This window comes from Pseudomonas sp. 2822-17, from assembly GCF_002742485.1.
Taxonomy (GTDB): Bacteria; Pseudomonadota; Gammaproteobacteria; order Pseudomonadales; family Pseudomonadaceae; genus Aquipseudomonas; species Aquipseudomonas cyclaminis.
In genome coordinates, this window is record NZ_LJRZ01000392.1 from 55,564 (window position 1) to 109,599 (window position 54,036).

Annotated in this window: 61 protein-coding genes (1 of these 61 only partly in view); 32 read left to right on the forward strand and 29 right to left on the reverse strand. The window is 61.0% G+C overall.

Going from position 1 to position 54,036, the window contains the following annotated elements:
• Positions 1 to 69 precede the first annotated feature (69 nt).
• From AOA60_RS12150 to AOA60_RS12170, 5 genes are all read right to left on the reverse strand, one after another.
• Positions 70 to 768, reverse strand: coding sequence for an OmpW family protein (locus AOA60_RS12150; protein WP_099584622.1), 699 nt, complete (start codon positions 766 to 768; stop codon positions 70 to 72).
• 94 nt (positions 769 to 862) lie between these two features.
• Entirely contained in the window at positions 863 to 1,384 is a 522-nt protein-coding gene (locus tag AOA60_RS12155; protein ID WP_099584623.1) for a DUF3299 domain-containing protein, read from the reverse strand.
• Between the two features lie 11 nt (positions 1,385 to 1,395).
• Positions 1,396 to 2,661 (reverse strand): ABC transporter permease, encoded by a 1,266-nt coding sequence (locus tag AOA60_RS12160; protein ID WP_092358194.1) that lies wholly within the window; start codon positions 2,659 to 2,661, stop codon positions 1,396 to 1,398.
• Position 2,662: 1 nt separating this feature from the next.
• Entirely contained in the window at positions 2,663 to 3,373 is a 711-nt protein-coding gene (locus tag AOA60_RS12165; protein WP_099584624.1) for an ABC transporter ATP-binding protein, read from the reverse strand.
• 6 nt (positions 3,374 to 3,379) lie between these two features.
• Entirely contained in the window at positions 3,380 to 3,985 is a 606-nt protein-coding gene (locus AOA60_RS12170; protein ID WP_099584625.1) for a DUF2796 domain-containing protein, read from the reverse strand.
• A 132-nt stretch (positions 3,986 to 4,117) separates the two neighbouring features.
• On the opposite strand from AOA60_RS12170, the gene AOA60_RS12175 reads away from it, so the two are divergent.
• On the forward strand, positions 4,118 to 4,459 hold the full coding sequence (locus AOA60_RS12175; RefSeq protein WP_099584626.1) for a hypothetical protein: 342 nt from the start codon (positions 4,118 to 4,120) through the stop codon (positions 4,457 to 4,459).
• Here the strand turns inward: AOA60_RS12175 and trxA are convergent.
• The 4 genes from trxA to AOA60_RS12195 form a co-directional block, all read right to left on the reverse strand.
• Positions 4,456 to 5,328 carry a thioredoxin gene (trxA, locus tag AOA60_RS12180; protein WP_099584627.1) on the reverse strand — a complete coding sequence of 291 codons (873 nt, stop codon included), beginning with the start codon at positions 5,326 to 5,328 and terminating at the stop codon, positions 4,456 to 4,458. The genes AOA60_RS12175 and trxA overlap by 4 nt on opposite strands.
• A gap of 72 nt (positions 5,329 to 5,400) precedes the next feature.
• A complete protein-coding gene (locus AOA60_RS12185) occupies positions 5,401 to 6,402 on the reverse strand; it encodes an Abi family protein (protein WP_099584826.1) in 1,002 nt (333 codons plus the stop codon).
• Positions 6,403 to 6,665: 263 nt separating this feature from the next.
• A complete protein-coding gene (locus tag AOA60_RS12190) occupies positions 6,666 to 7,319 on the reverse strand; it encodes a methyltransferase (RefSeq protein WP_099584628.1) in 654 nt (217 codons plus the stop codon).
• Positions 7,316 to 7,771, reverse strand: a complete 456-nt coding sequence (locus AOA60_RS12195; protein ID WP_099584629.1) for a YbaY family lipoprotein — start codon at positions 7,769 to 7,771, stop codon at positions 7,316 to 7,318. Before AOA60_RS12195 ends, AOA60_RS12190 begins: the two co-directional genes overlap by 4 nt.
• Before the next feature lie 139 nt (positions 7,772 to 7,910).
• Between AOA60_RS12195 and nrdR the strand changes: the two genes are divergently transcribed.
• The 11 genes from nrdR to AOA60_RS12250 all read left to right on the forward strand — a co-directional run bounded on the left by nrdR (position 7,911) and on the right by AOA60_RS12250 (position 16,116).
• Positions 7,911 to 8,381, forward strand: coding sequence for a transcriptional regulator NrdR (gene nrdR, locus AOA60_RS12200; protein WP_160385008.1), 471 nt, complete (start codon positions 7,911 to 7,913; stop codon positions 8,379 to 8,381).
• Positions 8,378 to 9,514: a bifunctional diaminohydroxyphosphoribosylaminopyrimidine deaminase/5-amino-6-(5-phosphoribosylamino)uracil reductase RibD gene (gene ribD, locus AOA60_RS12205; protein ID WP_099584630.1), complete on the forward strand. Its 1,137-nt coding sequence runs from the start codon at positions 8,378 to 8,380 to the stop codon at positions 9,512 to 9,514. Before nrdR ends, ribD begins: the two co-directional genes overlap by 4 nt.
• 48 nt (positions 9,515 to 9,562) lie before the next feature.
• Complete coding sequence (locus AOA60_RS12210; protein WP_029299435.1) at positions 9,563 to 10,225, forward strand: riboflavin synthase; 663 nt, start codon at positions 9,563 to 9,565, stop codon at positions 10,223 to 10,225.
• A 15-nt stretch (positions 10,226 to 10,240) separates the two neighbouring features.
• On the forward strand, positions 10,241 to 11,332 hold the full coding sequence (ribBA, locus tag AOA60_RS12215) for a bifunctional 3,4-dihydroxy-2-butanone-4-phosphate synthase/GTP cyclohydrolase II (protein WP_099584631.1): 1,092 nt from the start codon (positions 10,241 to 10,243) through the stop codon (positions 11,330 to 11,332).
• Between the two features lie 88 nt (positions 11,333 to 11,420).
• A complete protein-coding gene (gene ribE, locus AOA60_RS12220; RefSeq protein WP_003176356.1) occupies positions 11,421 to 11,897 on the forward strand; it encodes a 6,7-dimethyl-8-ribityllumazine synthase in 477 nt (158 codons plus the stop codon).
• Positions 11,894 to 12,394: a transcription antitermination factor NusB gene (nusB, locus tag AOA60_RS12225; RefSeq protein WP_099584632.1), complete on the forward strand. Its 501-nt coding sequence runs from the start codon at positions 11,894 to 11,896 to the stop codon at positions 12,392 to 12,394. Before ribE ends, nusB begins: the two co-directional genes overlap by 4 nt.
• Before the next feature lie 18 nt (positions 12,395 to 12,412).
• Positions 12,413 to 13,378: a thiamine-phosphate kinase gene (thiL, locus tag AOA60_RS12230; RefSeq protein ID WP_099584633.1), complete on the forward strand. Its 966-nt coding sequence runs from the start codon at positions 12,413 to 12,415 to the stop codon at positions 13,376 to 13,378.
• A 66-nt stretch (positions 13,379 to 13,444) separates the two neighbouring features.
• Complete coding sequence (locus tag AOA60_RS12235) at positions 13,445 to 14,173, forward strand: ABC transporter substrate-binding protein (protein ID WP_099584634.1); 729 nt, start codon at positions 13,445 to 13,447, stop codon at positions 14,171 to 14,173.
• Between the two features lie 127 nt (positions 14,174 to 14,300).
• Positions 14,301 to 14,918 carry a GTP cyclohydrolase II gene (gene ribA, locus AOA60_RS12240; protein ID WP_099584635.1) on the forward strand — a complete coding sequence of 206 codons (618 nt, stop codon included), beginning with the start codon at positions 14,301 to 14,303 and terminating at the stop codon, positions 14,916 to 14,918.
• On the forward strand, positions 14,915 to 15,331 hold the full coding sequence (locus AOA60_RS12245) for a nuclear FMR1 interacting 1 family protein (RefSeq protein ID WP_099584636.1): 417 nt from the start codon (positions 14,915 to 14,917) through the stop codon (positions 15,329 to 15,331). Before ribA ends, AOA60_RS12245 begins: the two co-directional genes overlap by 4 nt.
• Positions 15,328 to 16,116 (forward strand): cobalamin-binding protein, encoded by a 789-nt coding sequence (locus AOA60_RS12250; protein WP_099584637.1) that lies wholly within the window; start codon positions 15,328 to 15,330, stop codon positions 16,114 to 16,116. The genes AOA60_RS12245 and AOA60_RS12250 overlap by 4 nt, the downstream gene beginning before the upstream one ends.
• 71 nt (positions 16,117 to 16,187) lie before the next feature.
• Here AOA60_RS12250 and AOA60_RS12255 read toward each other — a convergent pair whose 3' ends face one another.
• The 6 genes from AOA60_RS12255 to ycaC form a co-directional block, all read right to left on the reverse strand.
• Positions 16,188 to 18,077, reverse strand: coding sequence for a TonB-dependent receptor (locus tag AOA60_RS12255; RefSeq protein WP_099584638.1), 1,890 nt, complete (start codon positions 18,075 to 18,077; stop codon positions 16,188 to 16,190).
• A gap of 78 nt (positions 18,078 to 18,155) precedes the next feature.
• On the reverse strand, positions 18,156 to 20,054 hold the full coding sequence (dxs, locus tag AOA60_RS12260) for a 1-deoxy-D-xylulose-5-phosphate synthase (protein WP_099584639.1): 1,899 nt from the start codon (positions 20,052 to 20,054) through the stop codon (positions 18,156 to 18,158).
• A gap of 111 nt (positions 20,055 to 20,165) precedes the next feature.
• Positions 20,166 to 21,053, reverse strand: a complete 888-nt coding sequence (gene ispA, locus AOA60_RS12265) for a (2E,6E)-farnesyl diphosphate synthase (RefSeq protein ID WP_099584640.1) — start codon at positions 21,051 to 21,053, stop codon at positions 20,166 to 20,168.
• Positions 21,050 to 21,292: an exodeoxyribonuclease VII small subunit gene (locus AOA60_RS12270; protein WP_003176346.1), complete on the reverse strand. Its 243-nt coding sequence runs from the start codon at positions 21,290 to 21,292 to the stop codon at positions 21,050 to 21,052. The genes ispA and AOA60_RS12270 overlap by 4 nt, the downstream gene beginning before the upstream one ends.
• A 74-nt stretch (positions 21,293 to 21,366) precedes the next feature.
• On the reverse strand, positions 21,367 to 22,506 hold the full coding sequence (locus tag AOA60_RS12275; protein WP_099584641.1) for a Fic family protein: 1,140 nt from the start codon (positions 22,504 to 22,506) through the stop codon (positions 21,367 to 21,369).
• 209 nt (positions 22,507 to 22,715) lie between these two features.
• Entirely contained in the window at positions 22,716 to 23,348 is a 633-nt protein-coding gene (ycaC, locus tag AOA60_RS12280) for an isochorismate family cysteine hydrolase YcaC (RefSeq protein ID WP_099584642.1), read from the reverse strand.
• 369 nt (positions 23,349 to 23,717) lie between these two features.
• On the opposite strand from ycaC, the gene AOA60_RS12285 reads away from it, so the two are divergent.
• From AOA60_RS12285 to AOA60_RS12325, 9 genes are all read left to right on the forward strand, one after another.
• Positions 23,718 to 24,299, forward strand: a complete 582-nt coding sequence (locus tag AOA60_RS12285; protein ID WP_027605205.1) for a YjfI family protein — start codon at positions 23,718 to 23,720, stop codon at positions 24,297 to 24,299.
• A gap of 17 nt (positions 24,300 to 24,316) precedes the next feature.
• Positions 24,317 to 25,015 (forward strand): PspA/IM30 family protein, encoded by a 699-nt coding sequence (locus AOA60_RS12290; protein WP_099584643.1) that lies wholly within the window; start codon positions 24,317 to 24,319, stop codon positions 25,013 to 25,015.
• Positions 25,016 to 25,113: 98 nt separating this feature from the next.
• Positions 25,114 to 25,674: a rhomboid family intramembrane serine protease gene (locus AOA60_RS12295; RefSeq protein ID WP_099584644.1), complete on the forward strand. Its 561-nt coding sequence runs from the start codon at positions 25,114 to 25,116 to the stop codon at positions 25,672 to 25,674.
• A gap of 72 nt (positions 25,675 to 25,746) precedes the next feature.
• Positions 25,747 to 26,781 (forward strand): ion channel, encoded by a 1,035-nt coding sequence (locus tag AOA60_RS12300; RefSeq protein WP_099584645.1) that lies wholly within the window; start codon positions 25,747 to 25,749, stop codon positions 26,779 to 26,781.
• Positions 26,768 to 27,442, forward strand: a complete 675-nt coding sequence (locus tag AOA60_RS12305) for a DUF2491 family protein (protein WP_099584646.1) — start codon at positions 26,768 to 26,770, stop codon at positions 27,440 to 27,442. Before AOA60_RS12300 ends, AOA60_RS12305 begins: the two co-directional genes overlap by 14 nt.
• Before the next feature lie 15 nt (positions 27,443 to 27,457).
• Positions 27,458 to 27,886 (forward strand): DUF350 domain-containing protein, encoded by a 429-nt coding sequence (locus tag AOA60_RS12310; RefSeq protein WP_099584647.1) that lies wholly within the window; start codon positions 27,458 to 27,460, stop codon positions 27,884 to 27,886.
• A gap of 18 nt (positions 27,887 to 27,904) precedes the next feature.
• Positions 27,905 to 28,618 carry a DUF1190 domain-containing protein gene (locus AOA60_RS12315; RefSeq protein ID WP_099584648.1) on the forward strand — a complete coding sequence of 238 codons (714 nt, stop codon included), beginning with the start codon at positions 27,905 to 27,907 and terminating at the stop codon, positions 28,616 to 28,618.
• A 12-nt stretch (positions 28,619 to 28,630) separates the two neighbouring features.
• Positions 28,631 to 29,788, forward strand: a complete 1,158-nt coding sequence (locus AOA60_RS12320; RefSeq protein WP_099584649.1) for a glutathionylspermidine synthase family protein — start codon at positions 28,631 to 28,633, stop codon at positions 29,786 to 29,788.
• A gap of 331 nt (positions 29,789 to 30,119) precedes the next feature.
• Entirely contained in the window at positions 30,120 to 30,356 is a 237-nt protein-coding gene (locus AOA60_RS12325) for a hypothetical protein (protein ID WP_099584650.1), read from the forward strand.
• Between the two features lie 225 nt (positions 30,357 to 30,581).
• Here the strand turns inward: AOA60_RS12325 and AOA60_RS12335 are convergent, their stop codons facing one another.
• The 9 genes from AOA60_RS12335 to AOA60_RS12375 all read right to left on the reverse strand — a co-directional run bounded on the left by AOA60_RS12335 (position 30,582) and on the right by AOA60_RS12375 (position 39,898).
• Complete coding sequence (locus AOA60_RS12335) at positions 30,582 to 31,358, reverse strand: S24 family peptidase (RefSeq protein ID WP_099584651.1); 777 nt, start codon at positions 31,356 to 31,358, stop codon at positions 30,582 to 30,584.
• A gap of 214 nt (positions 31,359 to 31,572) precedes the next feature.
• A complete protein-coding gene (gene ppa / locus AOA60_RS12340; protein ID WP_003176323.1) occupies positions 31,573 to 32,100 on the reverse strand; it encodes an inorganic diphosphatase in 528 nt (175 codons plus the stop codon).
• Between the two features lie 108 nt (positions 32,101 to 32,208).
• Entirely contained in the window at positions 32,209 to 33,024 is an 816-nt protein-coding gene (locus AOA60_RS12345) for a zinc-dependent peptidase (RefSeq protein WP_099584652.1), read from the reverse strand.
• A 6-nt stretch (positions 33,025 to 33,030) separates the two neighbouring features.
• Positions 33,031 to 33,687 (reverse strand): DedA family protein, encoded by a 657-nt coding sequence (locus AOA60_RS12350; protein WP_099584653.1) that lies wholly within the window; start codon positions 33,685 to 33,687, stop codon positions 33,031 to 33,033.
• Between the two features lie 280 nt (positions 33,688 to 33,967).
• A complete protein-coding gene (locus tag AOA60_RS12355) occupies positions 33,968 to 34,426 on the reverse strand; it encodes an N-acetyltransferase (protein WP_017528964.1) in 459 nt (152 codons plus the stop codon).
• 92 nt (positions 34,427 to 34,518) lie between these two features.
• The gene (eutC, locus tag AOA60_RS12360) at positions 34,519 to 35,352 is read right to left on the reverse strand and encodes an ethanolamine ammonia-lyase subunit EutC (RefSeq protein ID WP_099584654.1); all 834 of its coding nucleotides are present in this window, start codon (positions 35,350 to 35,352) and stop codon (positions 34,519 to 34,521) included.
• Positions 35,349 to 36,743: an ethanolamine ammonia-lyase subunit EutB gene (locus tag AOA60_RS12365; protein WP_099584655.1), complete on the reverse strand. Its 1,395-nt coding sequence runs from the start codon at positions 36,741 to 36,743 to the stop codon at positions 35,349 to 35,351. Before AOA60_RS12365 ends, eutC begins: the two co-directional genes overlap by 4 nt.
• 52 nt (positions 36,744 to 36,795) lie before the next feature.
• Positions 36,796 to 38,229, reverse strand: coding sequence for an ethanolamine permease (gene eat / locus AOA60_RS12370; RefSeq protein WP_099584656.1), 1,434 nt, complete (start codon positions 38,227 to 38,229; stop codon positions 36,796 to 36,798).
• 148 nt (positions 38,230 to 38,377) lie between these two features.
• On the reverse strand, positions 38,378 to 39,898 hold the full coding sequence (locus tag AOA60_RS12375) for an aldehyde dehydrogenase family protein (RefSeq protein WP_099584657.1): 1,521 nt from the start codon (positions 39,896 to 39,898) through the stop codon (positions 38,378 to 38,380).
• Positions 39,899 to 40,170: 272 nt separating this feature from the next.
• Here AOA60_RS12375 and AOA60_RS12380 point away from each other — a divergent pair, with 272 nt between their 5' ends.
• From AOA60_RS12380 to AOA60_RS12395, 4 genes are all read left to right on the forward strand, one after another.
• A complete protein-coding gene (locus tag AOA60_RS12380) occupies positions 40,171 to 42,072 on the forward strand; it encodes a sigma-54-dependent Fis family transcriptional regulator (protein ID WP_099584658.1) in 1,902 nt (633 codons plus the stop codon).
• Positions 42,073 to 42,151: 79 nt separating this feature from the next.
• Complete coding sequence (gene mpl, locus AOA60_RS12385; RefSeq protein WP_099584659.1) at positions 42,152 to 43,501, forward strand: UDP-N-acetylmuramate:L-alanyl-gamma-D-glutamyl-meso-diaminopimelate ligase; 1,350 nt, start codon at positions 42,152 to 42,154, stop codon at positions 43,499 to 43,501.
• Positions 43,498 to 44,127: a flavin prenyltransferase UbiX gene (ubiX, locus tag AOA60_RS12390; protein WP_099584660.1), complete on the forward strand. Its 630-nt coding sequence runs from the start codon at positions 43,498 to 43,500 to the stop codon at positions 44,125 to 44,127. The genes mpl and ubiX overlap by 4 nt, the downstream gene beginning before the upstream one ends.
• Positions 44,120 to 44,404 carry a YceK/YidQ family lipoprotein gene (locus AOA60_RS12395; RefSeq protein ID WP_099584661.1) on the forward strand — a complete coding sequence of 95 codons (285 nt, stop codon included), beginning with the start codon at positions 44,120 to 44,122 and terminating at the stop codon, positions 44,402 to 44,404. The genes ubiX and AOA60_RS12395 overlap by 8 nt, the downstream gene beginning before the upstream one ends.
• Before the next feature lie 39 nt (positions 44,405 to 44,443).
• Here AOA60_RS12395 and AOA60_RS12400 read toward each other — a convergent pair whose 3' ends face one another.
• From AOA60_RS12400 to AOA60_RS12410, 3 genes are all read right to left on the reverse strand, one after another.
• On the reverse strand, positions 44,444 to 45,085 hold the full coding sequence (locus AOA60_RS12400) for an oxidoreductase (protein WP_099584662.1): 642 nt from the start codon (positions 45,083 to 45,085) through the stop codon (positions 44,444 to 44,446).
• A 29-nt stretch (positions 45,086 to 45,114) separates the two neighbouring features.
• A complete protein-coding gene (locus AOA60_RS12405) occupies positions 45,115 to 46,833 on the reverse strand; it encodes a C13 family peptidase (protein ID WP_099584663.1) in 1,719 nt (572 codons plus the stop codon).
• Positions 46,834 to 46,938: 105 nt separating this feature from the next.
• On the reverse strand, positions 46,939 to 47,394 hold the full coding sequence (locus AOA60_RS12410) for a MaoC family dehydratase (RefSeq protein WP_003194496.1): 456 nt from the start codon (positions 47,392 to 47,394) through the stop codon (positions 46,939 to 46,941).
• 164 nt (positions 47,395 to 47,558) lie between these two features.
• Between AOA60_RS12410 and AOA60_RS12415 the strand changes: the two genes are divergently transcribed.
• The 4 genes from AOA60_RS12415 (at position 47,559) to AOA60_RS12430 (ending at position 49,553) form a co-directional block, all read left to right on the forward strand.
• A complete protein-coding gene (locus AOA60_RS12415) occupies positions 47,559 to 47,912 on the forward strand; it encodes a CidA/LrgA family protein (RefSeq protein WP_032884588.1) in 354 nt (117 codons plus the stop codon).
• Positions 47,909 to 48,625, forward strand: coding sequence for an LrgB family protein (locus AOA60_RS12420; protein WP_099584664.1), 717 nt, complete (start codon positions 47,909 to 47,911; stop codon positions 48,623 to 48,625). The genes AOA60_RS12415 and AOA60_RS12420 overlap by 4 nt, the downstream gene beginning before the upstream one ends.
• Positions 48,626 to 48,646: 21 nt before the next feature.
• A complete protein-coding gene (locus AOA60_RS12425) occupies positions 48,647 to 49,237 on the forward strand; it encodes an LON peptidase substrate-binding domain-containing protein (RefSeq protein ID WP_099584665.1) in 591 nt (196 codons plus the stop codon).
• 100 nt (positions 49,238 to 49,337) lie between these two features.
• Entirely contained in the window at positions 49,338 to 49,553 is a 216-nt protein-coding gene (locus AOA60_RS12430) for a hypothetical protein (RefSeq protein WP_099584827.1), read from the forward strand.
• On the opposite strand, the gene AOA60_RS12435 is transcribed toward AOA60_RS12430, so the two are convergent.
• On the reverse strand, positions 49,547 to 50,863 hold the full coding sequence (locus AOA60_RS12435) for a bifunctional DedA family/phosphatase PAP2 family protein (protein ID WP_099584666.1): 1,317 nt from the start codon (positions 50,861 to 50,863) through the stop codon (positions 49,547 to 49,549). The genes AOA60_RS12430 and AOA60_RS12435 overlap by 7 nt on opposite strands.
• Before the next feature lie 115 nt (positions 50,864 to 50,978).
• Positions 50,979 to 51,650, reverse strand: a complete 672-nt coding sequence (locus AOA60_RS12440; RefSeq protein WP_099584667.1) for a DNA-3-methyladenine glycosylase — start codon at positions 51,648 to 51,650, stop codon at positions 50,979 to 50,981.
• A 175-nt stretch (positions 51,651 to 51,825) separates the two neighbouring features.
• On the opposite strand from AOA60_RS12440, the gene AOA60_RS12445 reads away from it, so the two are divergent.
• The 3 genes from AOA60_RS12445 to rsfS all read left to right on the forward strand — a co-directional run.
• Complete coding sequence (locus tag AOA60_RS12445; protein ID WP_099584668.1) at positions 51,826 to 53,091, forward strand: glutamate-5-semialdehyde dehydrogenase; 1,266 nt, start codon at positions 51,826 to 51,828, stop codon at positions 53,089 to 53,091.
• On the forward strand, positions 53,091 to 53,735 hold the full coding sequence (nadD, locus tag AOA60_RS12450) for a nicotinate-nucleotide adenylyltransferase (protein ID WP_099584669.1): 645 nt from the start codon (positions 53,091 to 53,093) through the stop codon (positions 53,733 to 53,735). The genes AOA60_RS12445 and nadD overlap by 1 nt, the downstream gene beginning before the upstream one ends.
• A 69-nt stretch (positions 53,736 to 53,804) precedes the next feature.
• On the forward strand, positions 53,805 to 54,036 hold the start of the coding sequence (rsfS, locus tag AOA60_RS12455; protein ID WP_003176298.1) for a ribosome silencing factor. Its footprint extends 263 nt past the window's final position; only the first 232 of its 495 coding nucleotides appear in the window; its start codon is at positions 53,805 to 53,807; its stop codon lies off the right edge, out of view.

The window sequence follows — 54,036 nt, forward strand, 5'->3', positions numbered from 1 at the left end:
AACAGATTCGTTGGCTGATCCACCGCTATCGGGGGCCAGCCCCCTCCCAAATGTGTTATGTGATGTTGCTTAGAACTTGTAACCGATACCCACCATGTAAACCATCGGGTCGACGTCCACATTGACCTTGGCACGTGTGCCCGGCGCCACGGCGTTGTTTTCCACGGTCGCCTTGGTGCTGATGTCGATGTAGCGCGCCTGGGCGTTGATCATCCATTTGTCGTTGATCATGTAGTCCGCGCCGATCTGCGCAGCCCAACCCCACGAGTTCTCAGCCTTGAAGTTGCTGAAGCCAGCCCCTTGGGCACGGCTGCCTACGTGTTCATCGTAGATCCAGGTGTAGTTGATACCGGCGCCGACGTACGGCTGGAAGGCGGACTTGTTGTCCAGCGGGTAGTACACGACGCTGAGGGTCGGCGGCAGGTGTTTCAGGGTGCCGAGCTTGCCATTGGCGGCGCCGAGGGCGGTGCCCTTGATCTTCACGTCGTGCTCGAACGGCGTGGCGGCCAGCAGTTCGATACCTACGTGATTGGTCAGCATGTAGGCGAAGTTGAGGCCCAGCTGGGTGTCGCTGCTCATGGTCGCCTTGCCGCCCAGGTTGGCGCCGGCCAGCGGGCCCTGGTCAACCTTGACGGTGCTGCTGTCGGCCTTCGGGTTCACGGTGATAGCACCGGCGCGAACCAGAATGTCGCCCGCTTCGTGAGCGTGGGCAAGGGGGGCGACGAGGGCGAGCGCGAAGAGGGACGCGCCGAGCAGAGACTTGTTCATGGGAGCTCCAAAGGACGTTTAAAAGTTGTACGTCCAATGGTAAAGATCGTTCCGTCTGGTCTGTTGACTCAGCTCAATGAAAGGGCGATCAGGGTTATTCCTGCAGCTCGTACATGTAAATCTTCTCGGCCTCCATCTGGTAACCGGCGTCGGCCAGTTCGCTGGTAGACGGCTTGACCTGCATCGCGCCTTCAATCCAGTACGGCTGGTACAACTCATCGAGTTTTACGCCGACTTCGCTTTTCACATGCACGATCTGGTTCGACGGCGGCGGCGGTACGTGGATGCACGCGCCGAAATACGGCACCAGCAAAAACTCGGTGGTGCGGCCTTCCTCACTGACTTCCAACGGCACGATATAGCCCGGCAGGCGGATGTGCTGGCCATTGAGGCTCTGCACCACCGGCGCATTGGGCAAGTCCTGCTTGGCCGCGGGCGCGGCTTCGACGGCCAGGGCGTCGGCCATGTTCGACAGGTCATGCAGCGGTTTCATATTGGGGACTTCCGGCGGCGCGTCCGGCGGAATCATTTCTTGCCAGGACAAATCCTTGGGCTGCTCATCCGCCCAGGCCGGAACGACCACCAGCAACAACAGTGCGAACAGGGCACGACGCATCGAAGCCTTCCTCATAAACGTATGGACAGGCCATCGGCCAAGGATTGTCGGTAGGCGCGCCAGGCCGGCACGCTACCCATCAACAGCGCAGCGGCAAGGATACCGGCGAGCAGGGTCCATTCATATTCGCTTGGCCATGACATCGGCAGGTCCAGCCCGTAATTGGCCTGCAAATACCCGCGCGACGCGGCGATGCACACATATAGCAGGCCCACGCCTGCGATCACGCCGGACAGGGCCAGGGCGAAGGCTTCGAAGATCAGCAACGTCGCGATATGCCACGGCCGTGCACCCACCGAGCGCAGGATCGCCATTTCGCGGCGGCGTTCGTTAAGGCTGGTGAGGATCGCCGTGAGCATGCCGATCAAGCCGGTCAGCACCACGAACAGCGAGATCACGAACAGCGCTTTTTCGGCGGTGCCCATCATGCTCCACAGTTCTTGCAACGCCACGCCCGGCAAGATCGCGAGCATCGGCTCGCCACGGAATTCATTGATCTCCCGTTGCAGAGCGAAGGTGGAAATCTTGTTGTTCAGCCCAAGCATAAAGGCGGTGATGGCCTGCGGAGTCAGGTCCATGTTGCGCGCCTGGTCGGCGCTGATACGGCCTTTACCCTGGGCCGGCACGCCGTTGTGCCAGTCGATATGGATCGCTTCCATGCCGCCCAGGCTGATGTGCAACGTGCGGTCCACCGGCGTGCCGGTTCGTTTGAGAATACCGACCACGGTGAACGGTTTGTCATCGTGTTTCACCAGGCTGACCACCGCCACGCCATGGGCCAGTACCAGCTTGTCGCCGAGCTTGTAATGCAGGGCATCGGCCACCTCGGCGCCGAGCACCACTTCGAACGGGTCGGTGGCAAAGGCACGGCCACTGGCGAGTTCGAGGTTTTGCTTGCGGCCGTACTGATAGTGCTCGAAGTAGGATTCGTTGGTGCCCATCACCCGGTAGCCGCGATGGGAGTCGCCGAGGGAAATCGGGATCGCCCATTTCACCTGGGGGTTGGCGGCGAAGTGCTCGTAGCTGTCCCAGCGGATATTGTTGGTCGCGTTGCCGATGCGAAACACCGAATACAGCAGCAGGTTGACCGAGCCGGAACGCGCGCCGACGATCAGGTCGGTGCCGCTGATGGTGCTGGCGAAACTGTTGCGTGCCTCAACGCGCACCCGTTCCACCGCGAGCAACAAGCAGACTGAAAGCGCGATGGCGAACGCGGTGAGGATCGCGGTAAAGCGGCGGTTAGCCAGGCTGGCCATGGCCAGACGAAACAAATACATCTCAAACCTCTGCGGGCGTGGCGGCGCGATTGAGTTCGGCCAGCGACAGGTTGCGGTCGAACAACGGCGCCAGGCTCTGGTCGTGGCTGACAAACAACAGGCTGGCGCCAGCGTCGCGGCATTCAGCGAACAACAGCTGAAGGAAAGCTTCGCGGGCGTCGTAGTCCAGGGCCGAGGTGGGTTCGTCGGCGATCACCAGTTCCGGTTGGCCGATCAGCGCACGGGCGGCGGCCACCCGTTGCTGCTGGCCGATGGACAGCGAGTCGGCGCGGCGCTCCAGCAGGTCTTTATCCTTCAAGCCCAAATGCGCGAGCAACGTGGCAGCGGCCTGGTCGACACTGCCGTGGCGCTGCTTTGCACGCTGCGCACGCAGTTTGGAAAAGTGGCAAGGCAACTCGACGTTTTCGCGCACCGACAGGAACGGCAGCAGGTTGAATTGCTGGAAGACGTAGCCGGTATGGTCGACGCGGAAACGATCACGGGCGCCGGCCGAGAGTTCGGTCAGCTCCTGGCCCAGCAGGCGAATGCTGCCTCGGCTGGGCGTCTGCACGCCGCCCAACAGGCCCAGCAGCGTAGTCTTGCCACTGCCGCTCGGGCCCTTGAGAAACAGGGTTTCCCCCGCGTCCAGGCGGAACGCGGGAATATCCAGCAACTGTGGGTGACCGGGCCAGTTGAAGCCCAGGTCAGACAGTTCGATCAGTGCTTGGGTCATGTGAACTCAGAACTTCAGGGTGGCTGCTGTGGCCGTGGCGTCAACACCTTGCTGGCCGCTCGGGCCGATCAGTTGTACCTGAATTTTCTGGGTGGCGGGGAAGGTCTTGAAGACCTGCGTCAGGTCCAGATTGCTCAAGGCAGTCGGCGTGGCGCAGGTGAATTGGTAATGGGCGTGGATTTCGCTGTGGTCGTGATGATGCTCGTGGGCGCCGTCCTTGGCGTCGTGGTCGTGGTCATCATCGTCGTCGTGGTCGGCTTCCGGCTTGTCGCCGAACAACGGGCTGTTGAGTTCCTGGCTGCTGACCACGCAACCGGCGGCCTTGGGCAGGCTGAACAGGGCCACCGGGTTTTCCAGCTGTTTGCGCGCGGCGGCAACCTTGGCCTTGTCGGCCGCAGTAGTGGCGACGTGCTCGAAACCGACCAGGTTCATGGCCGGGCTGTCCAGCTCAAGCTCCAGGGCCTGGCCGTCGAGTACGGCATTGAGGCGGCCGACGCCGTGCTCGTGGGCGCCAAGGCTGCCGTGTTCGTGGTCGTGATCATGCTCGTCGGCTGCGTGAGCAATGGCGAGTGGCAGCAGGGCGAACGGCAAAGCGAGCAGCAGGCGGCGCATGAGAAGGCTCCAGAACATGAAAGTTATGTTATGTGATCTTATAACAATAGAGCCGAGAGTTTGACCGTCTGCTTGGCGTTGCGCAAGCCGCATGGGAGCATGCCCGTCAGAAAAACTGCAGGAGTAAGGACGATGTTGCGAATTCGTGGAACCGTCGGCGACCTGCCGGTGGACTTGACCCTGGAACTGGACGACGGCGACTGGGCACGGCTGGGCGCGCAGTTGCAGGCCGCACCCACCCCGACTGCGCCGACGGCGGCGCCAGCTAAACAAAATGAGGATCTGTGGCAGAACGCCCTGGACCTGTTGCGCAGCGCCGGGCAACTCACTGGCCTGGAACTGCTCGACCAACTGGAAGCCCTGGCTGGTGATGCCTCGGCGGGCAAGCGCCTGTTGGTGCGCCTGCGCCACAGCGCCAAGGTCAAGGTGAGCAGCGGCGGGGATACGCCGCTGTACAGTTGGATCGGCGATTAGTACAGCGCGGCAAACAACTTGCGGCGGTACGCGGTGACCAGTGGATGGTCATTGCCCAGCAGTTCGAACACTTGCAGCAAGGTCTTGTGCGGCAGGCATTCGCTGTAGCTGCGGTTGCGGATAAACAATTTGAGCAGGCCTTCCAGCGCGGCGTCGTACTGCTGGCGCGCCAGTTGTTGGATGCTCAACTGATAGGCGGCTTCATCGTCCTGCGGGTTTTGCGCCAGACGGCTTTTCAAGTCGGCGGCGTCCGGCAGGTCGGCGGCTTGGCGCAAGAAGGTGATTTGCGCCTTGGCCCCGGCGAGCGCGGCTTTGTGGTCGTCGCTTTTAACGGCGTCGAGCACGGTTTGCGCTTCACCCAGCTCACCACGTTCGGCCAGGCAGCGCGCGTACAGGATCAATGCGGCAGCGTTGGTGTTGTCCTCGCCCAGCAGTGCGACGAGTACGGCTTCGGCTTCGCTGATGCGACCTTCGGCAAACAACGTTTGGGCCTGCACCAACGGATCAGCCGCTTTTGGCGCAGGCATCTGCACATGCGGCTCCAACAGTGCACGCACCGCCGACTCCGGCTGCGCGCCAGCAAAACCATCCACCGGCTGGCCATCCTTGAACAGCACCACCGTCGGCAGGCTTTGAATGCCAAAGCGCGCAACGATGTCCTGCTCGGCTTCGCAATCGACCTTGGCCAACAACAACTCGCCCTGATAACTCTCGGCAATCTGCGCCAGCATCGGCATCAACGCCTTGCACGGCGCGCACCACTCGGCCCAGAAATCCACCAGGACGGGTTTTTCGAAGGAGTTCTGGATCACGGCCTGGTCGAAGTTGGCGGTGGTGACGTCGAAGATGTACGGCGTGGGCTCACTCATGGGGCGTCTCGAATAAAGCGGGAATGGAGCAACTATAAGGGCTGGCGCAGGCTACCGGAAGCTGCATGGCTCTCAGCCGGGAGAGGCGTGCCAAAAAGGGTCTTGATACCAGTCCTGAGGAAAGCCCATGGCTTTCAAGCTGACATCAGGAAACTCGTCGATAAGTTGGTACAGGCGCTGATCCCAATGGGTGTGTGGGCTTACTTGATGCATCAGGTGGTTAAGAATACAAAGTACGGCGAAAATTCGGCTATGAGGCCCTTGTTGGAGAAGATGTTCCGGCCACAAGAAATTAGCTTTCTTCGGGAGCTCGGGACGAATACCCAATTCTCGGTTCCACATCCGTGAATGATGGGCGCATACATTTCGAATGGTGGTCAACGTGTGCAGCCAGGATTGCATCAGGGGGGATGGGAGTTGCAGGCGCCTGGCAATGGCTTTTTTGTCCACGTCCTTTGCCAAACCTTTGTACAGGTGGGACAAATCACCCAGCGTCAGTTCCTCAAGCATGGCCCAGCCGGGCATCAATGAAGGCTGGTCATAGGTCAACGGGTAGTGACGGCTGTAGCTTTCTCTTGCCCTTTGGTGTTTGAGCAGGTCTTTTCTCGCACTGTCTGCCTGGGATCTATCGATGCGCTCGCATTCTCGCTGGTAATCGCGTGTCGCGGTCGACTGCTTCAGGGACAACGTCGTGAGCAGGCGTTGATGATCGTATGCGTGATGAAAGATCTGCGGGTTGATGTACCAGTGGCTGCCATAAACGGGGCCCATGTGGTTACTGATGACTGCACGCGATGCCACCTCGACTCTTTCTATGGCGTCCATAGTTAATAAACGAAGTCGTTGATCGAAGTTGTAAAGGCGAGTTAATTGGCTGAATTGGCTGCCGTCACGGAATCTGTGCTCGACATCTTCCGGCTTTTGGAAGGGCCGCATGTAAGGGCTTAGTCGGAAAAAACTGACAAACCGCAGGAAAGCCTCGGCGCGAGCCCCATTATGAATATTCAATCCGCGAAGCTTGAGGAGCTCCAATTGCGCAGGCACGTCGATGGCAGGCTTGCTGAACGTCCTCATGCCAAAAAAGTACCGGGCATAAAAAACCCGCACAATTTGTGCTTGGCTACTGACGCAACCAGAGGCATGGCGGGTGTATTGCCGCAAAGGTTAGGTAGCTGCCTGACTTTACGCAAGACCTTTGTGTTGCCGTAGATAAGCGAGGTTGTTTGAAAAAACATGCAGGTCGATTGCCCAGGCCGCGTGCGAAAGGAGGGCATTTTCCATGCCCTGTCGTTCACTGTCTCAGCCAACCTATTGCCGAAAATTTGTAACGCGCAACCTTAGCGCCGCGAATGGTACAGGCTCACCTTGCGAAACTCCCAAGGCTCGGCCAGGTCTGGCAGGGTCAGCGCGTCGAGGATTTCCAGGCGCTGGTAAGCCGGGTGCTGGAAGTCGCGCACCCGTGAATCCGCGACCAGTGCTTCGCGGCCACGGCTGAGGAAGTGATCCAACAGCGGCAGGTTGGCGCGGTCGTAGAGCACGTCGGCTACCAGGATCAGGTCGAAGCGGTCGGCTTCGGTGAAGAAGTCGGCCGAGTAGGTCAGTTCCACGTGATTGAGCTCGGCATTGGCGCGGCAAGCCGCCAAGGCCAGCGGGTCCAGATCGCAGGCCACCACTTCCAACGCGCCGGCTTTGACCGCTGCAATCGCGGCCACGCCGGAACCGGCACCGAAGTCCAGCACGCGCTTGCCGGCGACCCACTCGGGGTTCGCCGCCAAATACCGCGCCAATGCCAGGCCGCTGGCCCAGCAAAAACTCCAGTAGGGCGGCTCATGCAGGATGCGCCGGGTTTCTTCGGGGCTGAAGGCGCGGTCCATGTTGTCCGCATCCAGCAACCACAACGACAGCTCGGTACCCGGCAGCGGGCAGGGCACCAGTTGCGCGTCGCCGATCAGTTCGCTCAGGGCGCGCTGCAAGTCCAACGGCGGCGTCATGGTGCCTTGACGAGTTCCAGGGGGCCGGTGGTCTGGGTGATTGCCTGGGTGATGCGCACGGCGGGCAGGTGCAGGATCAACTGGCCGGATTGACTGGCGCGGCCGCGCAGTTCAACCCGCGCCCCGGTCGGGAAGGCCTCGGGGTTGAAGCGCAGGCGGAAGGCCAATGGCTTGCCATTGCCGGTCAGCACGCTGCTGGCGAGCAGTTGTTGCGGGCGTGAGCGGTCGTCGATCACCAGCAGGGCCATCTCGACTTCGGCCCCGGCGGGCACGTTGGTCAGGCTGCCGTTGATTTCACGCTGGTAGGCGGGCAGGGGGCCTAGGTCTTCAATGCCCGGGACTTTTTTCTCTTGCGCAGGCACCGGTTGAGGCGTGGAAGGTTTGGGGGCTTCGCTGCTGCAGGCGACCAGGACACTGAACAGGGTGAGCAAAACAAGTGGTCGTAACTGCATGTACGGCTCCAGAAAGGACAAAATCCGTGACTTGAAATGTAAGAAACATAATAGCCCGCCTATATACCGTAAAGGCTATGGCTTGTCTTGCCACAGGGATGCGCTACCATGGCCCTCCCTTTTTTTGTTGCCTGCCACCATGCACTGTCCCTTCTGCGGTGCCAACGACACCAAGGTCATTGACTCGCGTCTGGTCGCCGAGGGCGATCAAGTACGTCGCCGGCGCGAATGCCTGGCCTCTGGCTGCGGTGAACGTTTCACCACCTTCGAAACCGCCGAACTGGTATTGCCACGTCTGATCAAATCCGACGGCAGCCGCCAGCCCTTCGACGAAGAAAAACTGCGCGCCGGTATGCAGCGCGCCCTGGAAAAACGCCCGGTGAGTGTCGAGCGGCTGGAAGCGGCGCTGGTGCACATCAAGCACAAGCTGCGGGCGACCGGCGAGCGCGAGGTCAAGAGCCTGGTGGTGGGCGAGTTGGTGATGGGCGAGCTGCAAAAGCTCGACGAAGTCGCCTATATCCGTTTCGCTTCGGTGTATCGACGCTTCCAGGACCTCAATGAGTTCCGTGAAGAGATCGACCGCCTGGCCCGTGAGCCGGTCAAACCATGATCCCACCTATCGCTGAACAAGCTGTCCTCGACGCCCATTACATGGCCCGCGCCCTCGAACTGGCGCGCAAGGGCCGCTACACCACTCACCCCAACCCTCGGGTGGGCTGCGTGATCGTGCGAGATGGCCAGATTGTCGGCGAAGGCTGGCATGAGCGCACCGGCGAACCCCATGCCGAACCCAATGCCCTGCGCGCCGCCGGGGACAAGGCCCGTGGCGCCACCGTGTACGTGACCCTCGAACCGTGCAGTCATCACGGTCGTACACCGCCGTGCGCCGATGCGCTGGTGAGTGCTGGCGTTGCACGCGTCGTGGCCGGCATGCAGGACCCCAACCCGGAAGTGGCGGGGCGTGGTATGCAGCGCCTGGCCCAGGCCGGGATCGAGATTCGCAGCGGCGTATTGGAAAGTGAGGCGCGGGCGCTGAACCCGGGTTTTCTCAAGCGCATGGAACACGGCCTGCCGTTTGTGCGGGTCAAGCTGGCGATGAGCCTGGACGGCCGCACGGCGATGGCCAGCGGCGAAAGCCAATGGATCACCGGCCCAGCCGCCCGCGCCGCCGTGCAGCGCCTGCGCGCCGAGGCCAGCGTGGTGCTGACCGGCGCCGACACGGTGTTGGCCGACGGCGCGCGGCTGACCGTGCGCGCCGCCGAGCTGGGCCTGGATGAAGCAACCACCGCCCTGGCCATGTCGCGCCCGCCGCTGCGTGTGTTGATCGACGGTCGCCTGCGGGTGCCGCTCAACGCGCCGTTCTTCAAGGCGGGTCCGGCATTGGTCATCACCTGTGTCACCCCGGAGAACCAGTTCCCCCGTGGCCCTGAGTGCCTGGTGGTGCCGGGTGTGGAAGGCCAGGTCGACCTGCGTTCGGCGCTGGTGGCCCTGGCGGCGCGTGGCGTCAACGAGGTGCTGGTGGAAGCCGGCCCAAGCCTGGCAGGGGCGTTTGCCCAGCAGGGGCTGGTGGACGAATACGTGATTTTCGTCGCCGGCAAGTTCCTCGGCTCCGCCGCTCGGCCGTTGCTGGACTGGCCGCTTGAGAAGCTGGCCGACGCCCCCCAACTCAAGATCACTGAAATGCGCGCTGTAGGCGACGACTGGCGGGTCACTGCCATCCCTGTGCCAGCAGCGAGCGTATAATTCCCGGCCTGCGCTTGCGCGTCAGCCCCTCGTTTTCAGGAGAACGAAATGTTCACCGGCATTATCGAATCCATCGGCAGCATCCGTGCAATGACCCCCAAAGGCGGCGACGTACGCCTGCTGGTTGAAACCGGCAAGCTCGACCTCGGCGACGTCAAGCTGGGCGACAGCATCGCCGTCAGCGGCGTGTGCCTGACCGTCATCGAGCTGCCTGGCAATGGCTTTGCCGCCGACGTCAGCCGGGAGACCCTGGACTGCACCGCGATGAATGACCTCAAGGCCGGCAGCCCGGTCAACCTGGAAAAAGCCCTGACGCCCACCACCCGCCTCGGTGGTCACCTGGTCAGCGGCCACGTCGACGGTGTCGGCGAAGTGGTTGCCCGCAGCGAAAACGCCCGCGCCGTGGAATTCCGCATTCGCGCGCCGAAAGAGCTGGCCAAGTACATTGCCCACAAAGGCTCGATCACCGTCGACGGCACCAGCCTGACCGTGAACGCCGTGAATGGCGCCGAATTCGAGCTGACCATCATTCCCCACACCCTGAGCGAAACCATCATGGCGTCCTACCAGCCTGGTCGCCGGGTGAACCTGGAAGTCGACTTGCTTGCCCGTTACCTGGAGCGCCTGTTGTTGGGCGACAAGGCCGCAGAGCCTGCTGCAGGTAACATCACTGAAAGTTTTTTGGCCGCTAACGGCTACCTGAAATCCTGACCAAGGGGGTGCCGCGTGGCGCTCAATAACATCGAAGAACTGGTTGAAGACATCCGCCAAGGCAAGATGGTCATCCTGATGGATGACGAAGATCGCGAGAACGAAGGCGACATCATCATGGCCGCCGAGGCCTGCAAGCCCGAGCACATCAACTTCATGGCCAAGCACGCCCGTGGGCTGATCTGCATGCCCATGAGCCGCGAGCGCTGCGAGCTGCTCAAGCTGCCGTTGATGGCGCCGCGCAATGGCTCGGGGTTTGGTACAAAGTTCACGGTGTCGATTGAAGCGACCACCGGCGTCACCACCGGCATCTCCGCCGCCGACCGCGCCCGCACCGTGCAAGCGGCTGCCGCGAAAGACGCCAAGGCCGAAGACATTGTCAGCCCTGGCCATATCTTCCCGCTGATGGCCCAACCGGGCGGCACCCTGGCCCGTGCCGGCCATACCGAAGCGGCCTGCGACCTGGCGCGCATGGCCGGTTTCGAGCCCAGCGGCGTGATCTGCGAAGTGATGAACGACGACGGCACCATGGCCCGTCGCGCCGAACTCGAAGCCTTTGCCGCCGAGCACAACATCAAGATCGGCACCATTGCCGACCTGATCCACTACCGGATGATCCACGAACGTACCGTTCAGCGGATTGCCGAGCAGCCGCTGGACAGCGAACTGGGCCAATTCAACCTGGTGACCTACCGTGACTCGGTGGAAGGCGACGTGCACATGGCCCTGACCCTGGGCGCCATCAGCGGTGACGAACCGACCCTGGTGCGCGTGCACAACATGGACCCACTGCGCGACCTGTTGATGGTCAAGCAGCCGGGCCGTTGGAGCCTGCGCGCCGCCATGGCTGCGGTGTCCGAGGCGGGCAGCGGTGTGGTGTTGCTGCTGGGTAACCCGGTAGACGGCGATGTATTGCTCGCCCATATCCGCGAAACCGCCGAGCAGACCCAGGCCAAAACACCGACCACCTACAGCATCGTCGGGGCCGGTTCGCAGATTCTGCGGGACCTCGGTGTGCGCAAAATGCGCCTGATGAGTGCACCGATGAAATTTAATGCGATATCCGGATTCGATCTGGAAGTTGTAGAATACGTGCCCTCCGAATAAAGGCCGGCGTTTTCTGCCCCTTGTTCGCGGTTAAATCATCACTGAGGGACGCACTTTTCGCGTCCCGGCTCTTTAAGAGATTTGTCGAATGACCCTGAAGACCATCGAAGGTACCTTCATCGCCCCCAAAGGCCGCTATGCCCTGGTGGTTGGCCGCTTCAACAGCTTTGTGGTTGAAAGCCTGGTAAGCGGTGCCGTGGATGCCCTGGTTCGCCACGGTGTGAGCGAAAGCGACATCACGATTATCCGTGCCCCTGGCGCCTTCGAAATTCCACTGGTTGCGCAAAAAGTTGCTCAACAGGGTGAATACGCAGCCATCATCGCCCTGGGCGCTGTGATTCGTGGCGGTACTCCGCACTTCGAATACGTGGCCGGCGAATGCACCAAGGGCCTGGCCCAGGTGTCCATGGAGTTCGGCGTGCCAGTCGCTTTCGGCGTACTGACCGTTGATTCCATCGAGCAAGCCATCGAGCGTTCCGGCACCAAGGCCGGCAACAAAGGCGCTGAAGCTGCTCTGTCCGCCCTCGAAATGGTCAGCCTGCTGTCGCAGTTGGAGGCCAAGTGATTTCTGACGAGAGCGATCAGTTCAACCCTCAGGACCCGCGCCCTGCGGATGCCGGCAAGCCATCCAAAAGCGAAAAACGTCGCAAAGCCCGTCAGCTCGCGACCCAGGCGCTGTACCAGCGTCATATGGCCGGCACTTCGCTGAACGAGATCGAAGCGCAATTTCGCGTCGATAACGACTTCACGTTTGCCGACCAGAGCTACTTCCACGACATCCTGCACGGCGTGCATGCCAACCTGACCGAGATCGACACAGCCCTGGCGCCTTGCCTGGACCTGACCATCGAAGAACTCGACCCGGTTGAGCTGTGCGTAATGCGCCTGTCCACCTGGGAACTGCTCAAGCGTGTCGACGTGCCGTACCGTGTGGTGATCAACGAAGGTATCGAGCTGGCGAAAGTCTACGGTTCGACCGACGGCCACAAGTTCGTCAACGGCGTGCTCGACAAGCTGGCCCCGCGCCTGCGTGAAGCCGAAGTGAAGGAACACAAGCGCTAACCTGCGCTTGAGTCCTGAATGGGTGAGTTTGAGCTGATCCGCAAGTACTTCGCCGCCGCGCCCTGTGCGCAGGGCGGCGACGGCATTGCCTTGGGGATTGGCGACGACTGCGCCCTGCTGGCGCTCCCTGCCGGGGAGCAATTGGCAATCTCCACCGATACCTTGGTGGCCGGCGTGCACTTTGCCGACCCCTGCGATCCGTTTCTGCTCGGCCAGCGCTCGTTGGCGGTAGCGGTGAGCGATCTGGCCGCCATGGGCGCCAACCCCCTCGCATTTACCCTTGCACTCACGACACCCACCGTCGATGCCGACTGGTTGCAACGCTATGCCCAGGGCTTGAACACCATGGCACTGAGCTGCGGCGTGGGGCTGGTGGGCGGCGACACCACGCGCGGTCCGCTCAGCCTGACCCTGACCGTGTTCGGGCGTGTACCGGCAGGCCAGGCGTTGACGCGCAGCGGTGCGCAACCGGGCGACCTGCTGTGCGTCGGCGGCGAGTTGGGCAATGCCGCTGGCGCCTTGCCGCTGGTACTGGGTCTGCGCAACGCCGATGAGGCCGTTGCGCAGCCACTGCTGGCCCATTACTGGTCACCGCAACCGCAGTTGGCCTTGGGGCTGGCGCTGCGCGGCAAAGCGACGGCTGCGATGGACATCTCCGACGGGCTGTTGGCCGATTGCGGGCATATCGCCAAGGCATCGGCTGTCAGGCTGTTGATCGAGCGTCAGCAGTTGCCGCTGTCCAGCGCCTTGCTGGCATTTGTTGGTGATGATGAGGCGCGGGTGGCTGCCTTGAGCGGTGGCGACGATTACGTGCTGGCGTTTACCTTGCCGCCCGTCGAGCTGGCGCCGTTGCTGGCCGACGGTTGGCCGGTGCACGTCATCGGCCGTGTCCAGGCGGGGCAGGGTGTGACGCTGCTTGACGCAAAGGGGCAGGACATCACACCGGCCATCCGGGGTTATCAACACTTTCGCGACACGCCCTGAATCGGCGCACTGCGCTACCCTCTATAACGTCATTACTCAAGCAAGGTTTTGCAGGAGGTCGTACCCATGGTTGTACGCCGCTGGCTGCTGATACTGCTGTGTGTGATTCCAGCCTGGGCGCAGGCGCAGGATGTGCCCGTGATACCAGGCAAGGTCGTGCTCGCCAGTGAGGCCTGGGACGACTACACCAACGCGGACGGCAGCGGCCTGGCCTGGGATGTGATGCGGCAGGTGTTTGAGCCGAGTGGGATCACGCTGCAAACCCGTATCGAGCCGTACACCCGGTCGGTGGGCCTGGCCCAGCGCGGTGAGGTGGATGGTTGGGTGGGTTCCTACCGCGATGAGGTCAAGGGCGTGCTGTACCCGCACTGGAACTTTGACTCCGACCCTATCTACGCCCTTGGGCTGACAACCTCGCCGATTCCGAGCGTGGCGACGCTGGGCGAATACCGCCTGGCCTGGGTTCGCGGCTACCGGTACGAGGCGTACTTGCCCAATGTGCGCCGTTTCAACCAGATCCAGCGCCGTGACGGGATTCTGCCGATGCTCCAGCACGGTCGGGTCGACTTCTACATCGACGCCCTCACCGAGGCGCAATATGTCCTCAACCAGGCGCCCGATCGTGCCCGGTTCCGGCTCACCCACCTTATCGACCTCCCGCTCTACATAGGCTTTGCCGACACCGAGCGTGGTCGGGCATTACGTACCGTGTTCGACCAGCGCATGGCCGTCCTTGTCAAAAGCGGCGAGCTGAAGCCGATCTTCCAGCGCTGGAAACTGCCGTATCCGTTCTGACTGCATAGAACCGCGAGGAAGACCAATCAAACCGATTGATCTTTATCAGCGATCATTCAGCTTAAGCGTCTGTAGGAACCTGCTGTTACAATGCCGCCTCTGTGAAATCTGAAATCAGGAGCACACGGTGCCCGTCGTTTTCGTCGCCGCTTCCAAGCTGCCTACCCCTTTTGCCACGTTCACCATGAACGGCTTCCTCGAAGAAGCCACCGGGCGCGAACACGTTTTGCTCAGCCTCGGCGATATCGCGGATGGCGCGCCGGTGCTGGGTCGTGTGCATTCCGAATGCCTGACCGGCGATGCGCTGTTCAGCCAGCGCTGCGACTGCGGCTCGCAATTGGAAGCTGCCATGCGCGCCATCGCCCGTGAAGGGCGTGGCGTGCTGCTGTATCTGCGCCAGGAAGGCCGTGGCATTGGCCTGATGAACAAGATCCGCGCCTACGAGCTGCAAGACGGTGGCGCCGATACCGTTGAGGCCAATGAGCGCCTGGGCTTTGCTGCCGATCAGCGTGACTACGCGATCTGTCTGCCGATGCTGGAGCATCTGGGCGTGAAATCCCTGCGCTTGATGACCAACAACCCGCGCAAGGTCAAAGCCTTGACCGAGATGGGCATCACCGTCGCCGAGCGCGTGCCGCTGCACACCGGGCACAACCCCCATAACAAGCTCTACCTGGCGACCAAAGCCAGCAAGCTCGACCATATGATGGGCAACGAGCACCAGGGCGAGGTCGACCGCGCGTGACCCGTGGCCAGGTAAAACGGCGACTGTCCTTCAACTGGTGGCAGTACCTGGCCCTGGCGCTGCTTCCGTTGTTCGTACTCAACCTGGTGTTTGGTCAGGTAGCCTTGCTGCCGGTGCTGGCAATGCCATTGTTCATCGCTGGCGTGGCCTCGATGTTCCTCAGCCTGCGCTACTTTCACGGCTATAAACACGCGCTGATCGCCACGTCAAAAGCCCTCGATACTCCCGAAGAACCGGCTGCCTGGATCACCCTCGCGGCCCGTCGGCGCACGGCGTTGCTGGTGGCCGCGATCCCGTCGTGGGTGGGCGCGCTGGCGGTGTTTGTCGGGCTGGAAGCAGTTCCGCTGTTTTTGCTGGCGCTGTCGACGATGGTGCTGTTTTACCTCTATCGCATTCCCCGTCAACTCGGATGATGCGCCGCTGGCTGGCGCTTGTGCTGCTGGCGTTGAGCGTCCAGGCCCTGGCCGTCGAGCGAGTGGTGAGCCTGGCGCCATCCCTGACTGAAATCGTGGTTGAACTGGGTGCTGCCGATCTGCTGGCTGGCGTGCTCGATGGCGGCGAACGGCCGGCCGACTTGGCGAAGGTGCCGTCGGTGGGGCATTACGGCCAGTTGGACATGGAGCGCCTGCTCAGCCTCAATCCCGACCTGATCCTGCTGTGGCCCGGCAGTGTCGGCCCAGCCCAGCGCGAACAGTTGCAACGCCTGAATATCCCGGTGTATGTCGCCGAACCCCATAGCCTTGAACAGCTCACCACCCAGGTCCAGGCCATCGCCGAGCAAGTGGGCCGCGCCGAGGCCGGTCGGCAGTTGGCTGCACAACTGCGCCAGCGCCTGGCCGGGCTGCGCCAGCGTTATCAGCAGGCCGAGCCAGTGCGGGTGTTTTATCAGGTGTGGGACCAGCCGCTGTATACCGTGGGTGGCGGGCAGATCATCAGCGACGCGTTGAGCGTCTGCGGAGCGCGCAATGTATTCGATGACCTGAAACTGCCTGCGCCGCAGGTCAGTATCGAGTCGGTGTTGCAGCGTGACCCTGAGCTGATCCTGGTGGGGGATCAGGCTCAACTGAAGGCCTGGAAAGTCTGGCCATTGATGGCTGCGCGGGTGCGCGTGGTGCCGGACAAAGGCCTGGAGCGGCCTAGCGGGCAAATGCTGGAAGCGGTGGCGCGGTTATGTCAGGTGATTGCTCCGAGCCGCTGAGACCGCTGTCTGTGAATGCAGTCAAAATGTGGGAGGGGGCTTGCCCCCGATGAGGCCAATCCAGGCGCCAATTAGATTTCAGGCGTCCAGGTCACACCAACCCTCCACACCCGACCCTCTTCACGGTAATCCTGATTGTTCAGAAACGCCGGATCGTTGTAGCTGTAACGTGCCCGCGCATAGGATTTATCCAGCACGTTATCGAGCTTCAGTGACAGCGCCACTTCCCGGTTCAGCGCCCAACTGCTGCGCAAGCCGAGCAATCCATAGCCGCCCAGGCGCTGCGCATTGTCTTCATCGTCATAGCTGCTGCTGATCGCCTGCCAACTCGCACCCAGGCCGAGTGTGTCGAATTGCCGATCCAGATCCAAATTCAACGTGCGCCGTGCACGGCGGGCCAGCGTGTGGCCGGTATCACGGTCGCGCGGGTCGATGATGGACACGCCCAGGTTGCCTTGCCAACCAAACAGATCCTGTTTGAGGGCGGCTTCAAACCCGTCAATACGCGCCGACGCCACGTTTTGCGGCTTGCTGGTGCTGTCCAGGATAATCGCATCGCTCAAGTCGGTGCGGTACAGCGAAGCCTCCAGGCGCATGCTGTCGGTCAGTTGGCTGCGCCATTGCAGTTCGTAGCTCTTTGAGGTCTCGGGCTGCAGGTTCGGGTTGCTGTATTTCGTGTCGGGGTAATACAGATCGTTGAAGGTAGGCGCGCGAAAGCCTTCGCTGTAGCTCAGCAACAAGTCATTGTCGGGGTTGATCGGCAGCGTCAGGGTGCCGCTCCAACTGTTCTGCCCACCGAACTGCTGGTTCTGGTCGCGGCGCAGGCCCAGCTCTGTGGAAAACCATTCACTGTGGAAACGGTGCTGCACAAAGGCTGCGCGGTTCCAGCGGCTGTCTTCGCTAAACGTGGTGGAGCCGTGGAAGCGGTCTTCGTACCAGTCGCCGCCCAGGATCAGGCTGTTGCTGTCGTTGAGCGTCAGGTCGTTCTGCCAGTTCAGCGAGTCGCGGTAGGTGTTGAACACGCTGAAATCGTCACTGAGGGTATCGCGCTTGGTGTCGCGGTTCTCGCTGTGGCCCAGCTCCAGGCGCGATTGCCAGTGCTCATTGAGCGCTGCGTCGACATACCCGCTGGCGCTGCTGACGGCGTAATCGGTGTAGGGTTTTTGCCCCAAGGTCTGCCCACTGGCAACGTCGTAGCGGCCGAAGCTGTTGTCGTACTCCGACTTGCCCCAGTTATCCAGCAGATTGAAACCCACCTCCAGCTCATCGCTGAATGAATGGCTGAGGTTCAGGCTGAGCGACTGATTGCGATAGGCATCATGGTCGCCGTCGCTGGGGAAGGATTGGTGGGTCGAATTGATGCCAGCGGTCTCATCCAGGCTCGCCCCCAGGTTGAAGCGCGTGTGTTCATCACCGCCCGACAGACCGAGGCTGCGCTCCCAGGTCTGGTTGCTGCCAATGCCCAGCTTCAGGCGCGGTTGCAGACCTTGCTCGGCATTGCGCCGGGTAAACACCTGGATCACCCCGCCGATGGCATCGCTGCCGTAGATCACCGAGCGCGAGCCGCGCAGCACCTCCACACGCTCGATCTGGTCGACGTTCAGGTATTGCAGGCCGCTGTCGCCGGAGGTGGTATTGGCAATGCGCTGGCCGTCCACCAGCACCAGGCTCTGGGCGGACTTGGTGCCGCGCAGGTAGATCCCCGGCAAACTGCCACGCCCACCGGTTCGCGCCACTTGTACGCCGGGCACGCGGCTGAGCAGGTCGGTGAGGCTGGTGGGTTGCAGGTGGTCGATGTCGTCGCGGGTGAATACGGTATTGGCGGCGCTGCTGTCGTTGCGTGCCTGGACCTGGCGGTTGGTGCTGATGACCACATCGGGGAGTTTGAGGGCCTGGTCGCGGGTGTCGGCGAGCAACTCAGGTGCGGGCAGGAGCAACAGGACAAGGTGCAGACGTTTCATGGGCTGTCCGTAGCGTTTGAAGATGGCAAAAATCAAATGTGGGAGGGGCAAGCCACCTCCCACATGTTGATGCGATTTCTACCGGGAGAGCAGCGCCAAGCGCACGCGCACCGCGGCCTCGATGCCTGCCTCGTCCAAACCACACTCCGCCAGCATCTGCGCCGGCTTGGCGTGTTCGACGTACACATCCGGCAAGCCCAGGTGCAGCACCGACTTGAGGATGTTCTCCCGCGCCAGGAATTCACTGACCGCCGCACCGGCGCCGCCCATGATGGCGTTCTCCTCAACGGTCACCAGCAACTCATGGCTACCGGCGATCTCGCGCACCAGGGCTTCATCCAGCGGTTTGACGAAACGCATGTCGATCACGGTCGCGTCGATCTTTTCGGCGACTTTCAGCGCTTCGGCCAATTGCACGCCAAACACGAGGAACGCGACCTTGTTGCCCTGGCGCCGCACGATGCCTTTACCGATTTCGATCGACTCAAGATCTTTTTCAATCACCGCATTCGGACCGTTCCCACGCGGGTAACGCACGGCGGCCGGGCCGTTGTACAGGTGGCCGGTGCTGAGCATCTTGCGCAGTTCGTTTTCGTCGCTCGGCGTCATCACCAGCATGCCGGGGATGCAGCGCAGGTACGACAGGTCAAAGCTGCCGGCGTGGGTCGGACCGTCTTCGCCCACCAGGCCTGCGCGGTCGATGGCGAACAGTACGTCGAGGTTTTGTACCGCCACATCGTGAATAAGCTGGTCATAACCACGTTGCAGAAAGGTGGAATAGATCGCCACCACCGGCTTGGCGCCTTCGCAGGCCATGCCGGCCGCGAACGTCACCGCATGTTGCTCGGCAATCGCCACGTCGAAGTAGCGCAGCGGGAAACGCTCGCTGAATGCCACCAGGTCGGAGCCTTCCTTCATCGCCGGGGTAATGCCCACCAGACGCGAGTCGGCGGCGGCCATGTCGCACAGCCATTCGCCGAACACACCGGAATACTTCGGCCCGCTGGCCTTTTTCGGCGCGGCGGCGGGGGCGTCCACCGGTTCCAGCTTGGTGATCGCGTGGTAGCCAATCGGATCGACTTCCGCCGGGGCGAAGCCTTTGCCTTTCTTGGTGACGATATGCAGGAACTGCGGGCCCTTGAGGTCACGCATGTTACGCAGTGTGGCGATCAAGGTCGGCAGGTCATGGCCGTCGATGGGGCCGATGTAGTTCCAGCCCAACTCTTCGAACAGGGTGCCGGGAACCAGCATGCCCTTGGCATATTCTTCGGTCCGTCGGGCAATTTCCCACGCGCCGGGCAGACGCGAGAGCACCTTCTTGCTGCCTTCGCGCATGCTGGCGTAGGTACGACTGGAAAGAATCTTTGCCAAATAATTCGACAGGCCACCGACGTTGCGCGAGATCGACATGTCGTTGTCGTTGAGGATCACCAACATGTTGGCGTCCACTTCCGGCGCATGGTTCAGCGCTTCGAAGGCCATGCCAGCTGTCAATGCGCCATCGCCGATCACCGCGATCGCCTTGCGATCGCTGTTTTGCAGACGTGCGGCAATCGCCATGCCCAGCGCTGCACTGATCGAGGTGCTGGAGTGGCCGACGCCAAAGGTGTCGTACTCGCTCTCTGACCGGCGTGGGAAGGCGGCAACGCCGTCCTTCTGGCGCAGGGTGGCCATGCGCTCGCGGCGGCCCGTGAGGATCTTGTGCGGATACGCCTGATGGCCCACGTCCCACACCAGCCGGTCGTCGGGGGTGTCGAACACGTAATGCAAGGCGATGGTCAGCTCGATGACGCCCAGGCCAGCACCGAAATGCCCACCGGTCTGGCCGACCGTGTAGAGCAATTCCAGGCGCAGTTCATCGGCCAGGGTTTCCAGCTCGGCTTCACCCAGACGACGCAGGCCGTCCGGCGTGGCAGCACGGTCGAGCAGGGGCGTGGACGGGCGCTTGCGGGGAATCTCTTGAAACGTCGTGGGCATCAGGCGAATCGTTATAGGTATAAGAAGAGGCGGCAGTTTACCTCAAGCATCGCAAACTGCCCACGCAGAGCGCCGAACTTGGCCGATATGCGGCGGCAATGGCCGCCGTTTTCAGTGCCGGCGTTCGACGATATACCGAGCCAGGTCACGCAGCGGCTCGGCTGCCGCGTCGAAAGGTCGCAGGGCGTCCAGGGCCTGGTCGCGCAGTTCCAGGGCGTATGCCTTGGCAGCATCGAGCCCAAGAAGCGCAGGATAAGTCGGTTTGTCCCGTGCGATATCGGCACCTTGGCGCTTGCCCAGGGTGGCGGTGTCACTTTCCACGTCGAGTATGTCGTCCTGCACCTGGAACGCCAGGCCGATGGCTCGGGAATAGATCTGCAATGCCGCCAATTGGGCCGCGTCGGCACGGCCGCTGGCCAGGGCGCCGAGGTGCACGGCGGCTTCGATCAGCGCGCCGGTCTTGTGGCGATGCATATGTTCAAGGGCTTGCTGATCCAGCTTGAGACTGACCGAACCCATGTCGATTGCCTGCCCGCCGACCATGCCGGCCGGTCCTGCCGCGTGGGCCAGGGCGGTGACCATGCGCAGGCGGATCTCGGCGTTGACGCTGCTCAAGCGCGGGTCCAGCAGTGCGCTGAACGCCAGGCTCTGCAGGCCATCACCGGCCAGGATCGCATAGGCTTCATCAAAGGCTTTATGAGTGGTGGGCTGGCCGCGACGCAGATCGTCGTCGTCCATCGCCGGCAAATCGTCGTGTACCAGGGAATAAGCGTGGATCAATTCCACTGCACACGCCGCGCCGTTGGCCTGCTCGGCAGGGGTGCCGAGGGCTTCACAGGCCGCGTACGCCAGCAACGGGCGCACACGTTTGCCGCCGTTCATCACGCTGTAGCGCATGGCGGCATAAAGGCGGTTCATTTCCGGGCTGGGCGCAACAAACAAGGGCTCCAGCGCCGCATTCACCCGGGCTTGGCTACTGGCCTGATACGCGTCGATCATTCGGGCTGTTCCGCATCGAAAGGTTCTTCGGCCAACTCCCCATCACGCTCCAGCAACACCTGCACCTTCTGCTCTGCCTGCGCCAGCGCGCTCTGGCAGTCGCGAGTCAGGCCGATGCCTTGCTCAAACGCTGTCAGTGAGTCCTCCAGCGACAACTCGCCGTTCTCCAGACGCTCGACCAAGGTTTGCAGGTCGGCGAGGGATTGTTCGAAATCGAGTGCAACTTTTTTGCGGGCCATGGCGGCTATTCCGGTAGACGGTAAACCGGCGGGACACTAGCAGACATGGGGATGGTGGGCAAATGAGCGGGGCATCAGTCGCCTACTGTATTGACTTGATAACGCGTGCTGCGGCCGCCTGCGGGGAGACGGATCAGGCAGTTTTTTTCCAGCAGGTCAGCCAGGTGTCGCGTCGCCGTCGCCTTGGATACCTTTGCCACCGCTTGGTACTGCGCAGCGCTGATGCCGTGTTCGAAACCCTTTTCACCACCGTCGAGCAGGCGATTGAGGACCTTGATCTGTTCAGCAGACAAAGGAAGGTCGCGGTGTTGCTGCCAGAACCGGCTCCTGCCCAGCACTCGGTCAATCCTCGCCATGGCTTGCTGCACACTGCGCAACAGGGTTTTAAGGAACCACTCCAGCCACTCAGTGATATCCAGCGTGGCCCTCTGGCTGGACTCAAGCGCGTTGTAATAACCGATGCGGTCTTCAAGAATGCTGGCTGACATGGCGTAAAAACGAATGGCCTGATGCTCGCCTTGGGCTAATGCCAAATCGGTGATAGCGCGTGTCAGGCGACCATTGCCGTCATCGAAGGGGTGCAGCGTGACAAACCAGAAGTGCGCAACGCCTGCGCGTACCAGCGGATCCAGTTCCGGCTGATCGCGGCTGGTTTCGAACCACTCCAGGAAATCATCCAGCGACTGTTCCAGCCCTGGACGCGGCGGGGCCTCGAAATGCACGGTTGGCCGATCAAGTCGGCCCGACACCACTTGCATTGGCTCACCGCCCCTTAATGACCCGATATTGAGTGGTCGGGAGGCATAGTTTGCTTGCGGGACCGGGAACAATAGCTGGTGCCAGTTCAATAAGCGGGCGAGGGTAAAGGGCTGGTTGAATTGTTGGGTGGCATCCATCATCAGCTCGGCGAGACCTTCGCTGCGGCGGCTTACCTGACCGTCTTTCAGCGCCTCCAGGCCCATCCGTCGGGCCAGGGAGGAACGAACAGAGCCAACGTTCAGTTGCTCACCTTCGATGGCCGAAGAGGTCAGAATGTTTTGCAGCAGCGCATCCAATTCATTCTCTGCACTGATGGCCTGGCTGACAGAGCCGAGCATGCCCAACAACCTGCCTTGGGCATGCCCGCACTCACGCAGCAAAGCCGCCAAGCGCCCAGGTTGCCAGTGGAAGTGGGGCCAGTCGGTGTGTTGCCAGATCCAGTGTGGTTGGTCCATGGAGGAATACCTGGTGCGTGAGCCGAATAAAAAATTATTCGGCTCATTTTGTGAGCCGATTGTGCATTCTAATCGGCTCATCGTCCATTGAGTTAAAGTTGTTGGTCACCCCTCGCCTCTAAACCCGTTTGCTGAAGCGCACTGGTAAAACGCTCAGCAACAACGAAAGCCTGCTTTTAAGGGCAGGCTTATCGCGAATCTCGGCTGACTTATTTCTGATGAGCCGTCAGCGCCGCATATCCATTCATCAGGTTGCGATAGTTGGGAATGCGCTGGGACAACAAATTCCCCAGGCCTTCGATATCGTTGCGCCAGTCGCGGTGCAGCTCACACGCCACCGAGAACCAGTTCATCAACTGCGCACCGGCTTGCGTCATCCGGCTCCACGCTGCTTGCTGCACCGTGGTGTTGAACGTGCCGGAGGCATCGGTCACTACAAACACCTCAAACCCTTCCGCCAGCGCCGACAAGGTCGGGAACGCTACGCACACATCCGTGACCACACCGGCAATGATGATCTGCTTACGGCCAGTGGCCTTGATCGCCTTGACGAAGTCTTCGTTGTCCCACGCGTTGATCTGGCCAGGGCGTGCGATGTACGGCGCGTCCGGGAACATCTCTTTCAACTCTGGCACCAGCGGGCCGTTGGGGCCTTGCTCGAAGCTGGTGGTGAGGATGGTCGGGAGGTTGAAGAACTTGGCCAGGTCGGCCAGGGCCAACACGTTGTTCTTGAACTCGTTGGGCGAGAAGTCCTGCACCAGGGAGATCAGGCCGGTCTGGTGGTCGACCAGCAGAACGATGGCGTCGTCTTTGTTCAAGCGGCTGTAGGTTGGAGTGCTCATGGTTGAATCCTTTTTTGTTTAGGTTGGTTGGGCGTTGCGTTCAACATGGGCACAGATTAATGGGTGGGTGTTGGCGGATAAATCGGCTGAATTGGGTAATACCGTCAACTCAGATGAGACAATTGAGGATTTGTCAGTAGGACTGATCCTTTTCGTGGGCGGCAAAGTAAGTCAAAAAATCTCACGCGTGAGCTATTGAGTGTGGCAAAAAATGCCTGTAGATTTTCTCACGCGTGAGTTTTTCACAGCGAGGTCAGTACCATGGAAAGCAGCTCTCCATCGAGTCCGCCTAAAGGGCCCGATACCGATTCAGCAAGCCTTCAGGGAGAGCGCTTGAAGCCGTCCGCCAAGAAGCCATCGAGCTTTTACATGAAGCAGATGCGTGCAGGCCTGGCGGCCGCCGGCTATGTGAAACACGAGACTTGGGTGCTTCCCGAAAACCGAAGCCTGCTCAAGCAGATGGAGAAACAGCTTCGCCAGCCGATTCTGGCTGGCTCATTCATGTCGGAGAATTTCATGAGCGCAGGTACCAACTGGAATATCGATCGCCTCTTCACCGCTCTTCAGGCTCTGGACGACGTGGTGTCCAAGGACATTACGCTTTCTCTCGTTCAAGGCTCCGAGTCCAGCATCAAGCTGGAAATGAACGACTTCGGTGGCTTGCCGATTTACATCGCGGTGGTTGGCGAGCAGATCATCGTGGACACGGTCCTGGTTGATGTCGAGTCCATCAACGATGTCGCGAAATTCAATGACGCAGTGTTGCGCAGCCGGGAAATGTTCCCGCTGTCCTCCATCGGTATCGAGTCCATGCCTAACGGGCAAGTGGTCTACAACATGTTCGGCGCTCTGAGCTCCGACTCCAGCCTGACCAATATCGTGACCGAGGTGAAAACCCTGGTCGACAACGTGCAGCGCGCCAGCGAAGCCTTCGAACGTTTCTTCAATTAAGTATTCGGGAGTATCCAATGACTCAGTCCATCTGGAGCAAATTGTTCACCGCGCTGCGTGGCGGTGCCAACGAAGTCGGCGAATCGATCGTCGACCAACAAGCCCTGCGCATCCTCGATCAGGAAATCCGCGATGCCGACACCGCGCTGGCCAATGCCAAGCGTGAGCTGGTCAGCATCATGGCCAAGCACAAATTGGCGACTGATCGCGTCAGCGAGTACGACGCCAAGATCAAGGACCTGGAGTCCAAGGCAGTGGCTGCCCTGCAGGCCAATCGTGAAGACCTCGCCCTGGAAGTGGCCGAAGCCATTTCGAGCCTGACCAACGAGCGGGATGTCGAGCATAAGCAAGCTGCGGAGTTCGGTGGGTATGCAGAAAGCATGCGCAAGGACATCACCAAGGCCGAAAGCCGGATCAAAAGCCTGCGTCAGCAAGTGGATATGGCCAAGGCTCGCGACAGCGTACAGAAGGCCCAGGTCAGCGCCTCCATCGCCAGCGGCGGCGCCAACGGCAAGCTGGAAACCGCCGTCGGTACGTTGAATCGTTTGCAGGCCAAGCAACAGCAGCGTGCCGCTGAACTGCAAGCCCAGGATGAGTTGGTTGAGGCGTCCACGGGGACCGACCTGGAGCGCAAGCTGCGCGACGCAGGCATCACGCCGAACGAAGGCAGCGCCAATGCGATTCTGGAGCGCCTGAAGCAAAAGTCGACCGAGTAGGCGAAGGGCTAGCACGGTACCTGAGGCGAGGGAGCAGTGATCTTCCTTAACGACCGGGCATTTATTCTCAACCCTTCTCTATTTACGGCGAGGTCAGGATGGATGCCCTGAAGGGGTTCAAGACAATCGCAGGCGTGGCCCTTTTGATGGTCGCGCTGCAGTTGTTCAATGTGGTGACCGGATACAGCCTCATGGCGTTCGGCTTGGTCCCAAGAACGCTACATGGGCTGTTCGGCATCCTCGCCTCACCGTTTTTGCACGGCTCGTTTGCCCACCTGAGCGCCAACCTGATTGCCTTTTTGGTATTGGGCACCCTGGTGATTCTCGAAGGGCTCAGTCGGTTCGTAACCGTCAGTATGATCATCATTGTGCTGGGCGGCTCGCTGGTCTGGCTGTTCGGTTTTGCGGGTATCCACGTAGGGGCCAGCGGTTGGGTATTTGGGTTGTGGGCGTACCTGTTGTCTCGCGCCTGGTTCCACAGGAGCTGGAGCAACCTGATAACGGCCAGTGTCGTGGCGCTACTGTACGGCGGCCTGATCCTTGGATTTCTTCCTCGTCAGGGTGTTTCCTTTGAAGGGCATCTCTTTGGTGCATTTGCCGGATTTATTGCAGCCAGGGTACTTCTCTCCAAACCGCGCAGCAGGTTTAATGCCGCCTGAACGCACTTGAGCATCCAGACGTCGAGGCGATGGCGTCATCAGGAATCAAGTACCCAGGGAGCCAGGGACTAAATGTCGATTTTTCTTTTGTTGCGCATGTACGCCTCCTCTCTCTTTCACCGCTTCGGCTGGGCGGGTCTGGTGGTTGCCTTGGGTGTACACCTGAGCACGGCCTATCTGGGCCTGGTGTACCTGGGCGAACAGCACCTCACGGCGCCCGCCACCTTTGTTTACTTCTATCTCACCACCACGCTGACCGTCGGCTACGGCGATCTCGCACCGCAGACCTCGGCGGGGCGCGTGTTCGTGGCCACCTGGGTGATGCTCGGCGGCATTGCGCTGCTGACGGCAGCCATTGGCAAAACCACCAGCAGTGTTATCGATGCATGGAGAAAAGGCATGAAGGGCAAAGGCGATTTCACCGGAAAGGTCGGCCATACCGTGCTGATTGGCTGGGAGGGCGCGTCCAGTGAGCGCGTCATTGAGCTGTTGCTGCAAGACGAAACCTCGAACGACAACCTGATCGTCATTTGCGACTGCACCCTCGAAGAAAACCCGATGCCGGGCAAAGCCGCGTTCATCCGCGGTGAAAGCCTGTCCTCCACCGCGTTATTGCAGCGTGCCGGCGTGCCCGGTGCCGAGCGTGTGCTGGTACGAACCCCGTCTGACGATCTGACCCTGGCCACGGTGCTGGCGGTGAATCAACTCAGTCCTGTCGGGCATGTCGTCGCCCATTTCAATGAAAGTGAAATTGCCGCGCTGGCCAGCTCCTATGCGCCGAGCCTGGAATGCACATCCAGCATGGCCATCGAAATGTTGGTGCGTGCGTCTCAGGACCCAGGCTCCTCGGTGGTCATCAATGAGTTGCTGTGTGTAGGGCAGGGAGCCACCCAATACCTGATGAAGTTGCCCGACGCGTTTGAAGCCACCTTCGGCGATCTGTATAGCCAACTGAAAGAGCAGCACAACGCCACCCTCATCGGCTATCGCGCCAAAGGCGCCCAGCAACCGTCGATCAACCCGCCCAACGCCACACGCGTTGAAGGCGGTGAACTCTTCTACATCGCCTCCACCCGCCTCAAGGAAATCTCCAATGGGATGGTTTAAACAGTTGATGGGGCTTGAGGCCCCGCAAGCGACGACGCAATCGAAAGGCGCCGCCGCCGAACCCCTGCCGACCACCGGGCCGCTAGGCCTGGCACCGGGCAAAGGCGTGATATTCGACACAACCCTGAAGTTGTTGCTCGACGGGAAAACCACGGTGGTTATCCCTGGCTCCCAGGAAATCTGGAGTAACGGCACCGTTGACCTCGGGCAGTCGACCTGGCTGTCGCGCTACTACATGAACGACGAAGATTACTGGCTGCAGGTGCACACCACGGGCGAGATCGCCGGGCAGGTCGAGTCCGTGATCCTGTTCAACTACCGGAGTTACGTCACGCTCAGCAGCGAAGCTGAATTGCGTCGGCTGGCGGGGTCCCAGAGCCTGATCGGGTTGCCGACCTACACCCACAACGGCGTCGAATACGCACGCGTGTGGGGCAGCGAGGATGGCCAGACGGAATTGGTGGCCATGAGCGAGCACGTAATAAACCCCGAGGACTCCTACAGCGTCGAGCACCGCTCGATGCTATACGCCCGTGACACCGGCCTGACCGATCGACGTGAGTTCCTGCTGTTTTCCGTCGAAGAAGACGCCGAAGGCACCGTCAGCCTGAGCACCTCGCTGGGCATTTCGCTGTACACAACCGACTTGAATGCGCTCTAAAAAAGGAAGAAGTCCATGTTAGAAGCTCTCTCCATCTCCCTGAACAAAGCCGCCGTGCTTGGTTTTGTCACCTACCTTCTGGGCGCGGCGGTGCTGTTCGCGCTGTTCCAGTTCATCTACACCCGCATCACGCCGCACAAGGAGTTTGAACTGATCCGGGCGGGCAACGTGTCTGCGGCGGTCGCCCTGGGCGGTGCCATCGTCGGTTTTGCCATTCCGGCCAGCAACGTGATTGCCTACTCGATCAGCATCCTCGACTTCGTCGTCTGGGCAGTGATCGCTGCTGTCGTCCAACTGTTGGCGTTCCTGCTGACCAGCCTGGTGCTCAAGGGCACCTCCGAGCGCATCAAGAGAGGTGAACTCGCAGCGGGTATCTACGTCGCCGCCGTGGCCATCAGCGTCGGCATGTTGAACGCCGCGTGCATGACGCCTACCCAGAACTGATTGCCCACGGAGCTCCCGATGAAACGAAGCAAGTACGTCCAGCTTTCGCTGGCAGCGTCGGTCGCGATGGCGATATCCGGCTGCGGGCCGACCGAAAAAACCTACGATTTGCAGAAGAAGTACAACTTCCAGTCGGTTCAGCAGTGCGCCGATGAAAAACTCCCGGTGGACGTCTGCTCGGACGCCTACATGACGGCCATGGCTGAGCATCGCCGCATTGCGCCGGTGTACGCCAGCCAGGCCGATTGCGATGCCGATTTTGTCGCCGGCTGGTGCCAACTGGACTCCAATGGCCAGTTCATTCCCAAGCTGGGCGGTTTCGAACTGACCGCCGAAGGCCAGGTGACCCAGTCCCAGGTCGATGCCGCCAATGCTCAAGCGGGCGGCTCCCAGGCGAACAGCGGCGGCTCCGGCTTCTCCACCAGCAGCCTGCTGACCGGACTGCTGATCGGCAACATGCTGAGCAACAACCGCAACAGCTACCGCTCCGAGCCGGTGTACCGCTATCGCGATGATCGCGGCGAATACGGCAACTCGACGCTTAATCAGCGTGTGTCCAATGGCGCGACGTTTGGCCGCTCCAACCAGGTCCGCTACGGCAGCAGCAACTACACCAACACGCTGCGCAGTTCCAGCAAGTCCAGCTCCGTTGCGTCGGCCACCTCCCGTGGTGGCTTCGGCAGCAAGGCCAGTGCACGCAGCGGCTGGGGCGGCGGCGGGTCGAGCAGTTAAGGAAGGCGGGCCATGAAGAAGATCCAATGTGCAGAACGTCATGACTGGAAACAGACCGCCGACAGCCTCGGCTTCCTGTTCCACACCATTGACGACGAACCCTACTGGGACGAAAGCGCGTACTACCAGTTCACGCTCAAGCAAATCGAGCACGACCTCGAAGACCCGACCACCGAGATCCACGACATGTGCATGGACCTCGTCGCCCGCGTGGTCCAGAGCGAAGAACTGCTCGAACGCCTGAGCATTCCCGCGCCCTTCTTCGACATGATCAAAACCTCATGGCTCGAAGGCCACCCGCACCTGTACGGGCGCATGGACTTCTCCTACAACGGCACCGGGCCTGCCAAGCTGCTGGAACTCAACTACGACACACCGACCAGCCTCTACGAGGCCGCCGCGTTCCAGTGGGGCTGGCTCGAGCAATGCATCGAACGCGGCCTGCTGCCCAAGCATGCCGACCAGTTCAACAGCATCGACACCAAACTGCACCAGGCTTTCGCCCAACTGCAGGTCAACCAGCCGTTCTACTTCGCCTCGATGAAAGGTTCGACCGAAGACAAAGGCACCACCGACTACCTGCGCCTCGTCGCGGAAAAAGTCGGCATCGAATCACGCCATATCGACATCGAAGACATCGGCCTGACCAGCGAAGGCCGCTTCGTCGACCTGGAGGATCGCTGGATTCCGCACCTGTTCAAGCTGCACGCCTGGGAGTTCATTTTCCACGAACCTTTCGGCGCCGCCATTGCCGAGAGTGACACGCAGTTTTTCGAGCCTGCCTGGAAATCTATCCTCTCCAACAAAGGCATCCTGCCGCTGCTGTGGGAGTTCAACAAAGGCCACCCGAATTTGCTCGCGGCCCACTTGGATACCGAACCGGGTAAAGCCGTGCCAAAAGGTTGGGTGCGCAAGCCGTTCTTCTCGCGGGAAGGGGCAAATATCGAACTGCAAACGGCTGATGGGCTGATCGTGAAAGAGGATGGTCCCTACACGGATGCGCCGTTTATCCTTCAGGAGTTCGCACCGCTGCCGCGGTTTGGGGACAGCTATACGCTGATTGGGTCTTGGGTGATTGGTGATCAGGCGGCAGGGATTGGGGTGCGGGAGGACAATAGTTTGATTACCAAGGATTCGAGTCGGTTTTTGCCGCATTTGATATTGGATTGAGGTTGGAGCTTAAAGGGCCAGCAGGGCTGATCCCTTTCATTTGGAGGACGTTTCCGAGAGAATCCCAACCGCATTGCGTCAGCGGGAATGCGTGACTAGGCTGCGATCCGTCACTGCAAATTCAGTGATCGGGTTTAGTCGCCCGGATTCGATTGGCGCATAGGCAATTCATGAGTCAGGCATCTTCGCCTGCATCTTATGGTGGCTGTGCGCAGGGCACCTTCGGGTGCGCCGGGTTTCCAATCGACCGGTCGACTAACCTGCGTACAGCTGCCACCTTTCGTTTAGTCGCGCTTAGTGGCAGCTCCAAATTATCGATTGGAGGTTTGCTATGGATAACGTTGTTTCGGATTCGCCCTCACCGCCTGAGACTAACCCCTTTATTGTCAATGAAGAGCTGAGCTTTGAAGATGCCTGGGTGCGTGTGGCTGAGTTGCTGCAGTGTGCGGTAGCGACTTCGCAAGTGCTCGGTGAGCCAATGGCCGCGCCGCAGAGGGCGGTGATGCATTTGGTGGAGATGGCGAAGATGGTGGCGGACCGGGCGGTGGAGTGTATGCAGACTAGCTAACGTTTAGGATTTTCGAGCATTAAAAAGCCGGCTTGTGGCCGGCTTCTCGGGGACTGCCTCAGCTTGTTTTTGACAAACCTCAGCAGCCTTCAAATCGCTCAGCCCACATTGCGTCGGGCTGAATAGTAGGGGCATCCGCGGGAACTCCTCCGCTTCGCCGAGCAAGGTGGATAGCCGTAAAGCCACCCCCTGCCAAATGTGCGGCGCATGATACCCACATTCACGTCAATTGCCCACCTCCGGTTCCGATTTAGAGCCTTCCCAGCCCAAAAGATGCTCATCCAGCGGCACCGGCGGGCGGCGGTTGTTGAGGGTGGACCACCAGAATACCCAGCCGACGATTTTGAAGTTCTGCTCGAACCGTTCTTCATGGTTCAGGTATTCATCCGGGTGTTCGCCGGCGTTGTGGCTGCGCATGCGCAGGCCGCCGCCGGGGCGGTTGTAGAGGTATTTGATGCGCCGCATGCCGTCGTGTTCGACGGCGTAGATTTCGCCGTCGATGATCTGGGTGCGGCCTTTGTCGATGGCGAGGGTGGAGCCTTGTTGGATGATGTCGATCATGCTGTTGTCGACCATGTAGGCGCCTACCGCGCGGTCGGGGTTTACGTTGAGGGTTTCGAGGGTGTACAGGGCGACACGGATGCGTTGGGTTGAGGTGAAGGTGGGGTGGAGGGGAATCTCCACGTCGATTTTTTCCGGTGGGCAGGCGGGGCCTGTGAGGTATTTGCCGCTTCCTTCGCGGGTGGTGGGCAGTCCTTTGCGTGTTTCCGGGCCTTCGAGCAGGAAGTTGGCCGGAGGGTGTTTGGGGCCTTCACCGTTGCGCAGCCAACGGCTGGAGACGCAGAGCAGTTCTGCGATCTCGTTGAGTCGGCCCATGGGTACGCCGCGCTTGAACCAGTTGTTCACGTGTTGAGGCGTGACACCGCGGTTCTTGGCGAAGTCTGAAGCGGAAAGATGAACTTCCCGCAATAGCGCTTTTAAACGATCACCTGATGTATTCATAAACGCAGAGTTTACTGGCCGAAAAAACTAATCAAATAAACCATGCGTTGAATTGCACGTGTAGGTTTTTACTTAGTTGTAGTCGGATCTTTCGGTAGGAGCGCTTAGTTGAACGCTGCGTACTAACTGTTGAACTTGTTGTTTAATTTTTCCCACAAAAAAAGCCCCGAATGATCGGAGCTTTTTTGATTGCCGGGGCAATGATGAGTCAGTGTCAGCCTTTGTAGGCAGCGACCGACTTCATGATCTCGGCGCGGGCGGCGTCTGCGTTGCCCCAACCGTCGATCTTCACCCATTTGCCTTTTTCGAGGTCTTTGTAGTTCTCGAAGAAGTGCTTGATCTGTTCCAGCAGCAGTGGCGGCAGGTCAGTGTATTCCTTCACGTCCACGTACAGCTGGGACAGCTTGTCGTGGGGTACCGCGATAACTTTGGCATCGCCGCCGCCGTCGTCGGTCATGTTCAGGATGCCGACTGGGCGAGCGCGGATAACCGAACCTGGGGTAACCGGGTAAGGGGTCACAACCAGCACGTCGAGGGGGTCACCGTCGTCAGCCAGGGTGTTCGGGATAAAACCGTAGTTGGCCGGGTAGAACATCGGGGTGGCCATGAAACGGTCAACGAACAGGCAGTCGCTGTCTTTGTCGATTTCGTATTTGATCGGCGCGTGGTTGGCCGGAATTTCGATGGCGACGTAGATGTCGTTCGGCAGGTCTTTGCCAGCCGGAATCTTGCTGTAGCTCATTGGGCGTTGCCCCCGTAGTTGGCCATATGACATGGCCGGATTGGCCTAAAAGTGGCGGCGATTATAGGCATATTCTGACGGCGATGCCATGCGCCAGACGTCGTACGGTCATTCGTCTTGCGGCTGATAACGCGGGTCGTGGGCTTGCAGGAGGGTCAGGCGGGCCAAGGGATCCTGGCGGTAAAAGCGGCTGAGTTGGGCGTATACCTGTGGATAGGTGCTGACCAGTAAATCCGGGGCGCTGAAAAAATATTCACTGGTGACGGCAAAGAATTCCGCCGGATTTTCCGCGGCGTAGGGGTCGATCTCGGTCTCGGCATCCGGGTTGGCGTCCAGTTGGCGATTCAGGTCGTCGTAAGCGCCCTGCATCACGCTGGCCCACTCCTGCACGCGCATGTCGCTGTGCAGGGGCGGCAGGCCATTGGCGTCGCCGTTGAGCATGTCGAGTTTGTGCGCCAGTTCGTGGATTACCAGGTTGTAGCCTTCCCACTGGCCGCTGGCGAGCACGCCGGGCCAGGCGAGGATCACCGGGCCTTGTTGCCAGGCTTCGCCGCTGTGTTCGCCGTCCCACTCGTGTTCGATGCCGCTGCTGTCACGATGGCGCTGGGGGCTGAGGAAATCGTCGGGGTACAGCACGATTTCGTGGAAGCCCTGGTACCAGTCGAGGTCGCCGAGGTTCATCAGCGGCAATTGCGCCTGGGCGGCCAGCAGCAGGCGTTGTTCCTGGTGCAGTTCGACGCCGGGCAGGGCGGTCAGGTGTTTTTGGGCGAGGAACACCACGCAGGCTTCGCGCAGCCACTGGTCCTGCTCGGCGCTGATGCCGTCGAGGAAGGTCAGGTGGTGGCGCACCCGCTGCCAGGTGTCATCGGCAATCGGGTGCTTGGCCAGCAGGCGCCGGCGACGCCAGGCGCTGAGGGACCACATCGCAGGTCAGTGCGGCTTGGCTTCGGAGGAGGTGCGGCCAAAACGGCTGCGGAACACCCCGATGATCATCGGCACCAGGGACAGCAGGATGATGAACACCACCAGCAGCGACAGGTTTTTCTTGATAAATGGCACGTTGCCGAAGAAGTAGCCCAGGGTCACCAGGCCGCCGACCCAGAGGATGGTGCCCAGTACGCTGAAACCGAAAAAGCGCGGGTAGGGCATTCTCGCGATGCCGGCGACGAACGGCGCAAAGGTGCGCAGGATCGGCAGGAAGCGCGCCAGGGTTACGGTTTTGCCGCCGTGCCTGTCGTAGAAGTCGTGGGTCTTTTGCAGGTAATCGCGGCGGAAGATTTTCGAGTTCGGGTTGCTGAACAAGCGTTCTCCGGTAGTTCGCCCGATCACGTAGTTGGTGCTGTCGCCGAGGATCGCCGCCAGCATCAACAGGCCGCCCAGCAAGACCGGGTCCATGCCGCCACCTGCAGCGATGGCGCCGGCGATAAACAACAGGGAATCACCCGGCAGGAACGGCATGACCACCAGGCCGGTTTCGCAAAAGATCACCAGAAACAGAATGGCGTAGATCCACGGACCGTAATTGGTTACCAGCAGGTCGAGGTAGACGTCGAGATGCAGGATAAGGTCGAGCGGGTTGAAATCCATGGATGGCACCTGTGTGAATAGCCCGGCTCAGCAGGCTTGTGCGGAAGCTCGGGTTAATAAGGCTACAAGTGTATGCCGCATTTCTTACAACCCTGAAGGGTCCGCATTATACGGATTGAGAGGTGAAAAGCCTGTTGGTTTTGTAGCGGGGGATGTCGCAAAGCCAAATGTGGCAGGGGGCTTGCCCACGATGAGGGCGTGTCAGTTATAAATAGTCTGACTGGTACGCCGCTATCGGGGGCAAGCCCCCTCCCACAATGGGTTTGCAGTGTTTGGGGGCTCAGTCTTCGCTGATCGGCAAGGTGTAGTTCTTGAACTCCGTGTCCTCGCGAAACCCGATCGACTCGTAGGTCTTCTGTGCCACTTCATTGTCACTGCTGGTCGACACCCGCAGCCGCACCGCATGCGTCTCCTTGGCCATCTTCTTCGCCGTGCGCATCAGGTTGTCCGCCACCAGTTGGCGGCGTGCGTCCTCGGCCACATAGATGTCGTTGAGTATCCACACCCGCTTGAGCGACAGCGACGAAAAGCTTGGATACAGCTGGCAGAACCCAAGCAATTTCTTGTCATCATCATCGGCCAGCGCCAGGTAGATCACCGATTCCTTGCGGCGCAGGCGCTTTTCCAGGAAGGCCCGCGACGAATCCGGAAAGGGCAGCGCCCCGTAAAACTCGCGGTATTTGACGAACAGCGGGGTCAACAGGTCCAAGTGTTCCAGGGTCGCTTGAGTAATCCGCATGCCAGGCCTCAACTTCCAAATGGGGTATGACCACGCGCGCGGCCGTGACTTGATGCTGCCTAAAGACGCCAAAAAGCGCAATCGTGCCGGGATCAGTCTTCGGGTGGGCTGAGCAGGAAATTGCCTTTCATCAGGTCCGTGTCGTCGGATTCGATTGTTTGCACCTGCGCCTCATCCTTGAGGTTGACCCCCGACAGCTGCCGGCGACAGGCCTCTCGCATCAAGTACAGCAGGCGATGGGCCGCCATGCCATAACTCAAGCCTTCCAAGCGCACATTGGAGATGCAATTGCGATACGCATCCGTGAGGCCGACCTTGGGGTTGTAAGTGAAGTACAGCCCCAAACTGTCCGGCGAACTGAGCCCTGGCCGTTCGCCGATCAGGATGACGACCATCTTGGCGCCGAGCAATTGGCCAATCTCATCCGCCACGGCAACGCGGCCCTGTTCCACCAGAATGACGGGCGACAAGGACCACCCTTCGGCGTGGGTCTGTTCCTCCATGCGTGTCAGAAACGGCAGCGTGTGTTTATGCACCGCCAACGCCGAAAGACCATCCGCCACCACCACCGCCAGGTCCACGCCGCCAGGGTTGGCCGCCGCATGGTCGCGCAGGGCCTGGGCTGACTCATCGCTTAAACGTCGCCCCAGGTCCGGGCGTTGCAGGTAGCTGTGCCGGTCACTGGCGGCACTGTGCAGTAACAGGCTGTCGCGTCCGCGTTCGGCCAGTTGGCTGCTGATGCCTGCATGATCGAAGGGCAGGTGCACCGCGTCCCGCGCCTGGGCGTGGGCGAACTGAAAATCCAGCTGGGCGTTGGTGGGAATGCTGGTGCCAGTACGGCCCAGGGCGATGCGCGCCGGGGTCAGGCGGCGCAGTTCCAGCCACGGGTTGTCAGGCAATTCTGATTGCACGGTCGGCTCCTTCATCCCAATTGCGCCAAGGCTTGGCGAAACGCCGGTGGCAGGCTATTGCCGAAGCGTACCTTGCCGTCGGCCTGCGTGAAGATGCCCATTTTCGCCAGCCATTGTTCAAACTCCGGCGCCGGTTTTAAACCCAGTGTCTGGCGGGCGTACAGCGCATCGTGGAACGAGGTGGTCTGGTAGTTGAGCATGATGTCGTCGGAGCCGGGGATGCCCATGATGAAGTTGATCCCGGCCACGCCGAGCAGGGTCAGCAGGGTGTCCATGTCGTCCTGGTCGGCTTCGGCGTGGTTGGTGTAGCAGATGTCGCAACCCATCGGCACGCCCAGCAATTTGCCGCAGAAGTGATCTTCGAGGCCGGCGCGGATGATCTGCTTGCCGTTGTACAGGTACTCGGGGCCGATAAACCCGACCACGGTGTTGACCAGAAATGGTTTGAAATGCCGTGCCACGGCATAGGCCCGGGTTTCGCAGGTTTGCTGGTCGACGCCAAAGTGCGCGTTGGCCGACAAGGCGCTGCCCTGGCCGGTTTCGAAATACATCAGGTTCTGGCCCAAGGTGCCACGGTTCAGGCTCAAGCCCGCGTCGTAGCCTTCCTGCAGCACGTTCAGGTTGATGCCGAAACTGGCATTGGCCGCCTCTGTCCCCGCAATGGACTGAAATACCAAATCCAACGGCACGCCCCGGTTGATCGCTTCAATAGAGGTGGTGACGTGGGTCAGCACACAGGCCTGGGTGGGGATTTCGTAGCGCTGGATGATCGCGTCGAGCATCTCCAGCATGGCGCAGATCGAGGCGATGCTGTCGGTGGCCGGGTTGATGCCGATCATGGCGTCGCCGTTGCCATACAGCAGGCCGTCGAGAATGCTGGCGGCGATGCCGGCCGGTTCATCCGTCGGGTGGTTGGGTTGCAGGCGGGTCGACAGGCGCCCGCGCAGGCCCATGGTGCCGCGAAACTGGGTGACTACGCGGATCTTTTGCGCCACCAGTACCAAGTCCTGCACGCGCATGATCTTGGATACGGCCGCGGCCATTTCCGGTGTCAGCCCCGGCGCCAATGCGCGTAGGGAATGTTCGTCGGCCGCATCACTGAGCAGCCAATCGCGCAGCCCGCCGACGGTCAGGTGGCTGACCGCTGCAAACGCCGGTTTATCGTGGGTGTCGATGATCAGCCGGGTGACTTCATCGCTTTCATAGGGGATCAGCGCTTCTTCCAGGAAGTGCTTGAGCGGGATGTTCGCCAGCGCCATTTGCGCCGCGACGCGCTCGCCGTCGTTCTGCGCGGCGACGCCAGCGAGGAAGTCCCCGGAGCGTGCCGGGCTGGCCTTGGCCATCACGTCCTTGAGGCTGTCGAAGCGGTAGGTCTGTGCACCGACCGCGTGGGAAAAGCTTGCCATACAGTGTCTCCTTGACGACGCGAGCAGTTGCTCGCGTCGAGGTTTACGGCAGTTAGTGCAAGGCGGCCTCTGCGGCCTGGATCGCCGCGAATTCCTCTTCGGGCGTGCCTGCTACCAAGTGATGCCGGCTGTAGAAAGCAAAGTAAGCAATTAATACTCCATAGATGATCGCGGCGCCAATCACCACCCGCGGATCCACCAAAAAGCCCGCCACTACGGCCACGCAAGCCAATACCAGCGCGACACCGGAGGTAAAGATGCCTCCCGGTGTGCGGTAAGGACGTTCCATTTTGGGGCGACGAATGCGCAGGGTGATGTGCGCGGCCATCATCAGCACGTAGGAAATCGTCGCGCCAAACACGGCCACCAGGATCAGCAGATCACCTTGGCCGGTCAGCGACAGGCCAAAGCCGATGATGCCGGGGATCACCAAGGCCAGTACCGGCGCCTTGCTTTTGTTGGTCTGGGACAGTTTGCGCGGCAGGTAACCGGCGCGGGACAAGGCGAAGATCTGCCGTGAATAGGCATAGATAATCGAGAAAAAGCTCGCGATCAGGCCCGCCAGGCCCACCAGGTTGACGAAGCTGCCCATCCAGGTCGAACCACCGTAGGACAACGCCAGCGCTTCAACCAGCGGGTTACCGGATTTGATCAGCGCATAAGTGCCCGCGCCGCCCGGTGCAATCACCAGGATCAATAGGGCAAAACTGGTCAGCACCACAATGGCGCCAATCAGGCCGCGAGGCAGGTCGCGCTTGGGGTTCTTGGTTTCTTCGGCGGCCAGTGGCACACCTTCAACCGCCAGGAAAAACCAGATCGCATAGGGGATCGCGGCCCACACACCGACGTAGCCGAAGGGCAGGAAGGTGCTGGCGCCCTTGGCCTCGGACACGGGAATGTCCAGCAGGTTGGCGACGTTGAAGTGCGGCACCATGGCCACCAGGAACACGCCCAGGGCAATCGCGGCGACGGCGGTGATCACGAACATCAGCTTTAAAGCCTCGCCAACCCCGAAAATATGGATGCCGATAAAGATGATGTAGAACGCCAGGTAGATCATCCAGCCGCCAATGCCGAACAGTGACTCGCAATAGGCGCCGATAAACACGGCGATGGCGGCGGGAGCAATGGCGTATTCGATCAGGATCGCGGTGCCTGTCAGGAACCCGCCCCAGGGGCCAAATGCACTGCGGGCGAAGCCGTAGCCACCGCCAGCGGTAGGAATCATGGAAGACAGTTCGGCCAGGGAAAAACACATGCACAGGTACATGGTGGCCATCAGCAATGTAGCGAGGAACATCCCGCCCCAACCCCCTTGGGCCAGGCCGAAGTTCCAGCCGGCGTAGTCGCCGGAGATCACGTAGGCAACGCCAAGGCCAACTAACAGCACCCAGCCGGCGGCGCCTTTTTTCAGTTCGCGTTGTTGGAAGTAATCGGTGCCGACTTTTTCGAAGTCGACGGAAGAGCCAGTGGGTTCGTTAGGCATGGGAAAGTACCTTTCATTGTTATTGTTTTTAACTCGGCTTATTTATGCCGAATGCACATCGCAAGTACTTATGAAGATCTAAAACTCTGGGAGGGGGTAAAGTCCCCTCCCACAGTTGATCGCATTTCAAAGGTGGGAGGGGCGGTAGTTAGAAGAAGCCCAACGGATTAATGTCGTAGCTCACCAGCAAGTTTTTGGTCTGCTGGTAATGATCCAACATCATCTTGTGGGTTTCGCGACCCACGCCGGACTTCTTGTAACCGCCAAACGCGGCATGCGCCGGGTACAGGTGGTAGCAGTTGGTCCACACGCGGCCCGCCTTGATCGCCCGGCCCATGCGGTAGGCGCGGTTGATGTCGCGGGTCCACACGCCGGCGCCGAGGCCGAACTCGGTGTCGTTGGCAATCGCCAGGGCTTCAGCTTCGTCCTTGAAGGTGGTGATGCTCACCACTGGGCCGAAGATTTCTTCCTGGAACACGCGCATGTCGTTGGTGCCCTTGAGCAGGGTCGGCTGGATGTAATAGCCGCCCGCCATGTCGCCGGTGAGTTGCTCGACCTTGCCGCCGGTCAGCAGTTGCGCGCCTTCACCCTTGGCGATTTCCAGGTAGGACAGGATCTTGTCGAACTGCTGTTCGGACGCCTGGGCGCCGACCATGGTGTCGGTGTCCAACGGGTCGCCGCGTTTGATCTGCTCGATTTTCTTCATCACCACCTTCATGAAGTCGTCGTAGATCGATTCTTCCACCAGCGCACGGGATGGGCAGGTGCACACCTCGCCTTGGTTGAAGAATGCCAGCACCAGGCCTTCGGCGGCTTTCTCGATGAACGACGGTTCGGCTTTCATGATGTCGGCGAAGAAGATGTTCGGCGACTTGCCGCCCAACTCGACGGTGGACGGAATAATGTTCTCGGCCGCCGCATGCATGATGTGCGAACCCACCGGGGTCGAGCCGGTAAAGGCGATCTTGGCGATACGCTTGCTGGTGGCCAGGGCCTCGCCGGCTTCTTTGCCGAAACCTTGCACCACGTTAAGCACGCCCGGCGGCAGCAGGTCGCCGATTACTTCCATCAGTACGGTGATGCCCAGCGGCGTTTGCTCGGCGGGCTTGAGCACCACGCAGTTACCGGCGGCCAGGGCCGGCGCGAGTTTCCACGCAGCCATCAGGATCGGGAAGTTCCACGGAATGATCTGGCCGACTACGCCCAGAGGCTCATGGAAGTGGTAGGACGCGGTGTGTTCGTTGATCTCGGCGCTGGTGCCTTCCTGGGCGCGAATACAGCCGGCGAAGTAGCGGAAGTGGTCGGCGGCCAGTGGAATGTCGGCGTTGAGGGTTTCACGCACGGCCTTGCCGTTGTCCCAGGTTTCGGTGATGGCCAGCAGTTCGAGGTTCTGTTCGATGCGGTCGGCGATTTTCAGCAGCACCAGCGAGCGGTCCTGAGCCGAGGTCTTGCCCCAGGCGTCAGCGGCGGCGTGGGCGGCGTCGAGTGCCTTGTCGATGTCTTTGGCAGTAGAGCGCGGGAACTCGGCGATAGGCTTGCCGTTGACCGGCGAGGTGTTGGTGAAATAGTTGCCGTCGACCGGCGCAACGAATTCGCCACCAATGTAGTTGCCGTACTTGGCCTTGAACGAAACGATCGCGCCTTCAGTACCGGGGTGTGCGTAACGCATGGTGGGTATCTCCTGGCTTTTATGTTTATTGGAGTGCAGCGCTCAAGCGCTTGATAAAGCGTAGAGCAAAGGTTGGGCCACTGCTTTGAGGGCCAGGTAAATCAAGGGGTTGGGGTTTGTTGCAAGGCGTTGCTGTCACACGACTGGTACAGCGCATGTGACAGTTTGTGCCATAAACGGTACAGCCTGTGACCGGTGGGTCGGCACGGGATTGCATCTGTCGCAGGGCTGGGGGATGCTGGGCGTTCTCACGCAGGGAGAATAATAAGAACATGCACAACGATCATTTCAGCCGCCATGCCCAGCAAGTCATCACCGTGGCGCGTGGCCGCGACCCGTCCAGCGATCCGTCCATCGCCCGTTCCTGGCTGCGATGCCTGGAGGACTACCACCTCGACCCTGCGCAAACCATCGCCCCCACCGTGCTCGAACACGGCCGTTTGCTGGAAAGCCGCGAGCGCCTGCAACAAGTCCTGCACATCGCCGGCACGGAGATGAACAGCCTGCACCAGCAACTCTCCGGCGCCGGCCACGCGGTGCTTCTCACCGATGCGCGCGGGGTGATCCTCAACTGTGTCACAGCGCCGTCCGAGCGCAAGATTTTCGAGCGTGCCGGGTTGTGGCTCGGTGCTGATTGGAGCGAGGCCTGCGAAGGCACCAATGGCATCGGCACCTGCCTGGTGGAGCGCCAGTCCCTGACCATTCATCGCGACGAGCACTTCCGTGGCCGTCATACCGGGCTGACCTGCTCGGCAAGCCCGGTGTTCGACCCCCATGGCGAACTGCTGGCAGTGCTGGACGTGTCGTCGGCCCGGGAAGCGGTGTCGCGCCAGAGTCAGTTCCACACGATGGCGCTGGTGAATCTGTCGGCGAAGATGATCGAGAGTTGTTACTTCCTGCGTCACTTTGAACATCACTGGTTGCTGCGCTTTCACTTGCAGGCCGAGTCGGTGGGCCTGTTCAGCGAAGGGTTGCTGGCGTTCGATGGCGAAGGGCGCATTTGTGCGCTCAACCAGAGCGCACTGAACCTGTTGGGGCAGGTGCGTGGCGATTTGCTGGGGAAACCTGTGGAAGCGTTTTTCGACTGCTCCCTGGATCAGTTGCTCGGTCGCGCCAGCGCCAATGCGACCGCCAGTTGGCCGCTGCGTACCCGTGACGGGCGGCGCTTGTTTGCCGCGTTGCGTGGGCTGCCGCGCAGTGTGTCGGTACCCATCAACAAGCCGGAGCCTGCCCGTCTGGCCGGCATCTGCCTGGGTGACCCCGCGTTGCAAAACGATTTCCGCAAGGCCCTGCGGGTATTCGAACGGGATGTGCCGCTGTTGATTAACGGGGAAACCGGCAGCGGCAAAGAAGCCTTTGCCAAGGCTGTGCATCACGCCAGCCAGCGTGCCGACAAAGCCTTCGTCGCCCTCAACTGCGCCGCCATCCCGGAAAGCCTGATCGAGAGTGAGCTGTTCGGATATCGCGGCGGCAGTTTCACCGGGGCACGCAAAGAAGGGATGCAGGGCAAGTTGCAGCAGGCGGATGGCGGCACCCTGTTCCTCGATGAAATCGGCGATATGCCTCTGGCGCTGCAAACCCGTCTATTAAGGGTGCTGGAGGATCGCATGGTGGTACCCATCGGCGGTGAGCCCGAGGCGGTGAACGTCAGAATCGTCAGCGCAACGCACCGCAATTTGCTGGCGCGTGTGCAGGACGGCAGTTTCCGTGAGGACTTGTATTACCGGCTCAATGGCCTGGAAGTGGGTTTGCCGGCGTTGCGCGAGCGCAGCGATAAATCCCAGTTGCTGGATTTCCTGCTGGCTGAAGAGGCGGGCGGGCAAACCGTACAACTCGACCCGGCAGCGCGTTCGGCGCTGCTGACCTTTGCCTGGCCCGGTAATGTGCGACAACTGCGCACGGTTCTGCGCACGCTGGCGGCGCTGTGTGACAACGGGCGCGTGGGGCTGGAAGACTTGCCCGCGTCGATCCGCCAGGCCCGGCCGCAACCGGTGACGGGGGCCAAGCCCGCAGAGTTACCTCTGGAAGACGCCGAGCGACTCGCCTTGCTTACCGCCCTGGAGCAACAACGCTGGCACATGACCCGCACGGCGGAGCAATTGGGTGTCAGCCGTAACACACTCTATAGAAAGCTGCGCCGGCACGGCATCGCACGGGCGTCCCTATCCGGGTGACTGTGGTCAGGTCCTACAGCTAAAGAGTGCGATTTTCGCCCCCCTGCGCTAACCTGCCTCGATGTTTACGAGGTCGACTATGCACATTCATATTCTTGGTATCTGCGGCACTTTCATGGGCTCGATGGCGGTTTTGGCCAAAGAATTGGGTCATCACGTGACAGGCTCCGATGCCAACGTTTACCCGCCCATGAGTACGCAACTCGAAGCCCAGGGCATTGAGCTGACCCAAGGTTACGACCCGGCGCAATTCGACCCGGTGCCGGACCTGGTGGTGATCGGCAATGCCATGTCCCGTGGCAACCCGGCCGTCGAGTATGTGCTCAACAAAGGTTTGCCTTACGTGTCCGGCCCGCAATGGCTGGCCGACCACGTGCTGCAAGGCCGCTGGGTACTGGCCGTGGCCGGCACTCACGGCAAGACCACCACCAGCAGCATGCTCGCCTGGGTTTTGGAGCACGCGGGCATGAGCCCCGGCTTCCTGATCGGCGGTGTGCCGCAGAACTTCTCGGTGTCGGCGCGCTTGGGCGATACGCCGTTCTTTGTGATTGAAGCGGACGAATACGACAGCGCGTTTTTCGACAAGCGCTCCAAGTTTGTCCACTACCGTCCGCGTACGGCGATCCTGAACAATCTTGAGTTCGATCACGCGGATATCTTCCCCGATCTACCGGCGATTGAGCGTCAATTTCATCACCTGGTGCGCACCATTCCGAGCGAAGGCCTGGTGATTCACCCCACCACCGAGCCAGCCTTGCAGCGCGTGATCGAGATGGGCTGCTGGACGCCGGTGCAAACCACCGGCGCCGGCGGGCAGTGGCAGGTCAAGTTGCTCAGCGAAGACGGTTCCAGGTTTGAAGTGCTGTTCGAAGGCGAAGCCCAGGGCATCGTCGAATGGGACATGACCGGCCAGCACAACGTCGCTAACGCCTTGGTGACGTTGGCGGCGGCGCGGCATGTGGGCGTGGTGCCGTCCATGGGCATTGCTGCGTTGAGCGCGTTCAAGAGCGTGAAGCGGCGCATGGAAAAAGTCGCCGATGTGAACGGGATTACCATCTACGATGACTTTGCCCACCACCCCACGGCGATCGCCACCACACTGGATGGCCTGCGCAAGCGTGTGGGAGATGCTCCGATCATTGCGATCATCGAACCGCGCTCCAACTCCATGAAGCTCGGCGCGCACCGCGATGGCTTGCCCGAAAGCGTCAACGACGCCGATCAGGCTGTGTGGTATGCGCCGCCCAACCTCGGCTGGGACCTGCCGGGCATTGCAGCGTTGTGCACCGTGCCGTCGACGGTTTGCGACAGCATTGAAGGCATTATCGAGTACGTCAAACAGCAGGCCAAACCGGGCACCCACGTGGTGGTCATGAGCAACGGCGGCTTTGGCGGCCTGCATGGCAAGCTGGCCGAGGCGCTCAAATGAGCGGCCCGGAACGCATTACCCTGGCGATGACCGGTGCTTCGGGCGCGCCCTATGGCCTGCGCCTGCTCGATTGCCTGGTGCGCGAGGACCGCGAGGTGCACTTCCTGATCTCCAAGGCCGCACAACTGGTGATGGCCACCGAGACCGACGTGGCACTGCCGGCCAAGGTGCAGATGATGCAGGCCTTCCTCACCGAGTACACCGGTGCGGCGGCGGGGCAGATCAAGGTCTACGGCAAAGAAGACTGGATGTCGCCGGTGGCCTCGGGCTCCGGCGCGCCGGCGGCGATGGTGGTGGTGCCGTGCTCCACTGGCACCTTGTCGGCGATTGCCACCGGGGCCTGCAATAACCTGATCGAGCGCGCGGCAGACGTGACCTTGAAAGAGCGTCGCCAGTTGATCCTGGTGCCACGCGAGGCGCCGTATTCGAGCATTCATCTGGAGCACATGCTCAAGCTGTCTAACATGGGCGTGACCATCTTGCCCGCGTCGCCAGGCTTTTATCACCAGCCGCAAACCATTGATGATCTGGTGGACTTTGTGGTCGCGCGGATTCTCAACCTGCTCAACATCCCCCAGGACATGCTGCCGCGTTGGGGCGAGCACCATTTGAGCAGTGATGAATAAGGCGCTGCTGCTGGTGTTGGCGTTGCACCTGACCGGCTGCGCCACGGCCCGCACCCTGGACGCCGCGCAACCGGGCGCGCCGGTGGTGTATGCCGGCACGCGGTTGGACCTGTATGCGATGAATGGCGGCTGCTGCGCCAAGGACCGGTTTGGTGCCGAGGCGCCGAGCTATCCCGGCGTCGACCTGCCGGCGAGTGCGTTGCTCGACACCTTGTTGCTGCCGTTGTCGGTGTTGACAGTGCTGGGCGTGGGGTTTAATGCCACGGGCGGGCTGTAGCCTGGATCTTAAAAACACCACAGGCCAATGTGGGAGCTCTTACTTACCCAGTTTGCGCAGATCGTCCGACTCCACCACCCGCACCCCATCCTGCTCTTCCAGCGCCAGGCGCCACATGGCTCGGGCCAGCTCGCACACTTCGATCCCTCTGTACTTGCCTGGAATCAACCGTGACAACGGTCCGGCCAGTTGCTCGGCCAAACGCGGCTCCAGCCGTTCTCCCAATAACAGCGAAGGCCTCACGATGGTCAGTTGCGGCCAGCCTTGGGCCTTGAGCGCCTGTTCCATTTCCCCTTTGACACGGTTGTAGAAAATCGAGGATCTGGGGTCGGCGCCAATCGCGCTGATCACGATCAGGTGCCGTGCGCCCAGTTCCCGCGCGCGCTTGGCGAAGGCGACGACCAGGTCCAGGTCAACCGCACGGAAGGCCTCTTCCGAGCCGGCTTTTTTGATCGTGGTGCCCAGGCAGCAGAAGGCGATATCCACCCGGCCGCTCAGTTGCGGCAGGAACACCGCCGGGTCACCCACCGGGTTTTCCAGGTGCGGATGTTCGGCCAGCGGCTTGCGGCTCGGCGCGAGCACGCGGGTTACGGTGGGTTCGTTGAGCAGGCGGTCGAGCAGGTGTTCGCCAGTGAGGCCGGAGGCCCCCGCGAGCAAGATATGCTGAGGTGTCAGGTACATAGTGTTTCCCCCTTGTTACACGTTACAGCTTAGTTGCCTTTGGCTTCCTTGCTATTCATTGAGACGCTTTCGAGCGCCTTTCGTGCCTGTTGTTTGCGTAAAAGTTGCCAATGGGCGATCACGCCTTTGGGGGCCCAGATCTGCGGTTCGGACGCTTCGAAATTGTCGGCCTGTTCGCGTTCGCTCACATGCAGCTGCGCCAGTTTGAAGGCTTGCTGCAAGTCGTCGGTCTGGTTGAAGGCTTGGGCGAAGAGGGCGTCGCCAAAGTAGGTGAAGTCGGCCTCTTCGGAGCAGCCGAAGGACACGCGGTCGGCGCGGGAAGCCGTCATGATCAGGGTGCGATCATCTTTGAGCGCGGGGATAAAACCGCCGGAATAGCAGGCGGAAATCACGACGATCTTGTCGCGGTTTTTCAGCGGTGCAAGCACGGCGGCCAGCTCATCGGCCGGCAAGTCGGCCAGCTCCATGCGTGGCTGGTCCAGGACCAGTTCATGTTCGTGGGTGCCGTGGCTGGTCATGTAGATAAACACCAGGTCTTCCGGGCCGGTGCGCTCGGCCAGGGTTTGCACGGCGCGGCGCAGGCTTTCGCGGGTGGCCAGGGGGCGGTCGGCGATATGGTCGCGGTGGTTGACCAGGCGGATCTGCCCGCGTGCGCCGAAGCGCGTGGCGAGCATGTTGCTGACGTAATCGGCTTCGCGCAGGAAAACGCTTTGTTTGCCGTCGCCGGCCACGGCCAGGGTATACAGCTCCACGGCAGGTGTTGAGGCGGGCACGGCGGCGAGCGCAGCATCGAGCAAGCGGCCTTGGACCAGCACGCCGATTTCCAGCGGGTCGGGCAGCAACGTGCCGTCGGCGTCACGCACGCGCATGCCGTTGACCCAGGTCCCGGCCTGCACGGTGCCGTCGGAGAGTACCAGGGTGCCGCGACCCTGATAGTTGTCGCTGTCGAAGCCGCCAATATAGAAGCTGCCGTCGGTGAGGTTCAGGCGGCCTTCGCCGGTAAAGCGCCAATCGCTGAACTGGCCGACGTAATGGCTGCCGTCCACGCCGATCAGCTCGCCCTTGCCGCTGAGCGCGCCTTCCTTGAACTGGCCGATCCACACGTCGCCGTCGGCGTTTTCATAGCGGCCCTTGCCGTTGAGCTGGTTCTGCTTGAATTGGCCGACATAGATGTCGCCGTCGGCGCTGTTGAAGGTGCCGTTGCCCTCCAGCTGTCCATCGACGAAGTGCCCGCTGAACTGGTTGCCGCTGTCGTCGTTGCGCTGGCCTTCGCCGTTGGGTTTGCCGTGGGCGAACTGGCCCTGGTACTGGCTGCCGTCGGCCAGCTCCAGGCGGCCGAGGCCGGAATATTGATCGTCTTTGAATTCGCCACGGTAGGTCATTTGCCCCTCTTTGAGGGTGCCTTCGCCGTTCCGCCGGCCGGCGCGGAAACCGCCGACATACTGGCTGGCTGCGGTGGTCAGGCTGCCCTGGCCGTCGAACAGGCCTTGCTGGAACTGGCCCTTATAGACTTCGCCGTTGCTGCCGTGCCATTCGCCCTGGCCGTGCCACTGGCCCTTGTCGAACGCGCCGGCGTACCAGCTGCCGTTGGGGTAGTCCACACGGCCCTGGCCTTGCAGCAAACCGTTGACCACATCGCCCCGGTAGCGGCCGCCGTCGGGCAGGCGCGCATCGGGCGGCAACAGCGATTCGCCGTCTCCGCAAGCGGTGAGCAACAGGGCAAGGGCAAGGGGGGCGAGTGGGCGCATAGCGGGATCCGGATAATTGAGCGCCGAGTATGCCGCAGCTGCGAGGTTCATACATAAATTTACATGCCCTGTGGTGAGTTTCAGTCCCTCACCACAGGGAAGCGCTTACACGAAGCAGAGTGACAGCGACTCAGCGATGTACGCCGGTTTTTCCTGGCCTTCGATTTCCAGCGTGGCGGTGGCCTTGAACAGCCACTGGCCGGGTTTTTTTTCGGTGACATCAGTGAGGGTGACGTTCAGGCGCACCTTGGAATTGACCTTCACCGGCTGGATAAAACGCACGCTGTCCAGGCCATAGTTGACCGCCATTTTCAGGCCTTCGGGCATGATCAGGATGTCTTCCATCAACTTGGGCATCAGCGACAGCGACAGGAAACCGTGGGCAATGGTGCTGCCGAACGGCGTTTGCGCCGCCTTGACCGGGTCGACGTGGATGAACTGATGATCGCCAGTGGCCTCTGCGAACAGGTTGATACGTGCCTGGTCGATGGTGAGCCATTCGGAACGTCCCAGTTCCTTGCCGACATAATCTTTGAGCTGCGCTACAGGTACATAGGGCATTGCGTCTCTCCTTGGTTCATCGATGCAGTTTTATGGATTACAGAGAACCAATGTAGATCATCACGAGCAACCAGCCCGGTCAACCCACCATGCTTTTGGCGAATGCCGATGCATAGGGCCGGCATGCTTATAATGCGGGCGGGTTCAGAGGGGGGAGAGGACGGATGCTGTTACGTGGTCTGACATGGCTGGTGCTGTTTCAGTTGATTGGCACTGCGATCAATCATTTGCTGCTGCCGGTACTGCCGGGGCCGATCATTGGCCTGTTGCTGATGCTGGGTTTCCTGATCTGGCGTGGCGAGGTGGGCGAGCCGCTGAGCCTCGCGGCTGGCAGCCTGTTGCGCTATTTGCCATTGCTGCTGGTGCCGCCGGCAGTCGGGGTGATGGTCTACGCCAAGGACATCGCGGCTGATTTCTGGGCCATTGTCGGCGCGCTGGTGCTGTCACTGGTGATCGCCATGGCTTTTGTGGGCGTGCTGATGCAACAGATGGTCAAGCGCAAGGAGAAGGATCAATGATCTTCGACTGGTATGGCGCGTGGACGGCCGTCATTCATCATCCGCTGTTTGGTATCGGTATTACCCTGGGCGCCTATCAACTGGTGCTCGCGGGGTTCGAGAAAACCCGCTGGATCTTCCTGCAACCGGTGCTGGTCTCAATGCTGCTGGTGATCTGCGTGTTGCTCACCTGCGGCCTGAGCTACGCCGAGTACCGCAAGAGCACCGAAATCATGGGTATTCTGCTGGGGCCTGCCACGGTGGCGCTGGCGGTGCCGCTGTATCTCAATCTGCGGCGCATTCGCCAATTGTTCTGGCCGATTTTTACTACGCTGGTAATAGGCGGCGTTCTGGCTACCGGCCTGTGTGTGCTGCTCGGCTGGTGGTTCGGTGCTGAACACATGATGCTGATGACCATGGCGCCCAAGTCGGTAACCTCGCCGATTGCCATGCTGGTGGCCGAACAGATTGGCGGTGTGGCGGCGCTGGCGGCGGTGTTTGTGCTGATCACGGGTGTCGTGGGGGCGATGGTGGGGCCGGCGCTGCTGTCGCGCCTGGGCGTGCACAGCCCCGAGGCGCGCGGCATGGCGTTGGGCATGACCGCCCACGCCGTCGGCACCTCGGTGGCCCTGCAGGAAAGCGAAGAGTGCGGCGCCTTTGCGGCGCTGGCCATGAGTCTGATGGGCGTGGCCACGGCGGTGTTCCTGCCGTTGGCTGTGTCAGTGATTGTTTAAACCAGGTTTAAGGAAACCTTTATGAGTCTGGCGCTGTTCCCGCTCAATACTGTGCTGTTCCCCGGTTGCACCCTCGACCTGCAAATATTTGAGGCGCGCTATCTGGACATGATCAGTCGTTGCATGAAAAAGGGTGAAGGCTTCGGCGTGGTGTGCATCCTTGACGGCAAGGAAGTGGGCATGGCCCCCGACGGCTATGCGCTGATCGGCTGCGAAGCGCTGATTCGCGACTTCAAGCAACAGGACAACGGCTTGCTGGGGATTCGTGTCGAAGGTGGGCGCCGTTTCCGCGTGCGTGACGCTAACGTGCAGAAGGACCAACTGCTGGTGGCCGACGTGCAATGGCTGGGCGAAAAGCCGGACCGGCCATTGGCAGACGAGGATGCCGATCTGTTGGCGTTGCTTGAAGCGTTGGCCGAGCATCCCATGGTCGCCTCGCTGGACATGAACGCCCACGCCGATGGCCAGCAAGCCTTGGGCAATCAGTTGGCTTATCTGCTGCCCTTCACCGAGGCTGACAAGATCGACCTGCTGCAACTCGACGATCCGCAACAGCGGCTGGATGCAATCCAGATGCTGCTCGATGAGCTACAGGGTGAGTTGTTTACCTGAGTTTCGGAATTCACTGGCCAGACTCTCGGAATTTTCCTTCGTTGCGCCTTGGGGCCGACTGAAATAGTCCCCGATCACACACCTTGATCTGGGGATGGGAATGATTCGGCTAACGCAATCGGAAATGGCCACTTGGGACGCCTTTTTTGTCAGCATCACCACGCAACTGATCCGCAAGGATGAAAAGCGCGGCGCTGAATTTATCGCCACGCGCGCCGCAGAGATCGCCGATGAAATGCTCTTGGAGCGGCGCGAGCGTTATACCGAACGCCGCGTCGCGCCAGTCGACTGGATTGGCCCCGCCAAGGGTCAGTAGGCGTACCTGAGCAGTGCGTGGGATGTGCCAGTAAAGGCGATAAACCCAAGAACTGCCACCACGGCCGGTAGCACCAGCCACCAGGCTTTGGCCGGCATCGGCGGCAACGGGCTGCGGTATTGGCTGACCGTCAGGCTGAATGCGCATACGGTCATCGCCAGCAGCGTGCCGGCCAGGATGTCGCTGGGCCAATGAGCGCCCAGGTACACCCGAGACAACGCGATAAATGCGGCGGGAATGCAGCCCAGCAATATCCAGGTCAGGCGCAGCCGTGTCGGTTGGCCGCGTCCGGCCAGCACTGCCAGTGCCAGGAAAAACGCAAAGGCGCCGGAGGCGTGGCCACTGGGCATGCTGAAGCTGGTGAGGGGGTCTGTCAGGATTTCCGGGCGACCACGGGCGAAAAACAACTTGGTCCCGGTGTTGATCACGGCGGCCCCGGCCAGCGTGGCGCCGACAAACAGTGCGTGGCGCCATTGTCGTGCCAGTAACAGCAGGCCGGTGAACACAGCGCTGGCGACGAACATCTTCTTGAACTCACCCAACTGGGTAACCATCACCATGGTTTCATCCAGCCAGGCGCTGCGATGCTCCTGCACCAGCGCGCTCAGACCCTGGTCGAAATCGTTGAGGTGGTGATAGCCGATAAACAGCGCAAGCAAAAGAATCAGACTGGCGCAGCCTGTCCACAGGGTGGCGCGACGATGGCCGCGCAGGCTGCTGTTCAAGGTCAGTCCCAGCAGTACCGCCAGGCAGGCCGTGACAACACCTGCCTCCGGCCAGAAACCTTCCGGCAGCGGCAGGCGGAACGCGGCGCCAGTGGCCCAGCCCGGCAGCAAGTAAGCCACCGTCCAGCCAGCAGCGGCAAGAACGCTCACCAGGGCAAAGCGCGGGAACGGCATGTCGCACATGCCAGCCACCATCGGCAGCATCGGGCGCAGGGGGCCGATGAAACGTCCGACCAGCAGGCTGGCGATGCCGTACTTGTGAAAGTAGGTCTCTGCACCATTCATCCATTCGGGGTGGTGGCGCAGGCCGGGCAGGCGCCGGATGTTCTGGTGGAAATGTCGGCCCAGGAAGTAGGAAACCCCATCGCCCAGCAAGCCGCCGAGAAAGCCCAGCAACAGCGTTTCACTCAACGACAGCGCACCGCTGCCGGCCAGCGCCGCAATAGCAAACAGCAACACCGTGCCCGGCACGATCAGCCCGGCGATGGCCAGGCATTCCACGCACGCGACGATAAACACCGCCGCCGCCAGCCATTGCGGGTTGACGGTCAGCCAGCCAGTAATGCTATCGAGCCATTGGCCCATAAAACCTCACTCCCTCTGTGAAATACATAACCCTTAGTCACTGGAAATCAATTGTGGGAGGGGGCTTGTCCCCCTCCCACATTGGATCTGCTGTGCTTTCGGTTCTTATGTTCATTCAAATCAAAAAATAATCCCGGCCTTCGACCTGGCCCCGGCGTAGCGGGTTCCGTGTGCAATACGGCGCATAGCCAGCATCGACAAAGCGGTACATCAGGTGTTCATCGCGCCCACTGGGGATGCCCAGGCGGGTTGTCTGGATGATCTGGGTCGGAACCTGGCCCACGTCTTCGACGTAGAGCAGTTCCTCGTCAAAGCGCTTGGCGTCCCACATCGGCACTTTCAGGCCCAGGGCTTTGCACAGCAGGGTCTGGCCGGCACACAGTTTCTGCGTGGGGCGCGGGCTGCCGTCGGCATTCGGGTTGTTCAATAACATCTGCGCCAGGCTGGCCGGGCCGGAGATTTCGTCCACCCACGGATAAGCCGATTTGATCAGCACGGCATTGCCCGGCCCCTGGGCGCTGAAGTTCAAGGAATCGCCGCCACGGGCGTAGTACATGTAGATATGGCCACCATCCAGAAACAAAGCCTTACGCTTTTCTGTGTAGCCCAGTGAGGCGTGGCTGCCTTTTTCGGCCACGTAATAGGCTTCGGTTTCAATAATTCGCGCCGAAAGCCAGATTTCGCCGACGCGATGGCGTATGACTTTTCCGAGCAAGTCGCGCGCAAGCAGTTGCGCATCTCGGTCGAAGAAGCAGTCGGGCAGGGCGCTGGAGGGGAGTTGGGGCATGGCGGTCAGGGGTTAATACGGCTAAATGTGACCGAATAATAACAACTCCCACCTTAATTACCGCTGAACCCCAGGTTTTTACAGTTCATTTCGACCATCCGCCCGTCACCGCTGTCAGTCGGGCGGCGTCACAGCTATAATCTGCCGCTTTCCTCTTTGCCAAGACTCCCTGACCATGACTGAGTCCGTTCTTGACTACATGACCCGCCTGGGTCGCGCTGCCCGTCAGGCCTCGCGGTTGATCGCCCGTGCGAGCACTGCGCAGAAGAACCGTGCCCTGCTGGCTGCCGCCGATGCTCTGGATGCTTCGCGCTCCGAACTCGCCGCCGCCAACGACCTGGACCTGGCCAACGGCCGCGCCAATGGCCTGGAGCCGGCCCTGCTGGACCGCCTGGCGCTGACCCCGGCACGTATCGATGACATGATCGAAGGCTTGCGTCAGGTGGCCAAGCTGCCTGACCCCATCGGTGAAATCCGCGATATGCGTTACCTGCCGTCCGGCATCCAGGTCGGCAAGATGCGCGTGCCACTGGGCGTGATCGGCATCATCTATGAGTCGCGCCCGAACGTGACCATCGACGCCGCGAGCCTGTGCCTCAAGTCCGGCAATGCCACCATCCTGCGTGGCGGTTCCGAGGCAATCAATTCCAACCGCGCCATCGCGACGTGCATCCAGCAAGGCCTGGCCGTGGCCGAACTGCCGGCAGAAGTGGTGCAAGTGGTGGAAACCACCGACCGCGCCGCTGTTGGCGCGCTGATCACCATGCCGGAATTTGTCGACGTGATCGTGCCGCGCGGTGGCAAGAGCCTGATCGAACGTGTCAGCCGTGATGCCAAGGTGCCGGTGATCAAGCACCTGGACGGCGTATGCCACGTGTTCATCGACGTTGCTGCCGATATCGACAAGGCCATCCGCATCGCCGACAACGCCAAGACCCACCGTTACGCCCCGTGCAACACCATGGAAACCCTGCTGGTGCACGTCGGCATTGCCGATCGCGTGCTGCCGCCGCTGGCTGCCATCTACCGCGACAAGGGCGTGGAACTGCGCGGCTGCGAACGCACCCGTGCACTGTTGGGCGCGGACGTGATCGAAGCGACCGAGCTGGACTGGTACACCGAATACACGGCGCCGATCCTGTCGATCAAGATTGTCGATGACCTGGACGAGGCCATTGAACACATCAATCAATACGGCTCCAAGCACACTGACGCCATTGTCTCCGAGCATTTCAGCGATGCGCGGCGTTTCCTCAACGAAGTGGATTCCGCTTCGGTGATGATCAACGCCTCGACGCGTTTTGCCGACGGCTTCGAGTACGGCCTGGGCGCGGAGATCGGCATCTCCACCGACAAGCTCCATGCACGCGGCCCGGTTGGCCTGGAAGGGCTGACCAGCGAGAAGTACGTGGTGTTCGGCGACGGTCATGTGCGCACTTGATGGTTAAACGCATCGGGCTGCTCGGCGGTACTTTCGACCCCGTGCACATCGGCCATTTGCGCAGCGCCCTGGAAGTCGCGGATGCCCTCGCGCTGGACGAGCTGCGCGTGATGCCCAACGCGCGGCCGCCCCATCGCGATACGCCGCAGGTGTCGCCGCAACAACGTCTGGAAATGGTGCGCCTGGCGGTAGAGGGCGTATCGCCGCTGGTGGTGGACGACCGCGAACTCAAACGCGATAAACCGTCCTACACTGTCGACACCCTGGAACTGATGCGCGCCGAGTTGGCCGCAGATGACCAGTTGTTTCTGCTTTTGGGCTGGGACGCATTTTGCGGCCTGCCCTCTTGGCACCGCTGGGAGGAACTCCTCCAGCATTGCCACATCCTGGTTTTGCAACGCCCGGATGCCGACAGCGAACCGCCGGATGCCTTGCGCAACCTGCTGGCCGCGCGGTCGGTAAGTGACCCCTTGGCCCTGACCGGGCCGAACGGGAATATTGCATTCGTCTGGCAGACCCCGCTTGCGGTGTCCGCCACCCAGATCCGTCAACTGCTGGCCAGCGGGAAGTCGGTACGTTTCCTGGTGCCTGACGCGGTCCTGGCCTACATCGATGCGCACGGGCTTTACCGTGCGTCGAACTGAAAAGGCGCGCTTGAACGCACGAACAGTCGTGCAGCGAGCGCCCGAACATACGAGCAAAACGAGTTTTTTATGACGAACAAAGACGTAAGCAAAGTAAAACGCAAAGGCACGTTCAAAAGCGCCCCGCTGCCGGTTGAAGCCCACGTTGGCCCGGAACTGGCTGGCGAAGAGCTGGTAAAAGTCGCCGTTGCCGCCCTGGAAGACGTGAAGGCCCAGGACATCCAGGTCCTGGACGTGCGCGACAAGCAGAGCATCACCGACTTCATGATCATCGCCACCGGTACCTCCAACCGCCAGATCG

What these genes read in the sequence shown, in the direction of transcription:
- AOA60_RS12150 (WP_099584622.1), bottom strand. Translation starts at nt 768, where the DNA reads ATGAACAAGTCTCTGCTCGGCGCGTCCCTCTTCGCGCTCGCCCTCGTC.
- AOA60_RS12155 (WP_099584623.1), bottom strand. Translation starts at nt 1,384, where the DNA reads ATGCGTCGTGCCCTGTTCGCACTGTTGTTGCTGGTGGTCGTTCCGGCC.
- AOA60_RS12160 (WP_092358194.1), bottom strand. Translation starts at nt 2,661, where the DNA reads ATGTATTTGTTTCGTCTGGCCATGGCCAGCCTGGCTAACCGCCGCTTT.
- AOA60_RS12165 (WP_099584624.1), bottom strand. Translation starts at nt 3,373, where the DNA reads ATGACCCAAGCACTGATCGAACTGTCTGACCTGGGCTTCAACTGGCCC.
- AOA60_RS12170 (WP_099584625.1), bottom strand. Translation starts at nt 3,985, where the DNA reads ATGCGCCGCCTGCTGCTCGCTTTGCCGTTCGCCCTGCTGCCACTCGCC.
- AOA60_RS12175 (WP_099584626.1), top strand. Translation starts at nt 4,118, where the DNA reads ATGTTGCGAATTCGTGGAACCGTCGGCGACCTGCCGGTGGACTTGACC.
- trxA (WP_099584627.1), bottom strand. Translation starts at nt 5,328, where the DNA reads ATGAGTGAGCCCACGCCGTACATCTTCGACGTCACCACCGCCAACTTC.
- AOA60_RS12185 (WP_099584826.1), bottom strand. Translation starts at nt 6,402, where the DNA reads ATGAGGACGTTCAGCAAGCCTGCCATCGACGTGCCTGCGCAATTGGAG.
- AOA60_RS12190 (WP_099584628.1), bottom strand. Translation starts at nt 7,319, where the DNA reads ATGACGCCGCCGTTGGACTTGCAGCGCGCCCTGAGCGAACTGATCGGC.
- AOA60_RS12195 (WP_099584629.1), bottom strand. Translation starts at nt 7,771, where the DNA reads ATGCAGTTACGACCACTTGTTTTGCTCACCCTGTTCAGTGTCCTGGTC.
- nrdR (WP_160385008.1), top strand. Translation starts at nt 7,911, where the DNA reads ATGCACTGTCCCTTCTGCGGTGCCAACGACACCAAGGTCATTGACTCG.
- ribD (WP_099584630.1), top strand. Translation starts at nt 8,378, where the DNA reads ATGATCCCACCTATCGCTGAACAAGCTGTCCTCGACGCCCATTACATG.
- AOA60_RS12210 (WP_029299435.1), top strand. Translation starts at nt 9,563, where the DNA reads ATGTTCACCGGCATTATCGAATCCATCGGCAGCATCCGTGCAATGACC.
- ribE (WP_003176356.1), top strand. Translation starts at nt 11,421, where the DNA reads ATGACCCTGAAGACCATCGAAGGTACCTTCATCGCCCCCAAAGGCCGC.
- thiL (WP_099584633.1), top strand. Translation starts at nt 12,413, where the DNA reads ATGGGTGAGTTTGAGCTGATCCGCAAGTACTTCGCCGCCGCGCCCTGT.
- AOA60_RS12235 (WP_099584634.1), top strand. Translation starts at nt 13,445, where the DNA reads ATGGTTGTACGCCGCTGGCTGCTGATACTGCTGTGTGTGATTCCAGCC.
- AOA60_RS12250 (WP_099584637.1), top strand. Translation starts at nt 15,328, where the DNA reads ATGATGCGCCGCTGGCTGGCGCTTGTGCTGCTGGCGTTGAGCGTCCAG.
- AOA60_RS12255 (WP_099584638.1), bottom strand. Translation starts at nt 18,077, where the DNA reads ATGAAACGTCTGCACCTTGTCCTGTTGCTCCTGCCCGCACCTGAGTTG.
- dxs (WP_099584639.1), bottom strand. Translation starts at nt 20,054, where the DNA reads ATGCCCACGACGTTTCAAGAGATTCCCCGCAAGCGCCCGTCCACGCCC.
- ispA (WP_099584640.1), bottom strand. Translation starts at nt 21,053, where the DNA reads ATGATCGACGCGTATCAGGCCAGTAGCCAAGCCCGGGTGAATGCGGCG.
- AOA60_RS12270 (WP_003176346.1), bottom strand. Translation starts at nt 21,292, where the DNA reads ATGGCCCGCAAAAAAGTTGCACTCGATTTCGAACAATCCCTCGCCGAC.
- AOA60_RS12275 (WP_099584641.1), bottom strand. Translation starts at nt 22,506, where the DNA reads ATGGACCAACCACACTGGATCTGGCAACACACCGACTGGCCCCACTTC.
- ycaC (WP_099584642.1), bottom strand. Translation starts at nt 23,348, where the DNA reads ATGAGCACTCCAACCTACAGCCGCTTGAACAAAGACGACGCCATCGTT.
- AOA60_RS12285 (WP_027605205.1), top strand. Translation starts at nt 23,718, where the DNA reads ATGAAGCAGATGCGTGCAGGCCTGGCGGCCGCCGGCTATGTGAAACAC.
- AOA60_RS12290 (WP_099584643.1), top strand. Translation starts at nt 24,317, where the DNA reads ATGACTCAGTCCATCTGGAGCAAATTGTTCACCGCGCTGCGTGGCGGT.
- AOA60_RS12295 (WP_099584644.1), top strand. Translation starts at nt 25,114, where the DNA reads ATGGATGCCCTGAAGGGGTTCAAGACAATCGCAGGCGTGGCCCTTTTG.
- AOA60_RS12300 (WP_099584645.1), top strand. Translation starts at nt 25,747, where the DNA reads ATGTCGATTTTTCTTTTGTTGCGCATGTACGCCTCCTCTCTCTTTCAC.
- AOA60_RS12305 (WP_099584646.1), top strand. Translation starts at nt 26,768, where the DNA reads ATGGGATGGTTTAAACAGTTGATGGGGCTTGAGGCCCCGCAAGCGACG.
- AOA60_RS12310 (WP_099584647.1), top strand. Translation starts at nt 27,458, where the DNA reads ATGTTAGAAGCTCTCTCCATCTCCCTGAACAAAGCCGCCGTGCTTGGT.
- AOA60_RS12315 (WP_099584648.1), top strand. Translation starts at nt 27,905, where the DNA reads ATGAAACGAAGCAAGTACGTCCAGCTTTCGCTGGCAGCGTCGGTCGCG.
- AOA60_RS12320 (WP_099584649.1), top strand. Translation starts at nt 28,631, where the DNA reads ATGAAGAAGATCCAATGTGCAGAACGTCATGACTGGAAACAGACCGCC.
- AOA60_RS12325 (WP_099584650.1), top strand. Translation starts at nt 30,120, where the DNA reads ATGGATAACGTTGTTTCGGATTCGCCCTCACCGCCTGAGACTAACCCC.
- AOA60_RS12335 (WP_099584651.1), bottom strand. Translation starts at nt 31,358, where the DNA reads ATGAATACATCAGGTGATCGTTTAAAAGCGCTATTGCGGGAAGTTCAT.
- ppa (WP_003176323.1), bottom strand. Translation starts at nt 32,100, where the DNA reads ATGAGCTACAGCAAGATTCCGGCTGGCAAAGACCTGCCGAACGACATC.
- AOA60_RS12345 (WP_099584652.1), bottom strand. Translation starts at nt 33,024, where the DNA reads ATGTGGTCCCTCAGCGCCTGGCGTCGCCGGCGCCTGCTGGCCAAGCAC.
- AOA60_RS12350 (WP_099584653.1), bottom strand. Translation starts at nt 33,687, where the DNA reads ATGGATTTCAACCCGCTCGACCTTATCCTGCATCTCGACGTCTACCTC.
- AOA60_RS12355 (WP_017528964.1), bottom strand. Translation starts at nt 34,426, where the DNA reads ATGCGGATTACTCAAGCGACCCTGGAACACTTGGACCTGTTGACCCCG.
- eutC (WP_099584654.1), bottom strand. Translation starts at nt 35,352, where the DNA reads ATGAAGGAGCCGACCGTGCAATCAGAATTGCCTGACAACCCGTGGCTG.
- AOA60_RS12365 (WP_099584655.1), bottom strand. Translation starts at nt 36,743, where the DNA reads ATGGCAAGCTTTTCCCACGCGGTCGGTGCACAGACCTACCGCTTCGAC.
- eat (WP_099584656.1), bottom strand. Translation starts at nt 38,229, where the DNA reads ATGCCTAACGAACCCACTGGCTCTTCCGTCGACTTCGAAAAAGTCGGC.
- AOA60_RS12375 (WP_099584657.1), bottom strand. Translation starts at nt 39,898, where the DNA reads ATGCGTTACGCACACCCCGGTACTGAAGGCGCGATCGTTTCGTTCAAG.
- AOA60_RS12380 (WP_099584658.1), top strand. Translation starts at nt 40,171, where the DNA reads ATGCACAACGATCATTTCAGCCGCCATGCCCAGCAAGTCATCACCGTG.
- mpl (WP_099584659.1), top strand. Translation starts at nt 42,152, where the DNA reads ATGCACATTCATATTCTTGGTATCTGCGGCACTTTCATGGGCTCGATG.
- ubiX (WP_099584660.1), top strand. Translation starts at nt 43,498, where the DNA reads ATGAGCGGCCCGGAACGCATTACCCTGGCGATGACCGGTGCTTCGGGC.
- AOA60_RS12395 (WP_099584661.1), top strand. Translation starts at nt 44,120, where the DNA reads ATGAATAAGGCGCTGCTGCTGGTGTTGGCGTTGCACCTGACCGGCTGC.
- AOA60_RS12400 (WP_099584662.1), bottom strand. Translation starts at nt 45,085, where the DNA reads ATGTACCTGACACCTCAGCATATCTTGCTCGCGGGGGCCTCCGGCCTC.
- AOA60_RS12405 (WP_099584663.1), bottom strand. Translation starts at nt 46,833, where the DNA reads ATGCGCCCACTCGCCCCCCTTGCCCTTGCCCTGTTGCTCACCGCTTGC.
- AOA60_RS12410 (WP_003194496.1), bottom strand. Translation starts at nt 47,394, where the DNA reads ATGCCCTATGTACCTGTAGCGCAGCTCAAAGATTATGTCGGCAAGGAA.
- AOA60_RS12415 (WP_032884588.1), top strand. Translation starts at nt 47,559, where the DNA reads ATGCTGTTACGTGGTCTGACATGGCTGGTGCTGTTTCAGTTGATTGGC.
- AOA60_RS12420 (WP_099584664.1), top strand. Translation starts at nt 47,909, where the DNA reads ATGATCTTCGACTGGTATGGCGCGTGGACGGCCGTCATTCATCATCCG.
- AOA60_RS12425 (WP_099584665.1), top strand. Translation starts at nt 48,647, where the DNA reads ATGAGTCTGGCGCTGTTCCCGCTCAATACTGTGCTGTTCCCCGGTTGC.
- AOA60_RS12430 (WP_099584827.1), top strand. Translation starts at nt 49,338, where the DNA reads ATGATTCGGCTAACGCAATCGGAAATGGCCACTTGGGACGCCTTTTTT.
- AOA60_RS12435 (WP_099584666.1), bottom strand. Translation starts at nt 50,863, where the DNA reads ATGGGCCAATGGCTCGATAGCATTACTGGCTGGCTGACCGTCAACCCG.
- AOA60_RS12440 (WP_099584667.1), bottom strand. Translation starts at nt 51,650, where the DNA reads ATGCCCCAACTCCCCTCCAGCGCCCTGCCCGACTGCTTCTTCGACCGA.
- AOA60_RS12445 (WP_099584668.1), top strand. Translation starts at nt 51,826, where the DNA reads ATGACTGAGTCCGTTCTTGACTACATGACCCGCCTGGGTCGCGCTGCC.
- nadD (WP_099584669.1), top strand. Translation starts at nt 53,091, where the DNA reads ATGGTTAAACGCATCGGGCTGCTCGGCGGTACTTTCGACCCCGTGCAC.